General features: G+C 69.2%; 42 protein-coding genes and 1 tRNA gene. 21 read left to right on the top strand and 22 right to left on the bottom strand.

Going from position 1 to position 50124, the window contains the following annotated elements; genetic code table 11:
* Window positions 1-135: 1-deoxy-D-xylulose-5-phosphate synthase N-terminal domain-containing protein (locus OXQ95_RS18765; RefSeq protein WP_276589165.1), on the bottom strand; the 135-nt coding region annotated here is incomplete at its 3' end.
* Window positions 136-200: 65 nt separating this feature from the next.
* A complete protein-coding gene (locus tag OXQ95_RS17140; RefSeq protein ID WP_267382351.1) occupies window positions 201-1175 on the bottom strand; it encodes a flippase-like domain-containing protein in 975 nt (324 codons plus the stop codon).
* A gap of 50 nt (window positions 1176-1225) precedes the next feature.
* On the opposite strand from OXQ95_RS17140, the gene OXQ95_RS17135 reads away from it, so the two are divergent.
* Window positions 1226-1489 carry a hypothetical protein gene (locus tag OXQ95_RS17135; protein WP_267382349.1) on the top strand — a complete coding sequence of 88 codons (264 nt, stop codon included), beginning with the start codon at window positions 1226-1228 and terminating at the stop codon, window positions 1487-1489.
* Between the two features lie 6 nt (window positions 1490-1495).
* On the opposite strand, the gene OXQ95_RS17130 is transcribed toward OXQ95_RS17135, so the two are convergent.
* Genes OXQ95_RS17130 through OXQ95_RS17095 form a run of 8 tightly spaced genes read right to left on the bottom strand, consistent with a single transcriptional unit; the run spans window position 1496 to window position 10074 of the window.
* Window positions 1496-2506: a glycosyltransferase family 4 protein gene (locus tag OXQ95_RS17130; protein ID WP_267382347.1), complete on the bottom strand. Its 1011-nt coding sequence runs from the start codon at window positions 2504-2506 to the stop codon at window positions 1496-1498.
* On the bottom strand, window positions 2503-3519 hold the full coding sequence (locus tag OXQ95_RS17125; protein WP_267382345.1) for a UDP-glucuronic acid decarboxylase family protein: 1017 nt from the start codon (window positions 3517-3519) through the stop codon (window positions 2503-2505). The genes OXQ95_RS17130 and OXQ95_RS17125 overlap by 4 nt, the downstream gene beginning before the upstream one ends.
* A gap of 14 nt (window positions 3520-3533) precedes the next feature.
* Window positions 3534-4607 (bottom strand): glycosyltransferase, encoded by a 1074-nt coding sequence (locus OXQ95_RS17120; RefSeq protein WP_267382343.1) that lies wholly within the window; start codon window positions 4605-4607, stop codon window positions 3534-3536.
* Window positions 4604-5692, bottom strand: a complete 1089-nt coding sequence (locus OXQ95_RS17115) for a glycosyltransferase (RefSeq protein ID WP_267382341.1) — start codon at window positions 5690-5692, stop codon at window positions 4604-4606. Before OXQ95_RS17115 ends, OXQ95_RS17120 begins: the two co-directional genes overlap by 4 nt.
* The gene (locus OXQ95_RS17110) at window positions 5689-6798 is read right to left on the bottom strand and encodes a glycosyltransferase (protein WP_267382339.1); all 1110 of its coding nucleotides are present in this window, start codon (window positions 6796-6798) and stop codon (window positions 5689-5691) included. The genes OXQ95_RS17115 and OXQ95_RS17110 overlap by 4 nt, the downstream gene beginning before the upstream one ends.
* Complete coding sequence (locus tag OXQ95_RS17105; protein ID WP_267382337.1) at window positions 6795-7868, bottom strand: glycosyltransferase family 4 protein; 1074 nt, start codon at window positions 7866-7868, stop codon at window positions 6795-6797. The genes OXQ95_RS17110 and OXQ95_RS17105 overlap by 4 nt, the downstream gene beginning before the upstream one ends.
* A 23-nt stretch (window positions 7869-7891) precedes the next feature.
* Window positions 7892-8962, bottom strand: a complete 1071-nt coding sequence (locus OXQ95_RS17100) for an SDR family NAD(P)-dependent oxidoreductase (protein WP_267382335.1) — start codon at window positions 8960-8962, stop codon at window positions 7892-7894.
* A complete protein-coding gene (locus OXQ95_RS17095; RefSeq protein ID WP_267382333.1) occupies window positions 8959-10074 on the bottom strand; it encodes an SDR family NAD(P)-dependent oxidoreductase in 1116 nt (371 codons plus the stop codon). Before OXQ95_RS17095 ends, OXQ95_RS17100 begins: the two co-directional genes overlap by 4 nt.
* 211 nt (window positions 10075-10285) lie before the next feature.
* On the opposite strand from OXQ95_RS17095, the gene OXQ95_RS17090 reads away from it, so the two are divergent.
* The 6 genes from OXQ95_RS17090 to OXQ95_RS17065 are packed head-to-tail and all read left to right on the top strand — an operon-like array spanning window position 10286 to window position 16154.
* On the top strand, window positions 10286-10885 hold the full coding sequence (locus OXQ95_RS17090; RefSeq protein ID WP_267382331.1) for a histidine phosphatase family protein: 600 nt from the start codon (window positions 10286-10288) through the stop codon (window positions 10883-10885).
* The gene (locus tag OXQ95_RS17085) at window positions 10882-11664 is read left to right on the top strand and encodes a TIGR04290 family methyltransferase (RefSeq protein ID WP_242097530.1); all 783 of its coding nucleotides are present in this window, start codon (window positions 10882-10884) and stop codon (window positions 11662-11664) included. Before OXQ95_RS17090 ends, OXQ95_RS17085 begins: the two co-directional genes overlap by 4 nt.
* On the top strand, window positions 11661-12587 hold the full coding sequence (locus OXQ95_RS17080; protein ID WP_267382329.1) for a glycosyl hydrolase: 927 nt from the start codon (window positions 11661-11663) through the stop codon (window positions 12585-12587). The genes OXQ95_RS17085 and OXQ95_RS17080 overlap by 4 nt, the downstream gene beginning before the upstream one ends.
* Window positions 12587-13543, top strand: coding sequence for a zinc-binding dehydrogenase (locus OXQ95_RS17075; protein ID WP_267382327.1), 957 nt, complete (start codon window positions 12587-12589; stop codon window positions 13541-13543). Before OXQ95_RS17080 ends, OXQ95_RS17075 begins: the two co-directional genes overlap by 1 nt.
* Window positions 13540-14529 carry a Gfo/Idh/MocA family oxidoreductase gene (locus OXQ95_RS17070; protein WP_267382325.1) on the top strand — a complete coding sequence of 330 codons (990 nt, stop codon included), beginning with the start codon at window positions 13540-13542 and terminating at the stop codon, window positions 14527-14529. The genes OXQ95_RS17075 and OXQ95_RS17070 overlap by 4 nt, the downstream gene beginning before the upstream one ends.
* Window positions 14529-16154, top strand: a complete 1626-nt coding sequence (locus tag OXQ95_RS17065) for a hypothetical protein (protein WP_267382323.1) — start codon at window positions 14529-14531, stop codon at window positions 16152-16154. Before OXQ95_RS17070 ends, OXQ95_RS17065 begins: the two co-directional genes overlap by 1 nt.
* Window positions 16155-16297: 143 nt before the next feature.
* Here OXQ95_RS17065 and OXQ95_RS17060 read toward each other — a convergent pair whose 3' ends face one another.
* The 6 genes from OXQ95_RS17060 to OXQ95_RS17035 all read right to left on the bottom strand — a co-directional run bounded on the left by OXQ95_RS17060 (window position 16298) and on the right by OXQ95_RS17035 (window position 27228).
* Complete coding sequence (locus OXQ95_RS17060) at window positions 16298-18229, bottom strand: CocE/NonD family hydrolase (RefSeq protein WP_267382321.1); 1932 nt, start codon at window positions 18227-18229, stop codon at window positions 16298-16300.
* 122 nt (window positions 18230-18351) lie between these two features.
* On the bottom strand, window positions 18352-18960 hold the full coding sequence (locus tag OXQ95_RS17055) for a hypothetical protein (RefSeq protein WP_267382319.1): 609 nt from the start codon (window positions 18958-18960) through the stop codon (window positions 18352-18354).
* Window positions 18957-20381, bottom strand: coding sequence for an efflux transporter outer membrane subunit (locus tag OXQ95_RS17050; RefSeq protein WP_267382317.1), 1425 nt, complete (start codon window positions 20379-20381; stop codon window positions 18957-18959). The genes OXQ95_RS17055 and OXQ95_RS17050 overlap by 4 nt, the downstream gene beginning before the upstream one ends.
* Entirely contained in the window at window positions 20338-21492 is a 1155-nt protein-coding gene (locus OXQ95_RS17045; protein ID WP_242097538.1) for an efflux RND transporter periplasmic adaptor subunit, read from the bottom strand. Before OXQ95_RS17045 ends, OXQ95_RS17050 begins: the two co-directional genes overlap by 44 nt.
* Window positions 21485-24685: an efflux RND transporter permease subunit gene (locus tag OXQ95_RS17040; protein ID WP_267382315.1), complete on the bottom strand. Its 3201-nt coding sequence runs from the start codon at window positions 24683-24685 to the stop codon at window positions 21485-21487. Before OXQ95_RS17040 ends, OXQ95_RS17045 begins: the two co-directional genes overlap by 8 nt.
* Before the next feature lie 221 nt (window positions 24686-24906).
* A complete protein-coding gene (locus OXQ95_RS17035) occupies window positions 24907-27228 on the bottom strand; it encodes a TonB-dependent receptor (RefSeq protein WP_267382313.1) in 2322 nt (773 codons plus the stop codon).
* A 244-nt stretch (window positions 27229-27472) separates the two neighbouring features.
* Between OXQ95_RS17035 and OXQ95_RS17030 the strand changes: the two genes are divergently transcribed.
* The 8 genes from OXQ95_RS17030 (at window position 27473) to OXQ95_RS16995 (ending at window position 35310) form a co-directional block, all read left to right on the top strand.
* Window positions 27473-29245 carry an SLC13 family permease gene (locus OXQ95_RS17030; protein ID WP_242097541.1) on the top strand — a complete coding sequence of 591 codons (1773 nt, stop codon included), beginning with the start codon at window positions 27473-27475 and terminating at the stop codon, window positions 29243-29245.
* Window positions 29242-31011 (top strand): chloride channel protein, encoded by a 1770-nt coding sequence (locus tag OXQ95_RS17025; RefSeq protein WP_267382309.1) that lies wholly within the window; start codon window positions 29242-29244, stop codon window positions 31009-31011. The genes OXQ95_RS17030 and OXQ95_RS17025 overlap by 4 nt, the downstream gene beginning before the upstream one ends.
* 96 nt (window positions 31012-31107) lie before the next feature.
* Window positions 31108-31356: a hypothetical protein gene (locus OXQ95_RS17020; protein ID WP_267382307.1), complete on the top strand. Its 249-nt coding sequence runs from the start codon at window positions 31108-31110 to the stop codon at window positions 31354-31356.
* Between the two features lie 105 nt (window positions 31357-31461).
* Window positions 31462-32022, top strand: coding sequence for an RNA polymerase sigma factor (locus OXQ95_RS17015; protein WP_267382305.1), 561 nt, complete (start codon window positions 31462-31464; stop codon window positions 32020-32022).
* Complete coding sequence (locus tag OXQ95_RS17010) at window positions 32015-32413, top strand: hypothetical protein (protein ID WP_242097545.1); 399 nt, start codon at window positions 32015-32017, stop codon at window positions 32411-32413. Before OXQ95_RS17015 ends, OXQ95_RS17010 begins: the two co-directional genes overlap by 8 nt.
* A 2-nt stretch (window positions 32414-32415) precedes the next feature.
* A complete protein-coding gene (locus OXQ95_RS17005; RefSeq protein WP_267382303.1) occupies window positions 32416-32862 on the top strand; it encodes a periplasmic heavy metal sensor in 447 nt (148 codons plus the stop codon).
* A gap of 115 nt (window positions 32863-32977) precedes the next feature.
* Window positions 32978-34009 carry a LacI family DNA-binding transcriptional regulator gene (locus OXQ95_RS17000; RefSeq protein WP_267382692.1) on the top strand — a complete coding sequence of 344 codons (1032 nt, stop codon included), beginning with the start codon at window positions 32978-32980 and terminating at the stop codon, window positions 34007-34009.
* A gap of 50 nt (window positions 34010-34059) precedes the next feature.
* Window positions 34060-35310 carry an MFS transporter gene (locus OXQ95_RS16995; protein WP_267382300.1) on the top strand — a complete coding sequence of 417 codons (1251 nt, stop codon included), beginning with the start codon at window positions 34060-34062 and terminating at the stop codon, window positions 35308-35310.
* Between the two features lie 58 nt (window positions 35311-35368).
* On the opposite strand, the gene OXQ95_RS16990 is transcribed toward OXQ95_RS16995, so the two are convergent.
* Window positions 35369-37801: a TonB-dependent receptor gene (locus tag OXQ95_RS16990; protein ID WP_242097549.1), complete on the bottom strand. Its 2433-nt coding sequence runs from the start codon at window positions 37799-37801 to the stop codon at window positions 35369-35371.
* A 229-nt stretch (window positions 37802-38030) separates the two neighbouring features.
* On the opposite strand from OXQ95_RS16990, the gene OXQ95_RS16985 reads away from it, so the two are divergent.
* The 3 genes from OXQ95_RS16985 to OXQ95_RS16975 are packed head-to-tail and all read left to right on the top strand — an operon-like array spanning window position 38031 to window position 42039.
* The gene (locus OXQ95_RS16985; RefSeq protein ID WP_242097670.1) at window positions 38031-38861 is read left to right on the top strand and encodes an aldo/keto reductase; all 831 of its coding nucleotides are present in this window, start codon (window positions 38031-38033) and stop codon (window positions 38859-38861) included.
* On the top strand, window positions 38858-39925 hold the full coding sequence (locus OXQ95_RS16980; RefSeq protein ID WP_267382297.1) for an LLM class flavin-dependent oxidoreductase: 1068 nt from the start codon (window positions 38858-38860) through the stop codon (window positions 39923-39925). Before OXQ95_RS16985 ends, OXQ95_RS16980 begins: the two co-directional genes overlap by 4 nt.
* Before the next feature lie 59 nt (window positions 39926-39984).
* Window positions 39985-42039 (top strand): alpha-glucosidase, encoded by a 2055-nt coding sequence (locus OXQ95_RS16975; protein ID WP_267382295.1) that lies wholly within the window; start codon window positions 39985-39987, stop codon window positions 42037-42039.
* Between the two features lie 207 nt (window positions 42040-42246).
* On the opposite strand, the gene OXQ95_RS16970 is transcribed toward OXQ95_RS16975, so the two are convergent.
* A complete protein-coding gene (locus OXQ95_RS16970) occupies window positions 42247-43440 on the bottom strand; it encodes an MFS transporter (RefSeq protein ID WP_267382293.1) in 1194 nt (397 codons plus the stop codon).
* Window positions 43431-44489, bottom strand: a complete 1059-nt coding sequence (locus tag OXQ95_RS16965) for an oxidoreductase (protein ID WP_267382291.1) — start codon at window positions 44487-44489, stop codon at window positions 43431-43433. Before OXQ95_RS16965 ends, OXQ95_RS16970 begins: the two co-directional genes overlap by 10 nt.
* Window positions 44490-44607: 118 nt before the next feature.
* Between OXQ95_RS16965 and OXQ95_RS16960 the strand changes: the two genes are divergently transcribed.
* Window positions 44608-45543: an oxidoreductase gene (locus OXQ95_RS16960; protein WP_267382289.1), complete on the top strand. Its 936-nt coding sequence runs from the start codon at window positions 44608-44610 to the stop codon at window positions 45541-45543.
* Window positions 45544-45567: 24 nt separating this feature from the next.
* Here the strand turns inward: OXQ95_RS16960 and OXQ95_RS16955 are convergent, their stop codons facing one another.
* Window positions 45568-46185: an arylesterase gene (locus OXQ95_RS16955; RefSeq protein ID WP_267382378.1), complete on the bottom strand. Its 618-nt coding sequence runs from the start codon at window positions 46183-46185 to the stop codon at window positions 45568-45570.
* A gap of 50 nt (window positions 46186-46235) precedes the next feature.
* On the opposite strand from OXQ95_RS16955, the gene OXQ95_RS16950 reads away from it, so the two are divergent.
* Both OXQ95_RS16950 and OXQ95_RS16945 read left to right on the top strand, forming a co-directional pair.
* Window positions 46236-46937 (top strand): ATP-binding cassette domain-containing protein, encoded by a 702-nt coding sequence (locus OXQ95_RS16950; protein ID WP_267382287.1) that lies wholly within the window; start codon window positions 46236-46238, stop codon window positions 46935-46937.
* A complete protein-coding gene (locus tag OXQ95_RS16945) occupies window positions 46934-49423 on the top strand; it encodes an FtsX-like permease family protein (protein ID WP_267382285.1) in 2490 nt (829 codons plus the stop codon). The genes OXQ95_RS16950 and OXQ95_RS16945 overlap by 4 nt, the downstream gene beginning before the upstream one ends.
* 5 nt (window positions 49424-49428) lie before the next feature.
* On the opposite strand, the gene OXQ95_RS16940 is transcribed toward OXQ95_RS16945, so the two are convergent.
* Entirely contained in the window at window positions 49429-49932 is a 504-nt protein-coding gene (locus tag OXQ95_RS16940; protein ID WP_267382283.1) for a response regulator transcription factor, read from the bottom strand.
* A gap of 115 nt (window positions 49933-50047) precedes the next feature.
* Window positions 50048-50124 (bottom strand) — tRNA-Arg (locus OXQ95_RS16935).

Below are 50124 nucleotides of genomic sequence, written 5' to 3'. Positions count from 1 at the left end.
GCCCCCCGTCACCCCCACCGCCGCGATCGTCTCCGCCCGCAGCTCGTCCGCCAACTGCCGAAGCTGCCCGGGCTCCAAAGCCCGAAGCTCCAACGGCGTCGGAATCGTGTCGAGTAGGGGGGTGGATGGCGGCATAAACGAACTCCTGCCCCGCTTCCTAAGCGCCGGATGCGCGAACACAAGCCGGAACCATCCCGGTGTTATGCGCTTGTCATCGAACCTTCATCCTTGGCGGACGCCTTCTCCATCCGCTGCCAGACCGCCAGCCCCGGCAGGCCGAGCGCGAGCTCGCGGATGCGGCGGATGAGCGACAGCGCGAGCGCGGTGCCCGGCACGATCCCGAAAATTCCCCCGATCAGCACCAGCCCGCCCTCTTGAACGCCGAGCGCGCCGGGGATCAGGAACCCCGCCGCGCGCACCGCCTGCCCCAGCGATTCGATGATCGCCGCCTCGCGCCAGCCCGGATGGAGCCCGAGGATGCGCAGCGCCGCATAGGTTTCGAGGATGCCCGCGATCCACGATCCGAGGTGGAACAATGTCGACCAGCCGAGCCGCCGCGGCTGCCGGTACAGCCCCACCACCGCATCGTTCAGCCCGGTGAGATCGCCGATCTGCCCGCCATGCTTCTCCGACCAGCGCCCGACGAGCCGCTCGACCAGCTTGAACAGCCCGAAGCGCTGCGCGACGACGAAACCGATCGCGATCGCTGCCATCCCCGCCACCATGCCGAAGCCGATCTCCAGCGCATGCGCATCATGCGCGCCGCCCAGCAGCAGCGCGGCGCCCATCAGTGTGAAGAGCGCCTGCGCCACCGTCTCCAGCGACAGATCGACCATGCACGAGGCGACCGCGTCCTTCAGCGCCACGCCACGCTGCCCGAGCAGCCGCGCACGCGCCAGATCGCCGCCGATCTGTGCGACAGGGAGCAGCGAATTGACCGATTCGCGCACCCAACGCAGCAGATACAGCGTCCCGAACCGCGATTGCCCCGCGATCAGCGGCCGCCAGCCGAGCGCGGAGAAGACGGTCTGCGGCACGTGCAGCGCGATCACGATCAGGATGCCCCACCCCGCGCCCTTCAGCGCCGCCCAGATCGCGCCCAGATCGTTGGTGGCGAGCAACGTCGCGGCCAGCGCGAGCCCGATGACGATCGCGACGATCGCGGTGCGGTTCATGCGGGCGTGCGCGGTTGGTGATGGTGCATCGCCGGCCTATAGGCGGCGCGATGGATTTCGACACGCTCCTCGTCCGCTATTTCGGCCAGGCCGATCTCCGCGCGCTGGGCGCCGGTGCCTATGAGGCGGGCGTGGATCGGCTGCGCGTCGAGTTCGGGCTGGAGCGCGATCGCGGGCGGCGCTTCGCCTTGTGGTCGCTGATGCACCTGCTGGGCGTCGCGCCCGCGCTCGATGTGGCGTTCGCACATGCCGCCGACCGCGATGCCGCGCGCAACTTCATGGCGATGGCCGCGGCCGGCACGGACGACGACTGAGCGCGTTCAGCCGCCGAGGATCTGCCGGTAGAGCGCCAGATATTCGTCCGCCATGCGATCGACCGAGAAACGCTCGACCGCGGCGCGGTGGCAGGCGGCACGGTCGATCGAGTCGACCCGTGCGATCGCCTCCACCGCCTCCTGGGGGCTGCCCACCAGGAAGCCGGTGACGCCGTGGTCGATCAGCTCGGACATCGACCCGCGGCGGTTGGCGATCACCGGCGTGCCGCAGGCGAACGCCTCGACCACCGAGAGGCCGAAGGGTTCGTCGAACGCGATCAGGTGGAGCAGCGCGCGCGCCGCACCCAGGGTGCGCACCCGCTCCTCGCCGCCGACCGCGCCCAGATACATGACCCGGTCGCCGTCGATCGCCGGCTCGACCGCGCGTTCGAAAAAGCCGCGATCCTGCACGATCCCCGCCATCCGCAGGCGCCGCCCGCTGGCTGCAGCCGCGGCGATCGCCTGTTCGGGGCCCTTGTCGGGGTGGAAGCGGCCGAAGAACAGCAGGTCGTCGCTGCCCTGCGCGTCGAAGGCGAAATCGTCCACGCGGATGCCGTGATGGATCGTCGCGGCATAGCGCAGCGCCGGATGCCGGTCCGCCGCGCTGATCGCGACATAGGCCACGTCATGCTGATATTCGCCGTACATCGGCAGGATGCGATCGGACGAGAAACCGTGGATCGTGGTCACGACCGGCGTCCTCACCAGCCGGCTGAAGCCGAGCGGCACGAAATCGGCCTGGTTGTGGATCAGATCGAATTCGGCCGCGCGTTCGAAGACATGAGCGACGTGGCGCATCTCCCACACCTTGGCGTCGATCGCCGGATCTTCCTCATAGGGTGCGGGCACCGGGCCCGCCAGTGTGGCGCTCGTGAGACTGTCCTGCGTGGCGAACAGCGTGACCTCCACGCCGCGCGCGACGAGCGCTTCGGTCAAGAGGCTGGTCGTCAGCTCCCACGGCCCATAATGGCGCGGCGGGGTGCGCCACGCGATCGGCGCCAGCATCGCGACCTTCATGCGGCGTCGCGTTCCGGCTCGGGCCGCCACACCGGCGTCTCGCGCTTCAGCTCGTCGGCGAACCAGGCGCAGGTCTGCACCAGCCCCTCCTCGATCGGCACGCGCGGCTGCCAGCCGAGCACCGCCTGCGCGCGCGCGATATCGGGCTTGCGGCGGCGCGGATCGTCCTGGGGCAACGGGCGATAGACGACGTCGTTGGTGCTGCCCGTCAGCGCCACGACGCGATCCGCCAGATCGCGTACCGTCAGCTCCACTGGATTGCCCAGATTGACCGGCTCCAGCCCGTCGATCTCTGATTCCATCAACCGCATCAGCCCGTCGACCAGATCGGAGACGTAGCAGAAGCTCCGCGTCTGGCTGCCGTCGCCATAGATGGTGATCGGCCGGTCCGAAAGCGCTTGGCAGATCAGATTGGACACCACGCGCCCGTCATCGGGGTGCATCTGCGGCCCATAGGTGTTGAAGATCCGCGCGACGCGCACCGCGGCGCGACCGGCGCGCGCATAATCGAAGCTGAGCGTCTCGGCAGCACGCTTGCCTTCGTCGTAACAGGCGCGCGGCCCCGTGCAGTTGACGAACCCGCGATAATCCTCGGTCTGCGGATGAACCTCGGGATCGCCATAGACCTCGCTCGTCGAGGTGAGCAGGAAACGCGCACCCGCCTGTTCGGCCAGCCGCAGCAGCCGGTTGGTACCGACCACGTTGGTGAGCATGGTATGCTCGGGATCGGCCTGATATTGCGGCGGCGAAGCGGCGCAGGCGAGATTGTAGATGCGGGTGATCCGCCCGGCCTGCGCCAGCACCGCCTCGGGCAGAGGCTCTACGATGTCTGCGCGGACGAAGGTGAAGCCGGGATGATCCTCCAGCGGCGCGAGGTTCGATCCGCGCGAGGTCTGCAGATTGTCGATGCAGAGCACGCGGTGCCCTTCGTCGAGCAGGCGGCGGCACAGATGCGAGCCGATGAAGCCCGCCCCACCGGCCACGAGGATCAGGTCGCCATCGGCTGGGGTCATCATCGTCTCCAAGGTCATGCGACGTCCGCCAGGGCACGCGCCTGCGCGACTGCCTGAAGATACGTCTCGAGTTCGGCCGCGCGGTGCGCGGCGGTGTGGTGGTCGAGCGCGCACGCCTGCGCCGCACGGCCGATCGCATCGGCATCCGCGCCGTCGAGCGCCGCCAGCACGTCGTCGGTGGTGCGCGCGGGCACGATCTCGCGGCCGAACGCGAACAGCGTGTCGAGCCCTTCCCAGAGATCGGAGATGATCGGCGTGGCGCAGGCGGCGGCCTCGAACAGCCGGACCGAGGGCGACCAGCCCGCCGCGATCATGTCCGCGCGGGTGACGTTCAGCGTGAAGCGCGAGGCGGAATAGAAATCGGCATGCGCCGCCGGCGGCAGATGCGCGATCCGCTCGACATTGGCGGGCCAGTCGATCGTGTCGGGATATTGCGGGCCCGCCACGACGAAGCGCAGATCGGGCCGCGCGCGCGCCGGTGCCAGCAGCAGCCGGTCGAGCGTGGGCTGGCGATCCGCGCTGTAGGTGCCGAGATAGGAGAGATCCCAGCGCTTGGCCGCGCCGCTGGGCGCATAGAGCGCAGGGTCGACCGAGCAATAGAGCGCGCGGGCTGCCGGCGCGGCGTAGATCCGCTCGATCCGTTCCAGCGTCGGGCCGCCGGTGAACGACAGATAGAGGTCGTAGCCAGGAATCACGGCGGGGTCGAGATATTCGAAATCGCCGCGTTCCAGCTTGGCGAGCGTCACCGGCGTGTCGATGTCGTAGAACGCCTTCACGCCGCCTGCTGTCGCCTGCACGAAATGCGCGACGGCGACGCCCTGCGGCACATAGGAGCCGACGATCACCGCATCGGCTTCGGCGATTTCGGGCGTGAAGCGCGCCAGATCGTCGATATCGTCGTAGAACCGCAGCCGGCAATAATCGGGATCGGTCACGTCGCGCTGGTCGCGATACCAGGCCACGTCGCGTTCGAGGAACAGGATGTCGTGCCCGCGCGCGGCGAACGCCTTCAGCAGCGCGCGGAAGGTGGTCGCATGGCCGTTGCCCCAGGAAGAGGAGAGGCTGAGGCCCAGGACGACGAGCCTCATGCCGCCTCCACCGCGCGCGCGGCATGTTCGCGCAAGAGCGCATCGACCTGCGCGCCGCGCAGCGCATAGGTGTGCTCGGCCAGCACGCGTTTCATCGCGGCGTCGCCGATCGCCCTTGCGCGTTCGGGGGTGAGCGCGGTCAGATGCTCAGCCACGTCCTGCCCGTCGCGCGCGACCAGCACCTCGTGGTCGGGCTGGAGGAACTGCTCGATCCCCTCCCATGCGTCGGTGATGAGGCAGGCGGCGGCACCCGCGGCCTCGAACACGCGCGTCGCGGGGGAAAAGCCGACATGCGCCATCGAATCGCGCGCGACGTTCAACACCGCGCGCGGGGTGGAGTTGAACGCGTTGTGCTCGGCGGTGTACACATGGCCGCGGTGGCGGACATTGGCGGGCATGGCCTTGCCGTCCCAGCCATTGCCGCCGATCAGGAAATCCTGCCCCGGCAGCGATGCCGCGGGCCGCAGGAAGAATTCCTCCACGCGCGCCTCGCGGTCGGGCAGGCGGTTGCCGAGGAAGGCGAGATCGCAGGCGAAGCGCGGATCGGGCGCGACCGGGTGGTGCGTCGTCGGATCGAGCGCATTGTACACCGGCACGCACTCCGCCGCGCCGAAGCTGCGATAGGCGTCGATCACCGGCGGGCCGCCGCCATAGGTGAGCACCATGTCGAGATCGGGCAGCGCCTTCAGCACCGGATGATCGGAATTGGCGCGCATCTCGTCCAGCGTGGCCGCGGCATCGACGTCCCAGAAGATGCGCAGCGCGTGCGGCGCGCTCTGGCGCACGACGCCTTCGAGCAATTCGGTATCGAACACGCCGACGCCGTTCGCCTTCACGACGATGTCGGCCGCGCCCGCCTCCGCCAGCACGCCGCGCAGCCCCGCTTCGGTGGCGGGATACACCACGGAGCGTGCCCATTCGGGCGGATCGATGTCACGGTGCTGCTGACGATCGAACGCATCGGGCTCGTAGAAGGTGATGGCATAGCCGCGCGCGGCCAGATCGCGCAGGATGCCGCGATAATAGGTCGCGGCGCCGTTCCAGTAGGACGACACCAGGCTGGAGCCGTAAAAGGCGATCTTCATGGGCGGGTCTCTTTCGGGCTCGCGCCGAGCGTGGCAAGGATCGCCAGCAATTCGTCGACGCGGTGGGCGCAGCTATGCCGCGTGCGGATCGTCTCGAGGCCGGACGCCACGACCGCGGCACGGAGCGCCCCATCTTCGGCGAGCGTCCGCAACTGGGTCGTCATCTCGCAGCCATCGGCGCCGCGCAGATAATCCTGCCCGTCGCGGAACAGCCCCTCGCTGTCCTCCCAGGGCGCGGAAACCAGCGGGATACCGCAGGCGAGCGCCTCGAACATCCGGATCGTCGGGATGCCCGGCAGGATCGTGGAATAATAACGCCGCGGCACATGGACGGTCGCGAAATGCCGCGCGAAGATCGCAGGCGCCTCGGCATTGGGCGCCCAGCCATGATAATGCGCGCCGTGCCGCGCCAGCATCGCGCGCGCCTCGTCGGGATAGCGGACGCCGTAGATATCGAGCGGCAGGCCCAGCGTTGCGGCGGGGGCAAAGAGATATTCCTCCAGCTCCGCCGTCCGCTCGCCATCGCCCCAATTGCCGATCCAGACCAGCCCGTCGCGCGCGCCCTCCTCGGCGGGCGGGTGGAACAGGCGGGTGTCGGCGGCCTCGTGCCAGGTCCACACCCGGTCGCCCCAGCCCCAGCGGCGATACACCGCCGAAAGCGTCTCGCCGAACGCCAGCACACCGTCATAGCCCGACAGATCGAAGGCCCGGATCGCGTCGGGATCGCTCACCGCCCGGTGGTGCGTATCGTGGAACAGCAGCGTGAACCGGCCACCCGCAGCGCGTAGCGCGCCGATCGCGGCGATGAGCGCAGGGTCGTTCCACTCATGGACGATCACCACGTCCGCTCCGTCGACCAGCGCGTCGTGCGGCGCGGCGGGATCGAAGACGATCGGTTGCAGCTCGGGATAAAGGCGGCGGAACGGCTCCAGCCCGGCATCGCCCGCATCCGCGATCAGGTTGGTGAGGCTCCACGACCCCTCGGGTTCGAACGCGCACACGTCGTGGCCGCGCGCGATCAGTTCGCGCAGCACGCCGCGCAGGAAATGCGCGTTGCCGTGATTCCAGCACGAGCGCAGCGAATGGGTGAGATAGGCGATCCTCATGCCGCCGCCCTGCGCCGCGCATCGGCCAGGCTCTCGTAAAGCCCCGCCATGCTCGCCGCCATCGCCGCCGGAATGTACAAGCGCGCACGCTCGGCGGCGGCCTGCTCCAGATCGCGGCGCAACAGCGCGTCGTGCAGCACGCGGCGGATCGCGGTCGCGTAGCCCTCCGCATCGTCCGCGGCGACGAACAGCGCCGCATCGCTCCAGAGCTCGCGGAACGTGCCGATGTCCGACAGCACCAGCGCGCAGCCCATCGCCGCCGCTTCCAGCACCGCCAGCCCAAAAGGCTCGAACGTCGCCGCCGACACGAAGACCGGCCGCTGCGCCAGCTCGCCCGCCAGGGTCGCCGCGTCGAGGCGGCCAAGCGCGACCAGATGATCGATCGTCACCGTCTCGCCATGCGGCCCCGTCACCGGCCCGGCGGCGCGGAACGGCGCCGCGATCGCGCCGGCGACGCGGTCGAGCAGGCCGGTGTTCTTCACGCCGTCCCACAAACGCCCTGCGGTAAAGGCGTGCGGCGCGGACGGCCCCTCCCCCGCCGCGCCCAGCGGCCGGCGGCCATTGTGCACCGCGACCGGCGGCCGGCGCAGGCCGTAATGCCGCGCGACCGTCGCGGCATAGGCGATGCTGGGCGCCACGACGGCGTCCGCCGCCTGCAGCCCCTCGCGCATCAGCGCGCGCTGCCAGCGATAATCGGCGCCGAGCGGTTCCTGCCGCGCCGCCTCCCACCAAGTGGCGACGCAACCATGAGTCACCGCGACGACCGGCACGCCGAACCGCGTCCGCGCGCCGAGCGTCGGCATGTTGAGCTGGACGCAATCGACCCGAAGCCTGGCAGCCAGCGCCGCCAGCCGCTCGCCCGCCGCGAGCACGGGCACGGGCGCGTCGCACAGCCAGTCGAGCGGCAGTTCGGCATCGACCAACGTCGCCACCGCTTCGGCCTCGGCGCGCTGGCCCGCATCGGGCGCGGGGCCGGTGATCGCCAGCAGCGTCTCGATCCCATGGCGCCGCAGCCCATCCGCCAGATCGAGCGAATATTGCCACACGCCGCCGACCGTGTCGGTGGTCATCAACAATCGGGTGACGGCACCTTTCACGAGGCGGAGGTTTCCATGGCCTGCCCCACCGGCAGGTTGAGCTGGCGCTCGGTCGCGAGCCAGCGCGCGAGGTTGGCCACGCCGTCGGTCCATGCCACCTTGGGCGCGAGGCCCAACGCGGCTTCGGCCTTGCGCGTGTCGGCGACGAAATAGCGCTGGTCGCCCGCGCGCCAGTCGGACGTGGCGATCTCCACCTCGCGGCCGATCAGATCACCGATATGGCCGAGCAACTGGCGCAGGCTCACCGCATTGGCGGGGCCGCCACCGAGGTTGAACGCCTGGCCCTCCACCGCATCGATGCGCCGCCATGCCCGGACATAGGCGTCGACCGCGTTGGACACGTCGAGGATATCGCGCACCTGCTGCCCGTCGCCATAGAGCGTGATCGGCTTGCCTTCGAGCGCGCGGATCAGGAAATGCGCCACCCAGCCCTGATCCTCGGTGCCCATCTGGCGCTGACCATAGATGCAGCTCATCCGCAGCACCGCCGCCGGAACGCCGAAGCTGCGCGCGTAATCGAGCACATATTGGTCCGCCGCGCCCTTCGACACGCCATAGGGCGTGTGGAAATCGAGCGGCCGCGCCTCGCCGATGCCGTGATCGCGGATTGCGGGATCGCGCGGGACATAGCCGTGATCGCCGGTGTCGAATTCGAGGTCGATCAGGTCGCCATAGACCTTGTTGGTCGAGGCGAAGATCAAAGGCACCCGCTCGCCGCGCGCGCGCAGCGCCTCCAGCAGGTTGAGCGTGCCAAGGATGTTGATCTCGAAATCGGCGCGCGGATCCACCATGCTCGTCGTCACCGCCACTTGCGCGGCGAGGTGGAACACCGCCTGCACGTCCGATGCCGCGCGGGCCAGCGCATCCGCATCGCGGATATCGGCGATCACCGCCTCGATCCGGTCGCCGTGACGGGCCTTCAGCCAGGCGAGGTTGGCGTCCACGCCGGCGCGCGCCAGCACGTCGTAAACACGCACCCGATAGCCCTCGCCGGCCAGGCGATCGGCGAGGTTCGATCCGATGAAGCCGGCGCCGCCGGTGACGAGGATCGGCCGCGGGTCGATCAAGCGACCAGCCCTTTGGCTTCAAGCTCGGCGCGCATCTGGTCGACGCGGTCGTGCGCGGTCTGCTGCGCCACCCATTCGGCGAGTTCGGCCAGACCTTCGCCGAAATCGGCACGCGCCTGGAAATCGAGCCATTCGGCGGACAGCCGCGTGTCGCAGAAGCAATGCCGGATGTCGCCCACCCGCGCCTTGCCGACGATGATCGGGGTCAAGTCGTTCTTGCCCATGGCCTTCGCCAGTTCGGTGGCCACCTCGCTCACCGAACGGTCGCGGCCCGATCCGATGTTGAACGTGCCGCCCTTCGCCTGCGGCAGTACCAGCGCATCGGCGAACGCCCGCGCCACATCCGACACGTGGACGAAATCGCGGCGCTGCTCGCCATCTTCGAAGATCATCGGCTGCTGGCCGTTGAGCAGCCGCGAGGCGAAGATCGCCAGCACGCCGGTATAGGGATTGGAAAGCGCCTGCCCCGGTCCATACACGTTGAACAGCCGCAGGCACACGCCCTCCATGCCATAGGGCGCGGCCATGATATGCGTGGTGCGCTCCTGCACATATTTGTTGAGCGCATAGATCGACGACAGGTTGGGCCGCTTCCATTCGGGCGTCGGCACCGGGCTCAGCGGACGATCCTGCGCGTCGACCGGCTCCCAGTTGGCCAGCCCGTCCCTCAGCCCGTGCCGCTCCGCATCCTCGACCAGCGCGCCATCGGCATCGCGGTAGAGCCCCTCGCCATAGATACTCATCGACGAGGCGGTGACGACGCGGCGCACCGGATGGTCGATCAGCTTTTCGAACAGCACCGCAGTGCCGACATCGTTGGTCGAGGTGTAACGCTCCACCTCGTACATCGACTGGCCGACGCCCACCTCGGCGGCGAGATGCACCACGCTGTCGACGCCCTTGAGTGCCCGCGTCACCGCATCGCCGTCGCGCACGTCGCCGCGGATCAACTCGATCTCGCCGTCGAGCATCTTGGAGCCGTCGACCACGCCGTGTACCTGCTCGATCAGGCTGTCGAGCACCCGTACCCGGTTGCCGCGCGCGAGCAGTTCGTTGCCCACCGCCCGGCCGATGAAGCCGGCGCCGCCGGTGATGAGGATCGTTTCGCTCATGCGGCGCGGATCGCGAAGGGCGTTGACAAGATCATGCGAATGGCGTGCTTTCTGGTTTGCGACGAACGAACCCTTCGAACGGCATCTTGTTCATCTTTGTTCCAGACATTCCAGCATCATGCACTGATTTGCATCAAGGAACTTAGCTGGGTTGTCGGGTGTATGGCCCCTGGCGCCGGCTCGCGGTTGCCCAAGGGAGGACCTGGCCCGCGTGGCGACGTTTCTGTTGATCCGCCATGCGGCCCATAATGACGTGGGGCAGCGGCTGTCCGGTCGGTTGCCGGGGCTCGAACTGAGCGCGGCCGGCCGCGCGCAGGCGGACGACCTGACACAACGGCTGCGCGCCGAACCGCTGGCGGCGGTGCGATCGAGCCCTCGCGAACGCACGGTCGCGACGGCGCAGGCGATCGCCGTGCCGCACGGCCTGACCGTCACGACCGAGGACGCGCTCGACGAGATCGATTTCGGCGACTGGACCGGGCGGAGCTTCGCGTCGCTGGCCGGAGATCCCGTATGGGACGACTGGAACGGCGCGCGCGCCACGGGCACGGCGCCCGGCGGCGAGCGCATGGCGGACGCGCAGGTCCGGATCGTCCACCACCTGGCGGCGATCGCCGCGCACGAACCGCTAGGCTGCACCGCGATCGTCACGCATTGCGACATGATCCGTGCGATCGTGTGCCATCTGCTCGGCCTGTCGCTCGATCGCCTGCTGCGCCTCGCGGTGGAGCCGGCATCGGTGACGCGTATCGCCATGGATGGCGACGGCAGTGGCCAGCTATTGAGCCTGAACGAAGGGGGTTATCGATGACGACCGATTTGGCCACGAAGGTCGCGGCACTCGCGCCGTGGTTCCACAATATCGATCTGGGCGACGGCATCGCCACCGCGCCCGACCATTTCCTCGGCGATTATCCTCGCTCCAAGTTCCGCCGCTTCGCCGATGCGCTCCCGGCGGACATGAGCGGCAAGACGGTGCTCGACATCGGCTGCAACGCCGGCTTCTATTCGGTCGAGATGAAGCGGCGCGGCGCCGCGCGCGTGCTCGGGATCGACAGCGACGATCGCTATCTGGCACAGGCGCGGCTGGCGAGCGCGGCTTTGGGCTTCGAGGGGATCGAGTTCGCCAAGCTGTCGGTCTATGACGTGGCGGCGCTTCGCGAGCGGTTCGATCTCGTGATCTTCATGGGCGTGCTCTATCATTTGCGCCATCCGCTGCTCGCGCTCGACCTGATCCGCGAGCATGTCGTGGGCGACATGCTGTTGTTCCAGACGATGCAGCGCGGCAGCAACGCCGTGATCGACGTGCCCGAGGACCACCCCTTCCACGCCCCCGGCAGCTTCAAGCCGCCCGCGATCTTCGACGATCCGGCCTATCCGCGGATGCACTTCATCGAGCGCGAATATGCGCATGACTGGACCAACTGGTGGGCGCCGAATCGCGCGGGCAGCGAGGCGATGCTGCGCGCGGCGGGCTTCGCGATCGAGGCCCATCCCGAAGAGGAAGTCTATATCTGCCGCGTCGCCCCCGTTCCCTATGTGGAGTTCGGGCCGGCCGCGGTGTACCCGGCCCGTGGAGATGCCGCATGATCGAAGCCGCGATGATCTGGAACGAGCCCAACAACAAATCGCATTGGGACCCCGAGATCGACCCCGACTGGGCAATCTTTTCCGACACGGTGGTGCGCGCCGGCCGCGCGATCCATACCGCCAACCCCGCGATCACGCGCGTGCTGGGCGGCATGTCGCCGATCGACCCCGAATGGGTGAAGCGACTGGAACGGCACGGCGCGCTGGACGCGGTCGACGCGGTCGCGGTGCACGGCTTTCCGCTCGACTGGAATCTTTGGCCGATCCACGCCTGGCCCGACAAGGTCGCCGAGATCGAAGCGGTGACGGACAAGCCGGTCTGGGTCACCGAGGTGGGCGTGGGCTCGTTCGGCGCGGAGGAGGTGCAGGTGTTCGGCATCCGGCGCACCGCCGAGCTGCTGCTCGGCCGCGTGCCGCGCGTCTATTGGTATTCGCTCTACGACCTGCCGCAAAGCTGGGGCGCGACGACGCGCCACCGCGAGGCGGAGGGATCGTCCTACTACCGGCATTTCTACATGGGCCTGATTCGCGAGGACGGCACCCCCAAGCCCGCGCTCGACGATTATGCGAAGGTCGCGGGCGAGATGGGGCTGATGCAGTGGTTCCATTACGAGGATCCGCGGCTGGACGAGGCAGTCGCCTGGATGAAGCGGCTCGGCACGCGCAAGCTGCGCACGGGCCTCAGCTGGGCCGACAGTTTCCGCCCGAACGCCACCGACTGGTTCGACCGGCAGATGGAGGCGCTCACCGATTTCGACGTGACCGTCACCTTCTGCTTCACGCCCGAGCATCTGGGCGTCGCGCCGCACCATACGAGCCCGCCGCGCGAGCCGCAGGCCTTTGCCGATTTCTGCGCGTGGATGATCGACCGCTACGCCCCCGCCCTCTCCGCCCAGGCCCTCTCCGTACAGGCGGCCGGCTGATGCGCGCGGCGATCCTCACCGGCCCGGCCACGCTCGCGATCGAACATGTCGCCACGCCCGAACCGGGCGCGGGGCAGGTGCGCGTGAAGCTCGAAGGCTGCGGCGTGTGCGCGTCCAACGTCGAGCCCTATGCCGGCCAGCCCTGGTCGAGCTTCCCCGGCGCGCCGGGCGGGCTCGGCCATGAAGGCTGGGGCGTGATCGACGCGGTGGGCGCGGGCGTCGCCGATCGCGCGGTCGGCGAGCGGGTCGCGCTGCTGTCGGGCAACAGCTTTGCCGAATATGACGTCGCCGATGCCGATGCGGTCGTGCCGTTGCCGCCCGAACTCGCCGGCCAGCCCTTTCCCGGCGAACCGCTCGGCTGCGCGATGAACATCTTCCGCCGCAGCGACATCCAGGCGGGGCAGACGGTGGCGATCGTCGGCATCGGCTTTCTCGGCGCGGTGCTGACGCGGCTCGCGACCGAGGCGGGCGCACGGGTGATCGCGATCTCGCGCCGCCCCGAATCGCTCGCGCTCGCACGGCATTACGGCGCGGCCGAGACGATCCCGATGGACGATCACTGGGCGATCATCGGCGCTGTGAAGGCGCTGACCGGCGACGCGCTGTGCGCGCGCGTGATCGAGGCGGTGGGCAAGCAATGGCCGCTCGACCTCGCCTCGGCGCTGGTCGGCATCGGCGGCAAGCTGATCGTGGCGGGCTATCACCAGGATGGCCCCCGCCAGGTCAACATGCAGGACTGGAACTGGAAGGGCATCGACGTGGTGAACGCGCACGAACGCGATCCGGCGGTGAATTTGCGCGGGCTGCGCGAGGCGGTCGCGGCGGTGGCGAGCGGGCGGCTCGACCCCGCGCCGCTCTACTCGCACCGTTACCCTATCGAGCGGCTCGACGATGCGATCGACGCCACGCGCGACAAGCCCGAGGGCTTCGTGAAGGCGCTGGTGATGTTCGCATGAGCCGGCCGCGGGTGGGGTTCCTCGGCGTCGGCTGGATCGGCCGCCACCGCATGCAGGCGATGCTCGACACCGGCGCGATCGAGGCGGTCGCGGTCGCCGATCCCGCGCCCGCGATGGTCGCCGAGGCGCAGGCGCTCGCCCCCGGCGTGATGGCGGTCGAGTCGCTGGACGCCATGCTCGCGCTCGGCGTCGATGGCGTCGTGATCGCCAGCCCCAGCGCACTCCACGCCGACCAGGCGACCGCGGCCTTCGAAGCGGGCGTGGCCGTGTTCTGCCAGAAGCCGCTCGGCCGCGACGCCGCCGAGGCCGCGCGCGTCGTCGCCGCGGCCAAAGCGGCGGACCGGTTGCTGGGCGTCGATTTCTCCTACCGCCACACCGCGGGGATGGAAGCGATCGCTGCGCTGGTGCGGGATGGCACGCTCGGGCCGATCCATGCGGTCGATCTGACGTTCCACAACGCCTACGGCCCCGACAAGCCGTGGTTCTACGATCGCGCGCAATCGGGCGGCGGGTGCGTGATGGATCTGGGCGTCCATCTCGTCGATCTCGCGCTCTGGACGCTGGGCTTCCCCGCCGCCGACGGGCCGGTCTGCGCACAGCTCTTCGCCGATGGCCGGCCGCTTACGGGCGACGCGGTCGAGGATTTCGCGCTTGCCAGCATCGTGCTCGCGACCGGCACGGTGGTGCGGCTCGCCTGTTCGTGGCGGCTCCATGCCGGGCAGGATGCGGTCATCGAGGCGGCCTTTTACGGGCGCGACGGCGGGGCGGCGCTTCGCAACGTCGGCGGCTCATTCTACGATTTCACCGCCGAACGCTTCGCCGGCACCACGCGCGAGACGCTGGCGACGCCGCCCGACGCCTGGGGCGGTCGCGCCGCCGCGGCCTGGGCGACGCGGTTGGCGCAATCACCACGCTTCGATCCGGACAGCGAGACGGTCGTCGCGGTGTCGCGCGTGCTCGACCGGATCTACGCCGCCGCGCGCTGATGCTCGTCTATGGCGACCATGAACGCGTGGTCGATCCGCGCACGGAATGGGCGTCCTGCATCGCGCGCGGACAGGCGTTGCACGGCGGAAAGGCGGGGATCGAGCGGCACCAGCGACTCGTCCGGCTGTTCGTCGCGATGTCGGGGGTCGTCCAGGGGCTCGCCGATGCCGCCTTCGCCGCCACCGGCGCCGACGCGCACGGCCCGCTCGCCGCGGCCGGCCTGGACGCGCTGCGTGCGATGGCGCGGGCGATCGAGCGATCCTGGTCCAGCGGCCATGCCGACCAGCCCTGCCCCGCGCTGCCGACGCTCGACGCGTACGCGCTGCCCGATCGGGTAACGATCCGGCGGTGCGAGGGCTATGCCTATTACGCGCTCTATCCCGAGCTCTACCTCGCCGCGGCAGCGGCGCTGCCCAAGGGTGCGGTGGTGATCGGGCTGCGCAGCATCGGCACCGGGCTCGCGGCGCTGGCCGCGAGGGTCTGCGACGCGGCGTTCGTCTGCACGGTGCGGCCGGTGGGCGACGTGTTCGCGCGCACGCTGGCGATCGACCCCGCGCTCGCCGCGACGCTCACCGCGCTGCGCGATCGGCCGTTCGTGCTGGTGGACGAAGGACCGGGCCTGTCGGGCAGTTCGCTCGGTGGCGCGGCGGATTGGCTGGCCGGCATCGGCGTCACGGATATCCGCTTCCTGCCGAGCCATGACGGGCCGCTCGGGCCCCAGGCCTCGCCCGCGCACCGGACGCGCTGGGACGGCGCCGACCGCCCCGTAGCGCGGTTCGAGGATGTCGTGCTGCCGCGTCTTTCCGGCTGGTTCGCGGACGTGACGGGTGCCCCCCCCGCGCCGCTGCGTGACGTCTCAGGCGGTGGCTGGCGCGCGCCCGGCAGCGACGCGCCGGTCGATCCGAACCGCGAGGCACGCAAATATCGGCTGACGACCGCGCGTGGCGACTATCTGCTGAAGTTCGTCGGGCTGGACGACGAGGCCGCCGCCAAGTTCGATCGTGCCCGCGCGCTTCACGCCGCCGGCTTCGCCGCCGAGCCGCTGGCGGTGCGCCACGGTTTCCTGCTCGAACGCTGGATCGACGGCGCCGCACCGGCCGGCGACGCGGCGATCATCGCGGCGCTGCCCGCCTATCTGGCGTTTCGCGCCGCCGCCTTTCCCGCCTCGGCCGGCGCGTCGCTGACGGCGCTGGTGGCGATGGCGCGGTACAACCTGGCGGACGTGGCCGGCATCGGCGCGCTGCTCGACGGCGTCGACCCCGCCGCGCTCCAGCATCATGTCCGCGCCGTCCACGGCGATGCGCGGCTTCACCGCTGGGAATGGATCACGGGGCCGGACGGCCTGCGCAAGACCGACGCGATCGATCATTCGCAGGCGCATGATCTGGTCGGGCCGCAGGATATCGCGTGGGACCTGGCGGGCGCGATCGCCGAATATCCGTCGCTCGATCGCGCGGCACTGATCGCCGCCGTCATGCCCGATCGCCCCGAGGCCGAGGCGCTCGTCGCCTGTCTACTGCCCTGCTATCTCGGCTTCCAGCGCGGCTGGTGGCGCTACGCCCCCGATGCCGCCGCGCAGAGCGACTCCTATGCGGCCAAGGCGGCGGCGCTGGTCGCGGGGTAGAGCGGATGACGTGAGTCGATCCATTCTTCTACTCCGTTCGTGCTGAGCCTGTCCAAGCACGCGCTCCACAGGCGAGCCTTCGTGTGTGGCACAGGCCCTTCGACAGGCTCAGGGCGAACGGGGTTAGGTTACATCGCTAGCTGCTAACCCGCCGGCGCGGGCACCACTGGCAGCCACAGCGCGCTGGCGCTCGCGCCGCCATGTTCGACGCTCACCGTCGCCTTTTTGTAATCGCCGGGCTTGGCGAAGAAGATGTTCGGCACGAAGGTCTGCGGGTTGCGGTCGTAGAGCGGAAACAGGCTCGACTGGACCTGCACCATGATCCGGTGGCCGGGCAGGAAAACGTGGTTCACCGCGGGCAGCCGGAATTTATACTCCTGCACCTTGCCCGCCGGGATCGCGCTTGGCTTCGAAAAGCTGTCGCGATAGCGGCCCCGGAAGATGTCGAGGCTGATCGCGAGCTGATAGCCGCCCATCGCCTTGTTGCTGGCGATCTCGTCGGGATAGACGTCGATCAGCTTGACGACCACGTCGCCGTCCGTTCCCGTCGTCCTGGCGAAGATGTCCGCCCAGGGCACGCCCGACACCGCGACGGGCGTGGCGAGCACGGGGGTCCGATAGCTCAGCACGTCGGTGCGTCCGTCGACCGAGCGCTGGTCGCTCACCAGCCAGGTCGGCCAGCGGCCGTCGCCGAAATTCACCGGGCGCGGCAGGTGCGGCACCGGATCGGCGGGATCGGAGACATAGCTGTCCTCGCCGCGCGCGGGCTTCGCGAAGCCCAGCGCCTTGTCCGCGCCGAGATAGATCGGCGTCAGCGGGCCCGCGCATCCCGCCTCGCACACGCTCGGCCAGGCGGCGAAACGATCCCAGCGGTTCGCGCCGGTGTTGTAGATCGTGGCGGCGGGTGGATCATAGGCGGGCGCGCCGTCCTTCAGATAATGGTTGAAGAAGGGCAGCAGGATGTCGCGCCGCGCCTGGAGCGCGGTGTCGCCGTCGAACTCGAGCGGCCCGAGCGACGATCCGTTGTAATTGAACCCGCTATGCCGCCACGGCCCCATTAGCAGATGGTTGTTGCCCAGGTGCCCGGCCTTTTTCAGCGCCTCCCAGCTATGGATCGCGCCCCACATGTCCTCCTGGTCCCACAGCCCCTGTTCCCACAGCGTCGGCACGTTGGACGGGTTTGCGGCGAGCAGCGTGTCGAGCGCCTGCCCCTGCCAGAAGGCGTCATAGGCGGGATGCTGCGACATCCGGTTCCAGAAGGGCAGTTGGTCATATCCCGATTTCTTCGCCCAGTCCCCCGCCGAGATGTTCCGGAAATTCTCGTAATCGTCATAGCCGCCCGACGGCGGCGCCTTGCCCGCGCCCTTGTAGCCGGTCTGGCTGCCGAGCCAGCCGATATTGGTCAGCCGGAACGCGCCGTAATGGAACCAGTCGTCGCCCATCCACCCGTCGACCATCGGGCTTTCGGGCGCGGCGACCTTCAGCGCCGGGTGCGGCGCGAGCAGCGCCATCACCACGGTGAAGCCCTCGTAGCTCGATCCGAGCATCCCGACGCGGCCGTTCGATTCGGGCAGGTTCTGGTGCTTCACCAGCCATTCGATCGTGTCATAGGCGTCGGTGACGTGATCGACCTTGGTCGGGTTGAGCGGGCCGATCACCGGGCGCGTGACGACGTAATCGCCCTCCGACCCGTATTTGCCGCGAATATCCTGGAACACGCGGATATAGCCAGCCTTCACGAACAGCTCGTCGCCCTCGGCGAGCGCGTTGACCATCTGCGGGCTGTCGGTGCGCGCGACCCGGCCCGAGGCGTTGTAGGGCGTCCGCGTCAGCAGGATCGGCGCGTGCGCGGCGCCCGTCGGCACGATGATGACGGTGTGAAGCCGCACCCCATCGCGCATCGGGATCATCACCTCGCGCTTGTCGAAATCGGCGACGACGGGCGGCGTGAACTTCGCCGGGATATCGCCCGCGGCGGCCTCGGTGCGGACGGACGCGTCCTTGGCCGCGGTCTGCGCCTGTGCGCCCGAAGCGAGCAACGTGGAGGCGAGAAGCAGAGACAGAGCGAGCCGCATCGATATCCTTTCGGGGTCGGCACCGCCGGACGGTCGCACGAACCTCCGGCCGGGCATGATGTTCAGGGAGTAAGCCGCTGGAATGGCGGTGGCAACCGATCCGACATGGCAAGCCGCCGCGGCTACCGCGCGGCGGAAAGCCGGGGCAGTTCGCCACGCATGATCGCGCCGTCACCGTTGCGATCCAGCACCCCAAAACGCTGCTCAGCGGCATGGACGAACTCGGCACGATCGATCCCCCTATTGCCGTTGCTGTCGGCCGCCGCCGCCGGCTCGGGCAGGTCGAGATACCCGTAGCGCGCGGCACCTTCGCTAACTTTCACCTTGGGCTTGGGGCTGCCGCCATTGCCGAAATGCATGCCCTGCCCGCTGCCGCCTCCGCCGCGCTCGTGCCGCATCGGCGCCTCGCCCTCGCCCTCGCTCTCGCTCTCGCGGCGTTCGCCCACGCGGATCTCGGGGGCGATGACGGTCTCGTAACGGTCGATCTCGGCCGGATCGATCTCGCCGTCATGGTTCGCATCGAGCACCGCGAAGAAGCGCAGCGCATCCGCCGCGAACTCGGCGCGCGTGATACGGCCGTCATGATCGGCATCCGCGCCGTCGAACCAGATCCGCTCCGGGCCATGCGCCGCGCGGAACGGCTCGCCCATGGGGCTGATGAACAGCGGCTCGCGCGCCGCGGCCGGCGCCGCGCTCAGCAGCATCGCCGCCGCCGCCATCGCCCGTCTCACGCCCCGCCGCCGATCGCGCGCGCGGTATCCACCGCAAGCCGCAGCCGGTTGGTGCGGATCTGCAGCAACGCGCGCTCCGCATCCAGTGCGGCGGTCTGCGCGGTCACCACGTCGAGATAATCCGACGCGCCATCGCGGTAGCGGATCAGCGCGAGATCGCGCGTGCGCTCGGCGGCGCGGGTGGCGGCCTGTTGCTCGCCCTCCTGCTCGGTCGCGGCGCGGGTGCGCGCCAGATCGTCCTCCACCTCGCGGAAGGCGGTCAGCACGGTGCTGCGGTAATTGGCCGCGGCCTCGTCATATTGCCCGCGGCTGATCCTGACGCGTGACCGCCGAGCGCCGCCGTCGAAGATCGACAGCGCCGCGGTCAGCGGGCCCAGTGCCCAGAAGCCGGTGGAGGCGCCGATCACCGCGGAGCCGGCCGTCTCGAACCCGCCGCCTACGCCGAGCGTGAGCGCGGGATAGAGGGCCGCGCGCGCCACGCCGATCCGCGCATTGGCGGCGGCGATACGCCGCTCCGCCGCGGCGATGTCGGGCCGGCGCTCCAGCAGCGTCGACGGGACGCCCACGGGAATGGCGGGCGGCGGCGCCTGCCCATCGACGACGGGAATGGCGAAGCTCGAGGGGCTTTGCCCGATCAGCACCGCGATCGCATGTTCGAACGCCGCCCGGTCGCCCGACACGGCCGACAACTCCGCCCGCGCGCTCTGCAACAGGCTGGCGGAGCGGCTGACGTCGATCCCGGAAGCGATGCCGCCCGCATGCCGCGTGTCGGTCAGGTCGGACGCGCGCTGGAACGCGGCGACCGTCTGGCGCAGCAGCACGATCCGCGCATCGAGCCCGCGCATCTGGAAATAATCGTCCGCGACGCTCGCCTGTAGCCCCAGCCGCACGCCGGCGACATCGGCCGCGCTCGCCTGCGCATCGGCGGTACTGGCGCGCACCGAATTGCGGACGCGGCCGAACAGATCGAGTTCGTAGCTGAGCGACGGGCCGACGCGGATATCGTTATAGGTCTGCGCGCCGGTGGCGCCGAGCGGCCGTTCGGCGGAAACGCGTGCGCGCTCCGCGGCGGCGCCCAGATCGACGCTCGGCACCCGCGCCGCGCGCGCTACGCCCAGCGCGCCGCGCGCCTCGTCATAGCGCGCCACCGCCGCGGCGAGCGAGGGATTGTCGCGCTCGATCCGGTCTTCCAGCCCGCTCAGCACCGGATCGCCGAACGCCTCCCACCAGCGGCCCGGTGGCACGATCGTGGCGGCCGCGGACTGCCACGGACCGCCTTCCTTGTACACGGGTGCGGCTTGGCTCGGCGGCACGTCATAGGCCGGCGCGAGCGAGCACCCCGCGAGCAAGGCGGAAATCGCGAGCCCCAGCCCGGCCCTAGCGCGCACGCTTCGCCCCGCCCGCCGCGATCCGCACCGCATCGCCGGTCTGAAGCGAATCGGGCGGATTGTCGATCACCCGGTCCGCCGCGGTCAGCCCGGCGCTGATCTCGACGCTGTCGCCATCGTCGCGGCCGATCGTGATCGTCTTGAGCAACGCGCGGCCGTTCGGCCCCACCACCGCGACCTGCGTGCCCTTGGCGCCGATCACCAGCGCGCTGGACGGCAGGCGCACGCCCGATCCGCCGCCGGCGCCGACCGGGAACTTCACCTGCGCATAGGCGCCGGGCTTCAAGGCGCGATCGCCGTTCGCGGCCTGCAATTCCACCAGCACCGTGCCCGATGCTGGATCGACCGCGCCGGCGGTGCGGGTCAGCGTCACGTCGAAGTCGCGGCCCGGATATTCGGGCACCGTCAGCACCGCATGGATCCCGGGATGAACGTCGCCCGAATAGGCCTGCGGCACGCGGACATAGACGCGCACCCGGCTGAAATCGGCGACCGTGAAGAGCGGCGCCGCGGCCGCATTGCCCGCGGTAACCAGCGCGCCGATCTGCGCCGAACGGCTGGTGACGGTGCCGTCGAACGGCGCGTCGATCCGGGTGAAGCCCTGAAGCGCACCGAGCCGGCGGACGTTCGCCTGCGCGGCGCTGGCGATCGCGGATTTCGCCGCGAGATCGCCGATCTTCTCGTCCGTCTCCTGCTTCGACACCGCGTCCTTCGCCAGCAGATCCTTCCAGCGCGTGGCGGTCGAGGCAGCGAGGCTGCGGTTGGCGGCGGCGGTGGCCAGATCGGCGCGCGCGGCGAGCACCTGCTGATCGACCTCGGGCGCATCGAGGATCGCGAGCGTCTGGCCGCTGCGGACGTGATCGCCGATATCCACCAGCCAGCGCCGGACATAGCCGGTGGTCCGCGCGAAGATCGCCGCGCTGTTGAACGCCTGGACGTTGCCCGGCAGCGTCAGCGCATCGGCGCTGCCTTCCGCGGCGGGGTGGATGACGCTGACCACGGGCGTGTCCTGCGCGCTCGTCCAGGTCGCGAGCTGGCGGTCGGACCGGCTGCGGCTGACGATGCCCCAGGCGACGAGCGCCAGCGCTACGATGGCGGCAACGATGCCGACGGTCTTGAGGGAGCCGCGGCGGGGCTCAGACATGGACGGGCTCCAGATTCGGTTCGGCGAGCCGGGTGCGGTCGCGGCGACGGTGGACGAGGCTGAAGATCACCGGCACGAACATCAGCGTGGCGATGGTCGCGACGATCAGCCCGCCGATCACGGCACGGCCGAGCGGCGCGTTCTGCTCGCCGCCTTCGCCGAGCCCCAGCGCCATCGGCAGCATGCCGATGATCATGGCGAGCGCGGTCATCAGCACGGGGCGGAAACGCGTCATCCCAGCCTCCATCGCCGCCTGGGTCGCGTTCCCCAGTTCGGCGAGCCGCTCGCGCGCGAAGCTGACGACGAGGATCGAGTTGGCGGTCGCGACGCCCATGCACATGATCGCGCCGGTGAGCGCGGGGACGGACAGCGTCGTGCCGGTCAGGAACAGCATCCACACGATGCCGGCGACCGCACCCGGCAGCGCGGTGATGATGACGAACGGATCGAGCCAGTTCTGGAAGTTCACCACGATCAGCAGATAGATCAGCATGATCGCCGCGATCAGGCCGAAGAACAGCCCCGAGAAGGCGGTCGTCATCGTCGCATATTGGCCGCGCAGCGTCACCGTCACGCCCTTGGGCGCCTGCGCCTTCATGCTGTCGATCGCATGCTGGATGTCGCCCGCCACGGCGCCCAGATCCCGCCCGTTGGGCGTCGCGAAGATATCGACCTCGGGCGCGATGTTATAGTGCGAGACGACCGCGTCCGACGTGGCACGCGTGATCCCGCCGATGCCGCCCAGCACCTGCGCGGGCCCGGGGCCCGTGCCGGTGATGGGAATGTTCGACAGGTCGCTGATCGAGCCTTCGCGATATTCGGGCGTCTGCGCGACGACCGAATAGGACACGCCGTTCTGCGGGTTGAGATAATAGACCGGTGCGGTCTGGCCGGTGCCGGCCAGCGACGAGGCGACGCTCGACGTCACGTCGCGCTCGGTCAGGCCCAATTGGCTCATCCGGCTGCGATCGACCGCGACGCGCAGTTCGGGATAGCGCGCCGATTGCTGGATGCGCGCATCGGCCACGCCGGGGATCGCCGCCATGCGGCGCATGATGGCCCGCGCATAGGCATAATTGGCCGCCTGATCCTTGCCCGACACCTGGACGTCGATCGGCGCCGGCGCACCGAAGTTCAGGATTTGGCTGGTGATGTCGGCGGGCAGGAACGAAAAGGTGCTGCCCGGGAACGCACCCGGCAACGTCTCGCGCATTCGGCGGACATAATCCGCAGTGGGCGCATGACCCTCGGCGAGCTGGATCAGGATGTCGCCGTCCTGCGGGCCGATCGTGCCGGAGTTGTTGTAGGCGGTGTTGAGCGAGCTGACCGGCAGCCCGATATTGTCGACCAGCGAGACGAGTTCGTTCGCCGGAATGATCTGGCGCACGCGTTGCGCGATCCGGTCGAACTCGGCCGACGTACCCTCGATCCGCGACCCGATCGGCGCGCGGACGTGCATCGTGATCTGCCCCGCATCGACCGCCGGGAAGAAATTCCGCCCGAGGAACGGCACCAGCAGGAACGACAGCAGCACCACGGCGAGGAAGCCGAAGACGAACGGCTTGCCCGTGCCCAGCGCGCGCTCGAGCAACCCGCCATAGCCGCGACGCAGCCGTTCGAAGCGATCCTCGAACCCGCGCTGGAACCGCACCAGCGGGTTGCGCGACCCCGGCGTACCCGCCGCGTGCTGGTCGTGATCGCTGCCGTCGCCATGCGGGCGCAGCAGGTACATCGCCATCGTGGGCACCAGCGTGCGCGACAGGACGAAGCTGGCGATCATCGCGAAGACGACGGCGAGGGCCAGCGGCACGAACAGGAACCCCGCGACGCCGGGCAGGAAGAACATCGGCACGAACACGATGCAGATGCACAGCAGCGAGACGAAGGCCGGCGTCACGATCTGCGCCGCGCCGTCGAGGATCGCCTCCGTCACGCCTTTGCCCTGCTCGAGATGCCAGTTGATGTTCTCGATCGTGACGGTCGCATCGTCGACGAGAATGCCGACCGCGAGGCTGAGACCGCCCAGCGTCATGATGTTGAGCGTCTGCCCGGTGGCGGACAGCGCGATGATCGCCGCCAGAATGGCGAGCGGGATCGAGATGGCGATGATGACGGTGGAGCGCCACGATCCCAGGAACAGCAGGATCATCAGGCTGGTCAGCGCCGCGGCGATCGCGCCTTCCTTCACCACGCCCGAAACGGCAGCCTTCACGAAGAGCGACTGATCGCCGATCGGCACGATCTTGAGCGTGGAGGGCAGCGTCTCCTGGATCTTGGGCAGCGCGTCCTTGATCCCCTGGACGATCGCCAGCGTCGAGGTCGAGCCGTTCTTCAGGATCGTCATCAGCACCGAACGCGATCCGTCGACATGGACGACGTTGGTCTGCGGCGCGGATCCGTCGCGCACATGCGCCACGTCGCGCATATAGATCGTCGCGCCGTTCACCACCTTCACCGGCAGGTCGTTCAACTCGTCGATCGAGTTGGGCGCGTTGTTGAGACGGACATTATACTGGAAGCCGCCGATCTTGGCGAAGCCGGCGGGGTTGATCTGGTTCTGCGCGGCGATCGCGTTGCCCACGTCCTGCGCGGACAGGCCCTTGGACTGGAGCGCCTGCGGATCGAGGTCGATCTGCACCTGGCGCTGGCGTCCGCCCGAGGGATAGGGGATCGCGGCGCCGGGCACGGTTACGAGGCCCGGGCGGATCTGGTTCTGCGCCAGATCGAACAGCTTGCCTTCGCTCAGCCCCTTGCCCGACAAAGCGAGCTGGACGATCGGCACCGTCGCCGCGCTGTAGTTCAGGATCAGCGGCGGCGTGATGCCGGGTGGCAATTGCTTCAGGATCGTCTGTGACACGCTCGTCACCTGCGCGGTCGCGGTGCGGATGTCGGCCTTGGGCTGGAAATAGATCTTCACCACACCGATGCCGGGCATCGACTGGCTCTCGACGTGATCGATATCGTTGACCGTCGTCGTCAGCGTCCGCTCGAACGGCGTCATGATCCGGCCGGCCATGTCCGCCGGCGCCAGGCCGCTATATTGCCACGCGACCGCGATCACGGGCACGCGGATGTCGGGAAAAATATCGACGGGCGTGCGGATCGCCGCCAACACCCCGCCGATCGCGATCAGGATCGCCATGACGATGAAGGTGAGCGGCCGCGACAGCGCGACCCGGACGATGCCGATCATCGCGCGACACCCGATGCGCCGCCGGCGCAGCGCCGTACGATGGCGCAGTGCAGCGTGAGACCGGAAAGTGGTTCTGGGATTATCAAGACGAGACCTGAATCGATGAACGCTCCGTTTCTACCGCAAATGCTGCATTGCGAAAGCCAAAATCGACATCAAGGCTGCCCTATTTCATCGACCTGTCATGTTGGGGGTTCCGGCCGGCCGGAACCCCCTTCGGTTCAGCGAAAGCGGCCGGCGAGCGAGACGCCGATTACGCGCGGGTCGTTGTACACGGCGGCCAGATAATTCTCGATCACGCCCTTCAGGTTGCGCGCGTTGGTGACGTTGCGCGCGAAGGCCGCGATCTCGTAGCGGCCATTGTCGATGCTGTAGCCAATCCGCGCGCCACCCTCGAAATTGCCGTTCGAGGAAAATTCGGCCGAACGGTAGAGGACGAACTGGGTATAGCCCTGCAGGTTCCAGTCGGTCGCGAGGAACAGCTTGCCGTTCGCGGTCACGGGAATGTCGTAACGCGCCGTCGCGTTGAAGTTATAGGTGGGGGCGTTCGGCAGCGGGCTGTTGTTGATCTGCGCGAAGGTGTTCGCGCCCACCTTGATCGTGGGCTGGAGCACGGTGCACACCACTTGCCCGTTGAGCGCACACACCTGTGCATAGACGTTCTTGTCGCGGATTTCCGTGCTGAGCGCGCTATAGCCGAGCGTCAGCGTCAGGTTGCGCATCGGGCGCAGTTCGGCATCGCCTTCCACGCCATAGCCGTTGGCGTGATCGGCGTTGAACAGCACGCCGTTGCCGTTCACGTCATTGCCGTTCAACTGGATGTTGCGCACCGTATAGGCGAAGGCGGTGGCGTTGAGGCGCAGCTTGCCGTCGAACATCACGCTCTTGAAACCGCCTTCGAACGAGGTGTTCGTTTCCGAATTCGCCGTCGTGAAATCGGAATTGAACACCGCCGAGCGGCCCTGGATGGTGGGGCCGCGGAACCCGCGCGCGGCGCGTAGATACAGGCTGAGATCCGGCGTTGCCTGATAGAGCAGGCTCGCATCCCAACTCGGCTGCGTGTCGGACAGGCGGACGTAGCGGCGCCCCGTATAGGTGGAGACGCCCGCGACCGTGTTCGCCGTCTGGAGCAGCGCGGTGCGCTTGGTATCCTTGGTCTCGCGGCCGCCGACCGTCAGCGTGAGATCGGGCAGGATCTTGTAGCTGGCTTGGCCGAAGAACGCCCAGGAGGTGTTCACGTCGCGCAGCAGCACATAGTTGTTAGGATTGCGCGCCGCGGTCGTCAGGAAATAGGCGCGCTGGTCGAATTCGGTCAGATCGACGTTGCTGAAATAGATGCCGCCGACCTGCCAGGTGAAGGGCCGATCGGACGCGCTCGCCAGCCGCAGTTCTTCGGTCCACTGGTCGAGATAGCGGATCTGGCCCTGGCTCTGACCATAGCCGTTCGCCACGCCGTTGACCGGGAAGTTGGCCGCCGCGCCGCCATCGGTGTCGCCGCGGCTATAGCCGTGCGTCGTTTCATAGGCGGTGATCGAGGTGAGCGTCGGCCCACCGAAATCATAGGCGACTTTCACCGAGCCGCCATAGGTGTGATAGGCCTGAGGATTGTCGTCACCCTCGTCGAACGCGACCTGGGTGCGCGAGGCACTGGACTGGTTGCTGCCCTTGGTCAGCGCGCCGCGCAGGAACAGCGTCGAGGTGCCGTTATAGTCGCGCGCATGGCCCGAGCCGAGGATCGACAGGCTGTCGGTGGGCGTCAGCAGCAATTGCAGACGGATATCGCGGTCGTTGAAGCCGCCCATCGCGTCCTTGCGCGGCACCGGGGTGCTGTCCGCACTCGGGCCCGAATAGACGTTGTCGACGTAATTGTCGCGGTGCTGGTAGAGGCCGGACAGGCGGAACGCGATCTTGTCCGCCACGATCGGGCCGCCGATGCCGCCGTCGAACGTCACCGTGTTGAAGCTGCCATAGGAGGCCGAGGCGCGGCCCTCGAAATCCTGCGTCGGGCGCAGCGTGTCGAACTTGATGATGCCCGCGGTGGTGTTGCGGCCGAACAGCGATCCCTGTGGCCCGCGCAGCACCTCGACCTGGCCCACGTCGAACACCGGATTGGATTTCAGCACGACATGTTCGAGGACGACATCGTCCTGGATGATCGTCACCGGCTGCGAGGCGCCGAGATAGAAATCGATATTGCCGAGCCCGCGAATGTAGAAGCGCGGAAAGATGCGGCCGGTCGTCGTCTCGGCGTAAAGGCTCGGCACGCGGCCCGACAGCGACAGCAGCGTGTCGTCGCCGCTGGCCTGGAACGCGCGCAGGTCCGCCCCGCTCACCACGCCCACCGACACCGGCACGCGCTGCAGATTTTCGGAACGCCGTTCTGCGGTGACCACCACGTCGGCGACGCCGTCGGCCGGCTGGTCGCCCTGCCCGCTGGCCGCCATGGGCGCACCGGCCGGCGCATCCTGCGCATAGGCGGGTGCGATCCCCACCAGTGCCCCTGCGGCCACGCCACACCACAGCATCGTTCCGAACGCACGCATGTCTCTGTCCCCTTATGTCCGCCGATCCCCGGATCGGCGGTGCCCGGTCGATCCCTGATCGTCCCGCGCCTGCCCTCGGGCGGCCTCTAGAGCGACGGCGTGGCGGTTTTGTGACAAGGTCGTTACCATCGTCCGTCGCCCACCCGCCGCAATCCCGCACTGGCGCAGGGCGGGGCGTCGCTCCATGGTGGCACCGCGGCGGCGCTTGCGTCGTTGCAGTCGCCATCGTTTCCGAAAGCCCGCGTTGACCACTCCGCAGATCCTTGCCTTCGCCCTCGTCGCCGGGACGGTCGCGACCTTCGCCTGGGGCCGGTTTCGCTATGACCTGGTGTCGCTCGTGGCGCTGGTGATCGGCATGGCGATCGGGATCGTGCCCGTGAAGGCGGCGTTTTCAGGCTTCACCAGTGACGTGGTCGTCATCATCGCCTCCGCGCTCGTCATCAGCGCGGCGGTCGCACGATCGGGGGTGGTGGAAACGGCGATCCGCCCGCTGCTCGCGCATCTGACCTCGCTGGCGATGCAAGTACCCGCGCTCGCCGGGGCGACGGCGCTGCTGTCGGTGGTGACCAAGAATGTCGGCGCGCTCGCCATCCTGATGCCGACCGCGATCAAGCTCGGACGGACGGAGGGCAGCTCGGTTTCCGCCCTGCTGATGCCGATGGCGTTCATGTCGCTGCTCGGCGGCCTCGTCACGCTCGTCGGCACGTCGACCAACATCATCGTCAGCCAGGTGCGCGAGGAAACGCTGGGCAAGCCGTTCGCGATGTTCGATTTCGCACCGGTGGGGCTCGCGCTGACGCTGCTCGGCTTCGTCGTCGTGTCGATCGGCTGGCGGGTGCTGCCGCGCGACCGGCCGTCCGCGGCGGGCATCGCGGATCTGGCGGGGGACGCCGCCTATGCGACGGAGGCGACCGTGCCGGACGCGCTCGACCCGGCCTTCGCGACCATCGCCGATCTGGACTTCGGGCGCGACGGGGTGACGCTCGCCGCGATCGTGCGGGCCGGCGGCGTGCGGGTGGCGGCCGCCGCCGACGCGGCGTTGATGCCGGGTGACATATTGGTGCTGGAGGGCGAGGACGCGGGGCTGGCGCGCATGTTCGCACGCCTGCCGCTGCGCCCCGCGCGCGACGACCGCGACGTGGCGGAGGAGCCGAGCGAAGAGGTCCGCTCGATCGAGGTGACGATCCAGCCCGGATCCGAGCTGATCGGCCAGTCCGCCGCCCGCACGCGGATGCAGGATCGCTACGGCGTCAAGCTGCTTGCCGTGGGGCGGAGCGACGAACGCATCACGCAGCGACTACGCGAAGTGACGCTGAAGGCGGGCGACGTGCTGCTGATCCAGGGTGGCGAAAAGGCGTTTCCCGAATTCATGCGCACGCTGTCGCTGCTGCCGCTCGCCGAACGCGTCGTGAAGCTGGGCGATCGGCGGCAGCGGCTTGGCCCGATCGCCATCCTGGCGGCGGCGATCCTGCTGATCGGCACGGGCACGATTCCCGTCGTGGCGGGGTTCTTCGGCGCGGCGGTGATGATCGTGGCGATCGGCGCGCTGCCGATGCGCGAGGCCTATGGCGCGCTGGAGCCCGAAGTGCTCGTCCTGATCGGCGCGCTGACGCCGCTGAGCGAAGCAGTGCAGCATACTGGTGGCACCGCGCTGATCGCCGCAGGGCTCGCGCATCTGCTGACGGGGATCGCGCCGCTGCTGGTGCTGGGCACGCTGATGGTCACCGCCATGGCCTGTTCGCCGTTCCTTCACAACGCGCCGACCGTGCTGGTGCTGGGGCCGATCGCGGTCTCGGTCGCGCAGCGGCTCCACCTCAATCCCGATCCGTTTCTGATGGCGGTGGCGACGGGGGCTGGCTGCGATTTCCTCACCCCCGTCGGCCATCAGTGCAACACGCTCGTGATGGGCCCGGGCGGCTACCGGTTCGGCGATTACTGGAAGCTCGGGCTGCCCTTGTCGATCATGGTGATCCTGGTCGGCGTTCCGCTGATCGCCTGGGTCTGGCCGCTCACATGACCCGCCGGATGCCCGCCCCGCTACGCACGCTGCTCCGCCAGGCGACCGCGTTCCGCCGCCGGCTGCGCCGCAGCGAGGCGACGTTCATCATCCTCGCGGTGGTGGTGGGATCGGTCACGGGCGGACTGTCGGTCGCGCTCGGCGCGGCGGCGCACGCGCTGCAGGCGCTGCTGTTCGGGTTGCCGGGCGAGATGCGGCTGAGCGCGATGCCGCATCTGCCCTGGTCGCGGCTGCTGGCGCTGCCCGCCGGCGGCGCGGTGCTCGGGCTGCTGCAATATGCGCTGGAACGCTGGCGTCGCCGCACCCCGGTCGACGTGGTGGAAGCCAATGCGCTGCACGGCGGCGCGGTGCCGTGGCGCGACAGCCTGAGCGTCACCGCGCAGACCTTCGCATCCAACGGCTTCGGCGCGTCGGTGGGGCTGGAGGCCGCCTATGCGCAGGTCGGCGGCGGCCTCGCCTCGGTGATCGGGCGGCGGCTGAGCATCCGCCGGTCCGATCTGCGCATCCTGGTGGGCGCAGGGGCGGGCGCCGCCATCGGCGCGGCGTTCGGCGCACCGCTCACCGGCGCCTTCTATGCGTTCGAGATCGTGATCGGCGCCTATACCCCGGCGGCGATCGCGCCCGTCGCGGCTGCCGCGATCGCGGGCGTGGCGACCGCGCGCAGTCTGGGCGGGGTGCCCTATCTCATTACGGTGTCGAGCGTGGGCGTCACCCGCAACATGGATTATCTGGCGTTCGTCGGCATCGGCCTCGCCTGCGCGTTCGTGGGAATCGCGCTGATGCGCTCGGTCAGCCTGGTGGAGGCGGGCGTGCGGCGGATCGGGCTGCCCGCCGCGGCCCGACCTTTCCTGGGCGGGCTGCTGCTGATGCCGATCGCCTTCCTCTCGCCCGAGGCGCTGTCGGCGGGCCATGGCGCCTTGCACCTGACGCTGGCGGGCGATGCGCCGATCCTGATCCTGTGCGGCGTGCTCGCCCTCAAATGGCTCGCCTCCTCGGTGTCGCTCGGCTTCGGGTTTCGCGGCGGGCTATTCTTCGCCTCGCTGTTTCTCGGCGTGCTGGTCGGCCGGATCTATGCGGGCGCGACCGAGATCCTGCTGCCCGGCGCGCCGCATCTGTGGACACAGGACGCGGCCTTAGTGGGCATGGCGGCGCTGGCGGTCGCGGTGATCGGCGGACCGATGACGATGACGTTCCTGGTGCTGGAGGCGACGCGCGACTTCCAGCTCGCCGCGATCGTCCTCACCGCATCGCTGGTGGCGAGCGCGGTGGTGCGCGAACTCTTCGGTTACAGCTTCTCCACCTGGCGGTTGCATCTGCGCGGCGAAGTGATCCGGTCGGCGCGCGACATCGGCTGGGTGCGCCAGTTGACCGCGCGGTCGATGATGCGCGCGGCCCCGGTGACCGCGCCTGCCGCCATCACCATCGCCGCGCTGCGCCGCCGCGTGCCGCTCGGCTCGACCGGCCGGATCATCCTGCTCGACGCGGAGGATCGTTATGCCGGCATCGTCGCCACCACCGATGCGTTCGCCGACGGCGTCGACTGCGACGCGGCCGCCGCCACGCTCGCGCGGCGGCCCGACGAGACGATCGATCCCGCCCGCAACATCACCGAGGTCATGCAGGTGTTCGACCGGCTGGGCGTGGACGATCTGGCGGTGGTGGCGGCCGATGGCGCGCTGCTCGGCACGCTCACCGAGGCGCATGTGCGCAAGCGCTATGCCAACGAACTCGAACGCAGCCAGCGCGAACTGTTTGGCGAGGCCTGAAAAAGTTTGGCGGATGCGCGACGGAAATCGCGGATCGCTGCGTTCTACCCTGTACGGCGCCAAACGAAGCGCCCGAGCAAGACAGGAGTATGTCCCATGAAGCGTATGATCGGATTGATCCTCGCGGCCGGCGTCGCCGTCGCAGCGGCCGGAACCGCGGACGCCCGCGAGGGCTGCGGCCCCGGCTTCCACCGCGGGCCCTATAATGGCTGCCGCCCCAATCGGGGGCCTGGCTGGGGCGGCCCGGTGATCGTCGGCAACTACTATCATGGCCGCGGTTATTGGGATGGCCGCCGCTATTGGCAGCATCGCGACCGTTGGCACGGCGGCTGGCGCTATCGCTGAACCCCTTGTCGGGGGAGCCTGCCCCGGCTCTCCCGATCCGACGGGCCTTGCGGTTCGACGACGGGGAGCAGATCGTGGTGGTTCGACGGCCAGGAACGCTGAGGGTTGCACGACCACGATCCCGATTTCGAGCTGATCGCGCGCGTCGGCCGGGGCGACGGATCGGCGACGCGCATGCTGGTCGCGGCGAAATTGCCGCGCATCCTGGCGCTTGCGACGCGCGTGCTGCGCGACCGCGCCGAGGCCGAGGATGTCGCGCAAGATGCGTTCGTCCGTTCATGGCGGCAGGCGAAGACGTGGCGACGCGGCGATGCGCGGTTCGATACCTGGCTTCACACCGTGGTGCTCAACCTGTGCCGCGATCGGCTCCGTCGGCGCCGGGATGCGACCGGCGAGACGATGCCCGACCGGGCGGACCCATCGCCGGATGCCGAAGCCGGCCTGATCGCGGCCGAGCGCGGCCATGCCGTGGCGGAGGCGATCGCCGCCTTGCCCGAACGGCAGCGCGACGCCATCCTGCTGGTCCATTATCAGGATCTTTCGGGCATGGAGGCCGCCGCCGCGCTGGACGTGAGCGTGGAGGCGCTGGAATCGTTGCTGGCGCGTGGCCGCCGCCGCTTGCGCGACCATCTCGCCCCTGCGCAGGAACGCGACGTGCATGACTGAACCGCTGTCCCTCGAACGCTTTCGCGCGCTCGCCGACGCCTATGGCGGCGTGATCGCGCGCTGGCCCGAGCGCGAACGCGACGCCGCGCTGCGATTTTCGGCGCACCCCGAAGCCGTCGCGATCCTGCGTGAAGCCGCGACACTCGATGCCACGCTCGACCGGTGGCGCGTGCCCGCGCCCAATGCGGCGTTGCGCGACCGGATCGTGCGCAGCGCGATGCTTCCGGGCGCGATCACGGCGCGCGCGCGGCTATGGTGGTCGGGTATCGGTGTCGCGGCGGCGCTGGCGGGCGCCGGAGCGGGTATCGCCACCGTGGCCGTGGCGGCGCCGATCGACATCGCCACCGATGGCAGTACGTCGTTCGGCGACGTCGCGGCGCAGGACGGCTGAGGATGGGCAGGATCCGCACCGCGCTGGCATTGTCCGTCCTCCTCAACCTGTTCTTGGCGGCGGCGTTGATCGCGGGCGTCGTGTCGCTGCGCCGAGGGGGCGGCACGATCGCCGCGGGCGCCTTGCGCATCGCGGGGGTCGAATTGCCCCCGGCCGAACGCCAGTCGTTCCGCAAGGCGCTGCGCGACACGCGGCGGGCGATGCGCCCGACCATCCTCGACGGGCGCGACGCCCGCGCCGAAGCGGCAACGCTGTTGCGTGCGCCCACCCTCGACCCGAACGCCGTCGCCGGCGCGCTCGATCGCGCCCGGACGTCGGACATGGCGGTGCGCGCCGCGGTCGAACGGCGCGCCATCGCCTATGCCGCAACGCTGTCCCCCGCCAATCGCGCGAAGCTGGCCGATGCGATGGATCGCCGGGCCGAACGGGGCCGCCCGATCGGGCGATAACGGCGTCGGCCCGAGGCCGAAGCATAGCATCGTCGGGCATCGCCCCGCCTCGATCGTGCGACGGCCGCGGCAAAGCGCTATTCCCCGGCCGCCCTGTCCTGCCTAGACCATGGCGATGCTCGAACGCCCCGCCCGCCCCATCACCCACCGGCCGACCATCCGCGATGTTTCGAGGCTGGCCGGCGTGTCGTTCAAGACGGTGTCGCGAGTCATCAACGATCAGCCCTATGTCAGCGCCGAGAAGCGCGAGCGGGTGAAGGCCGTGATGGCCGAGATCGGATTTCAGCCGAGCCAGGCCGCGCGCGCGCTGGCCGGACGTCGATCTCACCAGATCGCGCTGATCTGCGACAATCCCAACCCCTGGTACGTGTATGAGGTGCAGGCCGGCGTGCGCGAACGGTGCGGACGCGACAAGGTGCGGATGATCGCGCAGCCCTATGATCGATCGTCGCCCGCCCTGCTGGGCGACATCGTCGCGCTGATCGACCAGGCGCACCCCGACGGCCTCGTGCTGGCGCCGCCGGCTTGCGACGATCGCCAGGTGATCGAGGAACTGGAGCGACGCGCCATCCCCTTCGTCCGCCTGCAGCCCGGCGCGCGGATCGATCACGTTCCGGCGACGTCGATCGACAACGAACAGGCGGCGTTCGACATGACGGCGTACCTGATCGGGCTGGGTCATGCCCGGATCGGGTTCGTGACGGGCGAGCGAAGCTACGCCGCGTCGAGCCAGCGCCTGGCGGGTTATCTGCGGGCGTTGGCGGAGGCCGGCATCGCCGTCGATCTCGACTATATCCGCCAGGGCGAATTCGATTTCGCGTCCGGAAAGGCGGCGGCGGATGCGCTGCTGGACCTGCCCGCCCCGCCCAGCGCGATCTTCGCGGCCAGCGACGACATGGCGGCCGGCGTGCTCGTCGCCGCGCATCGCCGCGGGATCGCGGTGCCGGCGATGCTGTCGGTCGCGGGGTTCGACGACGCCCCCCTGGCCGAGATCGTCTGGCCACCGCTGACGACGATCCGCCAACCCGTCCGGCATCTCGCGGCGGCCGCTGCCGATCTGTTGCTCACCCCCGGCGGGGCCCGGGAACGGCGCCTCGATTACGAACTGGTCGTCCGGGAGTCGACCGCTGCGCCGCCTGCGGCTTGACCAGCCGGTCGGTTAGGTGACACCGTTGTCGATATAAAGGAGAGACCGGGATGGAAGAGCGCGTCGATGCCAGGCGGTGGGCGATCGTCGCCCTCGCATTCGCGGCGATCATGCTGAACTACGTCGACCGGCAGGTCATCGCGCTGCTCAAACCGATGCTGCAGGCCGATTTCGCCTGGAGCGACCGCGATTACAGCCACATGGCGTCCGCCTTCCAATTCTGTGCCGCGGTGTCGTTTCTCGGCACCGGCTGGTTCATCGACCGGATCGGCCTGCGCAAGGGGTTCGCGATCGGCGTCGCAACGTGGAGCCTGGCGGGCATGGCGCATGCGCTGGTCGGCAGCGTCGCGGGGTTCGTCGGGGTGCGCGCGCTGCTGGGGGCCGCGGAGTCGATCGGCACCCCGGCGCAGGTGAAGACCGCCGGCATCTATTTCCCGCCCGAACGGCGATCGTTGATGCTGGGCATCGGCAACATGGCCTCCAATTTCGGCGCGGTCGTCGCGCCGCTGTCGATCCCGCCGCTGGCGCTTTGGCTCGGCTGGCGCGCCGCGTTTCTGCTCACCGGCGGCCTTGGGCTGGTCTGGGTCGTGATCTGGTTGATCGTCACGTCGCGGGCCGGGACCACCACCGCACCCGCCGACGACGCGCCCGCCGACCGGGTGCCCTGGGGCGCGATGCTGCGGGATCGGCGGCAATGGGCCATCATCGCCGCCAAGGCGCTGAGCGACCAATGCTGGTGGTTCCTGCTGTTCTTCATGCCCGATCTGTTCCACCGCCTGTTCAACCTGTCGCAAGGCGCGCTGGGGCTGCCGATCGCCTTCATCTATCTGCTTGCCGCGCTGGGATCGCTCAGCGGCGGATTGCTGCCGACATGGCTGCTGGCGCGCGGGATCGGCATGGATCGCGCGCGCAAGGGATCGATGCTCGTCTATGCCGTGCTGATCCTGCCGGTGCCGCTGGTGCTGCTGACGGACAATGCCTGGGTCGCCGCGTCGCTGCTCGGCCTGGCCCTGTTCGCGCATCAGGGATTCTCGACCAACGTGTTCGGCATGACGGCGGATATCTTCCCGTCGCGGATGATCGGCACCGCCATCGGGATCGGCGCCTTTGCCGGCAATCTGACAGGCATGGCGATGCTCGAGGCCGCGGGTTTCTCGCTCGACAACGGCTATGGCTATGCGCCGCTGCTGATCCTGTGCGGCGGTTCGTATCTGGTCGGCCTCGCGCTGGTCCAATTGCTGGTGCCGCACTTGACGCTGGCCGAACCCGGCGCCGCGCGCGTCATGCCGGTGAGCCACTGACAGCGAAACGGCCCCGGGATCGCCCGGGGCCGCCTCGATCCCTCAGGGGCAGGAACGATCAGAAGTTCACGCGCCCGGTCACCCCGTAATAGCGGTCCGCGTCGCGCGGGATCTGGTAACGGTACGAGCCCGATGGGCCGCCGTTCTGGATCGCCGCCGCGAAGCTCTGGTCGAGCAGGTTGCGGACCTGGAAGGTCAGGCGAACGCGATCCTTCGCATCGCCGATTCCGGCCGACAGATTGACAAGGCCATAGGAGTGGATCGTGCCGAGCTGGCGCTGCACCGGGTCGGGCGAAAACAGCGCGAGTTGCTTAGACTGGTAATTGCCCTGAGCCCCCAGGAACAGGTCGATCGCCCGACCCGTGCGCCAACGGTAATCGGCGCCGAGCGAACCCTTCACCTTGGGTGCGAACGGCAGCGACGTACCGGCAGGGATCACCGCCGTCGCCGCCGCACCGGGCGCCTGGAGGAACTGGTCGACATGCGCATCGGTGTAGGCGATGCCGCCCGACAGCGACAGATCGGCGACCGGGCGGAAGACGATGTCCGCTTCGCCGCCCCGCGTCGAGACCTTGCCGGCGTTGGTGAAGCGCGTGACGACGACACCGGCGACCAGATCGGGGTTGTTCGCCTGGAAATTATCGTACTTGGCATAAAAGGCATCGATGTTGAGCACCAGCTTGCCGCCGAACAGCGTGTTCTTCAGCCCCACCTCGTAACTGTTGGAGGTTTCCGGTGCGATCACGTTCGTGCCGGTCGCCGTCAGGTTGAAGAAGACGTTGAACGCCGGGCCCTTATAGCCGCGCGTATAGCCGCCATAGGCCGTCACATTGTGAGTCACGTCGAACTGCAGCGCCGCCTTGCCCGACAGGTTGGTGTTCGTCGTCTTGTTGGTGAACGCACTCGCCGGCGTGCCGGTGCCGGTCGCCGTTATGGGGAAGCTCGGCTGGATGCCGGGACCCGCCAGCGCCGTCGTGCGGGTGAGAAACACATTCAGCTGATCCGCCGTCCAGCGCATCCCGCCGATGAAGCGGAACCGATCGGTGAAATTGGCGGTGGCCTGGCCGAAGGCGGCGATGTTCTTGAACACCGAGCCATAATCGGACTGGCCGAAGGGCGTGGTCGTCGCCGGCGCACCGGCCGTGCCGCAGGGGATCAGAACCGTCGGCGTGGCGGCGCCGTTGCAGGCGATGTCGGCGCGCGAATAGATCCGCTCCGATTCCGCCCGCGAATAATAGAGCCCGACGACATAGGAGAGGAACTGGTGCGCCGGCGACGTGAGGCGCAGTTCCTGGCTGAACGTGTTGCCGGTCTGCGGCCCGACGTCATGAAGCTGGTTGAAGCCGACATAGGCCTGCGGCAGGAAATCGCCGTCGCGGATCTCGGTGTTCCGATAGTCACGATAGGCGGTGATGCTGGTCACCGTCTGCGTGCCCAGTTCGGTGTCGAGCTGGAGCGAGACGCCATAGCCCTCCTCCTTCGTGCGGGTGACCAGATTCTGGTTCACCGCGCGCGTGCGGTCGCCGAGCGGCGTCGGCAGCACCGCGAACGCCGGGCTGGTGATCGCCGCCCCGGCCGCGTTCAGCGCGCCCGTGCCGATCACCTCGGCGCAGCAATTGTCGTCGTCGCGATGATAGTCGCCGATCAGCGCCACCGTCGTGCGGTCGCTCGGCATCCATTTCACCTGCGCGCGGGCACCGTAATGCTCGTAACCGTTCACGCGGTCGCCGGTCGCAACGTTGCGGATGTTGCCGTCGTACCGGCCGTAGAAGCCGGTGAAGCGAGTCAGCAGCGTGTCGCTCACCGGGAGGTTGAGCGCGCCGCGAATGCGCGCCTCGTTGCCGTTCGTGAAATAGCCGCCCTCGACATAGCCGCCCAGATCGCGCGTGGGCTGTACCGACACGATGTTGATGACGCCGGCCGAGGCGTTCTTGCCGAACAGCGTGCCCTGGGGCCCACGGAGCACCTCGAGCCGTTCGATATCGACCAGATCGCCGAACGCCTCGCCCGATCGCGCATAGACCACGCCGTCGACCACGGTCGAGACGGACGGCTCGCCGGCGATCGAAAACGTCGTCGTGCCGACGCCGCGCAGGAACAGCGACTGGTTCAGCGTCGTCCCCGATTTCTGGAAATTGAGCGCGGGCACCAGCGTGACCGCGCCCTCGAGCCCCGGCTTGCCCAGCGCCGAAAGCGCCGCGCCGCTGACGACGGATACCGCGATCGGCACCTCCTGCAACCGCTCGCTGCGCTTCTGCGCGGTCACGACGATATCGCCGGTGGGAGCGGCCTCCGGTTGGGACTCGGCCGGCTGCGCCGCGACGCCGGGGGGCGGCGGGCTCTCCGCGGCGGCTTGCGGTGCCGGACTGGAAGCGACGCCGCCGGAGACGGACGCCTGCGCGTCCTGTGCATCGGCCGGCCGAGCGGCCAGCAACGCCGGAGCGGCGACCCCCAGCAGCATCAGGATTCGCGTCGTTGCAACCTTCATCATCATTCCTCTCCTGAACGCACCACTGGTTTTCCAGCGAATCCAATGTCTTGCCATGACGCCCACACCCTTTGGCATGTCCGCATGCTGCATTGGCGATCATCACGCCGCCATTTAGCTTTTCTTTAGGCCGATTTTGCGCCATCAGACAACGGTGTCTTACATCGCTCCTCCCGATCGCACCGTTGCCCTTGGCGACACCGGCCTCACCATCAGCACCATCGCCTGGGGCATGTGGCGGTTCGGCGGCGACGACGTCGGCGAGGCGCGCATCCTCGTCGAAGCGGCGCTCGACGCCGGCGTCACGCTGCTCGACACCGCCGACATCTACGGCCCCGACAATGGCGAGTCGTTCGGTGCCGCCGAGACGCTGCTCGGGCGGGTGCTGGCCGAGGCGCCGGCCCTGCGCGACCGCATGGTGCTGGCGACGAAGGGCGGCATCAGCATGGGCGTGCCCTATGACTCGCGCGCCTCGTACCTGGCCGAGGCGATCGACGCGTCGCTGTCGCGGCTCGGCTGCGAGCGGATCGATCTCTATCAGATCCACCGTCCCGATCTCCTGACGCACCCGCAGGAGGTCGCGCGGGCGCTGGACGATGCGCGCGCCGCGGGCAAGATCGCGGCAATCGGTGTCTCCAACCACACCCCGGCGCAGACGGCGGCGCTGGCCTCGTTCCTGACGGCGCCGCTGGTCAGCCATCAGCCCGAATTCTCCGCGCTGGCCGTCACGCCGCTGTTCGACGGGCTGTTCGACCAGGCGATGGAGCGGGGGATGGCGGTACTCGCCTGGTCCCCGCTCGGCGGGGGACGGCTCGCCGATCCGCAGGACGCGCGCGCCCAGGCGGTCGCGGCATTGCTCGATGCCAAGGCCGACGAGGCCGGCGTCGATCGCGCAGCCGCGGCCTATAGCTGGATCATGGCGCATCCGGCGCGCCCCATCCCGATCGTCGGAACCCAGAACGCATCCAGGATCGCGAAGATACCGGACGCCTATACGCCACGATGGACCCGGGCCGAATGGTATGCGGTTCTCGAGGCGAGCCTGGGCGAGAAACTGCCATGACGGCCGCGTGCGAAGTGAGCTGGTTTTCGGCGCTCTGCGACGATGATTACGAGTTCCTCGGCGTTTCCGATCCGCAGCTGAAATCGAGCTGGGAGCATTGCCGCGACATCGTGCTTCAGGCTGAAACCGGCGGCTTCGACAATATCCTGCTGCCGTCGGGCTATGCGCTCGGCATCGACACCACCGCCTTCGCCGCCGCGATCGCGACCATGGTGCGCCGCATCCGGCTGCTGATGGCGGTGCGCATCGGCGAAAGCTGGCCGCCCCAGCTCGCGCGCCAGATCGCCACCATCGACCGCATCCTGGGCGGACGGCTGACCATCAACATCATCTCGTCCGATCTGCCCGGCGAGAAACTCGCCTCCGCGCCCCGCTATGCGCGGACGCTGGAGGCGATGCAGATCCTGAAGACGCTGCTCAACGGCGGTCCGCTCGATCATCAGGGCGAATTCTGGCAGCTCAAGCTCGACGCTCCCGCCGTCTCGACGGTATCCGGCAAATGCCCGCCCCTCTATTTCGGCGGCCTGTCGCCCGATGCGCGCGAGGCCGCGGCACAGGGTTGCGACGTCTATCTGATGTGGCCCGACAAGCAGGAGGCCGTCCGGGCGATCATGGACGACATGATCGCGCGCGCGGCCAGGCACGGCCGCACGCTGAAATTCGGCTATCGCGCGCATGTCGTCGTCCGCGACACCGAGGCGGAGGCGCGCGCCGCCGCGGACCGCCTGCTGTCGAAGCTGGATGCGGCCGAGGGCGAAGCCATCCGCAACAAGTCGCTCGACACCACCTCCATGGGGGTAGCCGCCCAATCGGCGCTGCGCGAGAATGCGAGCGAAAGCGGCTATGCCGAAGAGAATCTATGGACCGGGGTCGGCCGCGCCCGGTCGGGCTGCGGCGCAGCGATCGTCGGCGATCCCGATCAGGTCCTCGCCAAGCTGCGGATGTATCAGGACATGGGGATCGAAGCGTTCATCCTGTCGGGCTATCCGCATGCCGCCGAGGCCGATCTGTTCGCCCGCCACGTTCTGCCCAAGCTGCGGCACGGCCCACTGACGCTGGACTGAGGAACGGCGCCGTACCGCGCGCCGACGAAGCCGCGGCAGGCGCCAAGGGAGAGTTGTCGATGGTTGCCAGCGCTTCCTCTCCGCTCGTTGCTGGTATGGGCGGCACGACGCGGCTCCGGCTGATCGCGGTCGACGGGGGCTTCGATCTGTGCGTCGGGGACATGCCGGTGGTGAGCCACCGCCCCGCCCGCCCGGCCGTCTTCGTCGGGATCGGCCGTCCGGACATCGACATGTACCGCGGCAACTATGTCCTTTCCGACCGGCTCGATGCGCGCGTGCCGCTCGCCCACGCAGCGGTCGACGGAGACACGGTGACGCTGGCGGCGACGGCCACCGGCGCCCCGCTCCTGCGCGTCACCGTGACCGATGCCGGACTGGCGATCGCCGCGCTCGATCCCGCGCTCAACCGCTTCTGGCTGCGCTGCGTCGCCGAGCCGGGCGAGCGGCTATGGGGCGGTGGCGAACAGCTATCCTATTTCGACATGGCCGGTCGCCGCTTCCCGCTCTGGACCTCGGAGCCGGGCGTCGGGCGCGACAAGTCCACGCTGATGACCTTCCAGTGCGATCGCGACAGCCGGTCCGGCGGCGACTATTGGAACACCAACTATCCGCAGCCGACCTATGTCTCGTCACGCCATTATGCGCTGCACCTCGATACGACCGCCTATAGCTGTTTCGACTTTCGCGACCCCGCGTTCCACGAGATCGAGGCATGGGAGATCCCCACCGGGATCGAGCTCTTCGCGGCGGAGCGCTTCGCCGGCATCGTCACCCAGCTATCCAGCCGCTTCGGCCGCCAGCCCCGCCTTCCCGGCTGGGCCTATGAAGGCGCGATCCTCGGATTGAAGCAGGGGGCGGAAAGCTTCGCGCGCATGGAGACGATGATCGCAGCCGGCGCGATCGTCACCGGGCTCTGGTGCGAGGACTGGGTGGGCCTGCGCGTTACCAGCTTCGGCAAGCGGCTGTTCTGGGACTGGAAGGCGAACGAGAGCCGCTATCCGGGGCTGCGCGCGCACATCGCGGCGCTGGCCGAGCGGGGCATCCGGTTTCTGGGCTACGTCAATCCCTATCTCGCCATCGACGGCTCGCTCTATGCCGAAGCGGTCGCCGCCGGCTATCTGGTGCTGCGCCGCGACGCGGACGCGCCCTATATCGTGGACTTCGGCGAATTCGATTGCGGCATCGTCGATTTCACCAATCCCGCCGCGGCGGACTGGTTCGCCGACCGCGTGATCGGCCGCGAGATGCTCGATTACGGGCTGTCGGGCTGGATGGCGGATTTCGGCGAGTATCTGCCGACCGACATCCGCCTTCACGACGGCACCGACGGCATGCTGGCGCATAACGCATGGCCGACGATCTGGGCGGAGGTGAACGCCCGCGCGATCGCCGCGCGCGGGCGCACCGGCGACGCGCTGTTCTTCATGCGCGCCGGGTTCACCGGCGTGGGGCGCCACTGCCCGCTGCTGTGGGCAGGCGATCAGTGCGTGGATTTCTCGCGCCATGACGGGATCGGCACCGTCATCCGCGCGGCACTGTCGTCCGGCATGCTCGGCAACGCCTATCACCACAGCGATCTCGGCGGTTATACCAGCCTCTACGGCAACGTCCGCACGCCCGAACTGCTGATGCGCTGGAGCGAGCTCTGCGCCTTTTCGCCGGTGATGCGCAGCCATGAGGGCAATCGTCCCGACGACAATCTCCAGCTCGACGGCGATCCGGCGGTGCTCGCGCATTTCGTGGCGATGACGCGCGTCCACGCCGCGCTCGCACCCTATGTGGCGGCGCTGTGCGACGAGGCCGTGGAAACCGGCCTGCCGCTCCAGCGCGCGCTGCTGCTCGATTGGGAGGAGGATCCCGGCTGCTGGGGGATCGAGACGCAGTTCGGCTATGGCCGCGACCTGATCGTCGCACCCGTGATCGCGCCCGACCGCGATCGCTGGGCCACCTATCTTCCCGCCGGCGCGCATTGGGTGCATCTCTGGTCGGGCGAGCGGTTCGCGGGCGGCCAGACGGTAGAGGTCGCAGCCCCGCTCGGCCGGCCGCCGGTCTTCTGGCGCGAGGGCAGCGATCACGCCGCGCTGTTCACCGCGCTCGCCGCCGAGGCACCATGATGACGGCGGCGTGCGGCGTCGGGCGGGCGCTGTTTCAGACCGTCACCGAACGTCGCAGCATTTCTGGGGTCGGATGACGTTAGGTCGATCCAGTCTGTCTACGTTCGTGCGAGCTTGTCGAAGCACGCTCTCCGCAGTCCAACGTTGGCATGCGGCGCATGCCCTTCGCCAAGCTCAGGGCGAACGGGTTAAGTAACGTCGTCAACTCTAGACCGCGCTCGCCCGGCGTTCGGTCGAGAACAGGACGAGCGCGGCCGTGACCAGCGCGGCGCCGACCGCGGCCGTCGCCGTCCAGCCGCCCCGTTCGAAACTCAACGTCGCGAGCATCGAGCCTAGTGCGCCGGCCAGGAACACCATGGTCATGTACACCGCGTTGATGCGGCCGCGCGCCTCGGCCGCGATCGAGAAGAGCACGCGCTGGCCGAGCACCTGGTTCAATTGGGTCGCCCCGTCGAGCAGCACGGCCGCGGCGGCGAGAAGGATCAGCGCATGCGCCGCCGCGGCCCAGCCGGCGAGGAGAAAGGCACCGATTGCGGACGTCAGCGCCACCGCCGTGCCCGCTCGAACATGGCCCCGGTCGCCGAGCCGCCCGGCGATCGGTGCCGCCAGCGCACCGCCGGCACCGGCCAGCGCGAACAGCGCGATACCGCCCTGGCCCAGACCGAAGCGCCGCGCGAGCAGCAGCGGCACCGCCGTCCAGAACAGGTTGAACGCGGCGAACATCGTCGCCTGATAGGCCGTGCGCCGCCGGATCGCCGGGGTATTCACCAACAGCCGAACGCTCGATCGCAGAAGCTGGCCGTATCGCAGATCGGGTTGCGGGCGGCGTTCCGGAACGGTGCGACTGACGAGCAGCGCAAGCGCCGCCATCCCGATCGCGGCAAGCCCGAAGATCGTGCGCCAGCCGGCCACCGCGGCGACCCCGTTCGCCAGCGGGCGCGCCAGCATGATCCCGGCGATCAGCCCGCCCATGATGTTGCCGACGATCCGGCCGCGCCGGCTCTCGGGCGCCAGATGGGCGGCGAGCGGCACCATGATCTGTGCGCCGACCGAGCAGAACCCGGTGAGAAAGGAAAACAACAGGAAGCTCACCGCGCCCGTCGCCAGCCACGTGCCGAGCAACCCGAAACAGGCGCCGCCCGTCAGCGCCAGGATGAGCCGCTTGTTCTCGACCCGGTCCGCGAGCGAGACGACGAAGAACAAGCCCGCCCCATAGCCGAGCTGGGTCGCGGTGACGACCAGGCCGGCGACGGCGCCGTGCAGGCCCAGCGCCGGCGCGATCTCGCCGATCAACGCCTGCGCATAATAGAGGTTCGCGACCATCAGGCCGCAGGCGATGGAGAAGACGGCGGTCAGGCCCGGCCCGATGCCCGGTGCGGGCGCTTCGCCGCTCATCGCCATGCCGCGCGCTCCTCGGCGGTGAGTGGCAATTCCACGGCGCGGCGTTCGCGGGACGACAGGCTTGCGGCTTCCACCACGGCCATGACCGCGAGCGCCTCGATCGGCGGCACGGGCGCGGCCCCCGCTCCTCGAAGCGAAGTGGCAAGCCTATCGTAGAAGCGGCGCTGATCGCCAGGGGTCGCCGGGATCGTGCGTTCCGTCCCGTGCCGGTAGATGGTGAGGCCGTCGGGATCCGCACCCCAGCCTTCCGCGCCCGGCTTCGTGCCGTCGAGCAACAACGCTTCCTGCCGATCCGGCAGGCGCTTCACGAAACTGCCCTCCGTACCATGGGCGACGAAGCGATGCGTTCCCCCCGCGACGAGCATGCCGGCGTGCAGGATGACGCGCCGTTGCCCATAGAACAGGATGACATGAGCCCAATCGTCGGTCACCGCGCCGGGCCGCTGGCACGCAAGGCTCGCCTGTATCAGATCGGGCAAGCCGAAGAGTTGCAGCGCCTGGTCGACGAGATGCGGCCCGAGGTCGAACCAGACGCCACTGCCCGGCCCCGCGCGTTCGCGCCAGCGATCCCGCACTTCGGGGCGGAAACGATCGAGATGCGATTCGAAATGCACGATGTCGCCGATCATCCCGGCGGCGATCGCGTCGCGGACGGTAAGGAAGTCGCTGTCCCAGCGCCGATTGTGAAACACCGAAAGCTGCCGGTCGGCGCGCGTCGCCGCGGCGACGACGCTTCGTGCTTCGGCCAGGTCGAGCGCGAACGGCTTGTCGATCACCACATGCTTGCCGGCCTCGATCGCGGCAAGCGCGAGCGGCGCATGCGCTTCGTTGGGCGTGGCGATCACGATCAGATCGATGTCGGGCGAGCGAATGATGGCGAGCGGATCTGCATCGACCCGGATGCCCGGCAGGTCGGCATGCACCTTTGCGGCATCGCGCGACGCGACGGCGCACAGCATCAGACGGTCCGACGCCGCGATCAGCGGCGCGTGGAAAGTCTTGCCCGAAAAGCCATAGCCCAGCAGGCCGACGCGCAGAGGATCGTTCATCGCATTCGCTTCCTTGGTCTGCCGCCGGGGCGTGATGGCTGCAGGATCGTGTCACCGCCGCGAACAGCGGAGCCTCGCCAACGTTCCACTCCGCCGTCCGGCACGATTATTCCGAGCCATGCAGCGCTCGCTCGAAAAACTTTGGCTCCAGCGACCCGCCCGGACGTTCCAGTCGCACGTCCTTATCCGAGGTTCTTCCATGACGATTCCCCCCGATCCCGTTTGGTTCATCACCGGTTGCTCGACCGGCTTCGGTCGCGAACTGGCCAAGCTCGTGCTCGCCCGTGGATGGAGGGTCGTGGCGACCGCCCGTTCCGCCGACCGCGTCGAGGATCTGGCCGCAGCGAGCGACAGCCGCGCACTGGCGGTGGCGCTCGACGTCACGGACGCCGACCAGATCGCCGCCGCCGTCGCGCAGGCCAAGGCGCGGTTCGGCCGCATCGACGTGCTCGTGAACAATGCCGGCTATGGCTATCAGTCCAGCGTGGAGGAAGGCGAGGAGGCCCAAATCCGCGCCCAGTTCGATGCCAATGTGTTCGGCCTGTTCGCGATGACCCGCGCCGTCCTGCCGCTCATGCGGGAACAGGGAGGCGGCGCCATCCTGAACGTCACGTCGGTCGGCGGCATCACGGGCTTTGCAGCCAGCGGCTATTACAGCGCAACCAAGCATGCGGTGGAGGGCTGGTCCTCGTCGCTCGCGTCCGAAGTGGAACCGCTCGGGATCAGCGTGACCTGCATCGAGCCCGGCCCGTTCCGCACCGATTGGGCCGGCCGCTCCCTGATCCAGACCGAGAGCCGGATCGATGCCTATGCCCAGACGGCAGCGGCGCGGATGGGCACGACCAGCGGCTATAGCGGCCAGCAGCCCGGCGATCCGGTACGCGCCGGCGAGGCCATGATCGAGGCGGTGTTGCGCGACGTGCCGCCGCGACACCTCGTGCTGGGCAAGTTCGCCTATGACACGGCCGTGGATGTTTTCCGAAAGCGCCTGGAAGAGGTGGAAGCCGATCGCGCGTTGGCGCTCAGCGCCGACTACCCGGACGCCCGGGGCTGACGGGCCGGCTTAGGCGCCGGATGGTCAGTGCCGCTTCGTGAGGCGAACGATCGTGGGCAGCAGCCGTCGTACGATGACGTCCACGCCGCCCGCATCGGGATGCAGCCCATCGGCCTGTATCAGACGCGGGTGGCCCGCCACGCCGTCGAGGAAGAACGGGTAGAGCGGCACGCCATGCGTCTTGGCGAGGGCGGGGTACATGGCGTCGAACGCACGGACATAGTCCCGCCCCAGGTTCGGCGCCGCACGCATGCCGATCAGCAGCACGGGAATGCGGCGGGCGTGCAACTCGGCAAGGATCATGTCGAGATTGGCCTTGGTCTGTTCGGTCGGGAGGCCGCGCAGCATGTCGTTGGCGCCGAGTTCGACGAGAACCAGATCGGGCGCCCGACCGAGGCCGCGCAATCCCCAACGCAGCCGCGCCCGCCCTTGCGCCGCGGTATCGCCGGCGACACCGCCGTTGCGCACCGTCGCAGGGATGCCGGCGTCGCGCAGCGCGGCTTGCAGCCTTGCCGTGAACCCCTGATCCGGCGCGAGGCCGTAACCGGCCGTCAGGCTGTCGCCGAACGCCCAGATCAGCGGCGCGGGCGCCGCCGCGACCGCAGCCGGAGCGCCCGACAGGATCGCGACCAAAGCGAGCATCGCGGCATGCCGCAATTGCCGTCGAACGCCGGATCGACCAAGACGGAACGATGGTTTCATCTCCCACCGATAGCGCGCTGATCGTCGCACGCAACGTGTCGCTGTCGCTCGGCCGTGCGCTGGCGCGGGTGGACATCCTCCGCGGAATCGATCTGCGGGTCGCATCGGGCGAAAGCGTCGCGCTGCTGGGTCCGTCGGGATCGGGCAAATCCTCGCTGATGGCGGTGCTCGCCGGATTGGAGCGGCCGAGCGGCGGCAGCATCGCCGTGGCGGGGCTCGACTTCGGCGCGCTCGATGAAGACCGGCTCGCGGTCGCGCGGCGCGGGCGGATCGGCATCGTCCTTCAGGCCTTCCACCTGTTGCCGACGATGACTGCGCTGGAAAACGTCGCGGTGCCGCTCGAGCTGGCGGGGCAAAGCGACGCCTTCGCCCGCGCCGAGGCGGAACTCGCCACGGTCGGGCTCGGTCATCGTACCCGCCATTATCCGGCGCAATTGTCGGGCGGCGAGCAGCAGCGCGTCGCCATCGCCCGCGCGCTCGTCGCCCGCCCGCCGCTGATCTTCGCCGACGAGCCGACGGGCAATCTCGACACCGCGACCGGCGCGGCGATCATGGACCTGCTGTTCGCCCGCCATGCGGCAAGCGGGGCGACGCTGTTCATCATCACCCACGATCCCGTGCTGGCGGCGCGGTGCGCGCGCGTGATCCAGCTCGCCGACGGCCATATCGTCGCGGACAGGAGCAACGGGTGAGCCTTGCCTGGCGCCTGGCGCTGCGCGATCTGCGGCGCGGCGGGCGCGGGCTCGTGCTGCTGGCGGTGTGCCTGTTCCTGGGCACCGCGGCGCTGGCCGGCATCGGCAGCCTTGCGGCCAGCATGATCGCCGCGCTCGACGGAAACGGCCGGCAGATGCTGGGCGGCGACATCGAGTTCAGCGTCTCGCAGCGGCGCGCGACCGTGGAAGAGCTGGCGGCGTTCGGCCGGATCGGGCGCGTATCGGAGGTCGTCGGGTTGCGCGCGATGGCCGATGCGGGCGGCGCGGCGGCGCTGGTCGATCTGCGCAGCGCGGATGCGGCATGGCCGCTGGTCGGGCGATTCCGGCTCGCACCGGGCGCTCTGGCCGCTCGACCGCACGGACGCGAGGTCGCGATCGCACCGGCGCTGGCCGATCGGCTGAACGTCCGGCCGGGCGACACGCTGCGGATCGGCTCCGCCCCGCTGCGCGTGATCGGCCTCATCGCCGACGAGCCCGATCGCCTCGGCGCGGGCTTCACGCTGGGGCCGCCGGCTCTGGTGGATCCGGTGGCTCTCGACGCGACCGCGCTGCTCCAGCCCGGCAGCCTCTATGAAAGCCATTACCGCATCGCCCTCGCCGATCCCGAGGCGGCGGCGGCCGTGCGGGATCGGCTGTTGCGCCGCTTCCAGGGCGCGGGGTGGTCGGCCAAGCTCAGCGACCAATCCGCGGGCGGGCTGCGCCGCGGCATCGACCAACTCGGGCAGTTCCTGCTCATCGTCGGCCTGGCCGCGCTGGCGATCGCGGGCGTCGGCGTGGGCAGCGGCGTGGCGGCCTATCTGGCAGGCAAGACGCAGATCATCGCCACGCTGAAGGTTCTGGGCCTGCGATCGCAGACCATCGCCACCATCTTCCTGATCCAGCTCGGGCTGGTCGCGGTGATCGGCGTGGGCGGCGGCCTGGTGGTCGGCGCGGCGGTGCCGTGGATCGTGACGGCGATCGCCGGAACGGCGCTGCCGGTGCTGCCGCGGCTGACGCTGTATCCGCTGCCGCTGACGACGGCCGCGGTCCTCGCGTTGCTGGTCGCGTTGCTCTTCGCGCTGCCGGCGCTCGCCCGTGCGCGCGCCGTGCCCGCCGCATCGCTGTTGCGCGATGCGGTCGCCATGCGCCGCCTGCCATCGGGGCGCGTAGCGGGCGTCATGGCGCTGCTCGTTGCCGCGTTGGTCGCGCTCGCGGTGCTGACGGCGTCGGACCGGCTGCTCGCGCTCGGCTTCATCGGCGCGATCCTCGCGGTCATCATGCTCTTATGGGGCATCGGGTCGGCGATCCGCGTCGTGGCCGCCAGGCTGCCGCGCCCGCGCCGTCCGCTGCTTCGGCTCGCCGTCGCCAACCTCCACCGGCCGGGTGCGCAGACCGATCGGCTCGTCGTGGCGCTCGGCCTCGGTTTGTCGCTGTTCGTGGCGCTCGCGGTCATCGATTCGAGCCTGGCGTTCGAGCTGCGCAACGCCGCACCCGCCAAGGCGCCGCGCTTCTTCGCCATCGACCTCCAACCCGAGGATGCGACGACCTTCGCCCGCACCGTCAAGTCCGCGGCACCCGACGCCAGGATCGAGGCCGTGCCGTCGCTGCGCGGATCGATCGTCGCCTTTCACGGCATGCGCGTCGTTGACATGAAGACGCTGCCGGAGGGCGCATGGGTGCTGCGCGGCGACCGGACGATCACCTGGTCGGCGACCTTGCCGCCGCGCAACACCGTCGTCGCGGGCCGATGGTGGCCGGCGGAGTATCACGGTGCGCCGCTGGTATCGATCGAGGACAGGGCGGCGACCGCGCTCGGCCTCAAGGTGGGCGACAGCATCACCATATCGGTGCTGGGCGTCGACGTTCCCGCGCGGATCGCGGCGCTCCGCAAGATCGACTGGGGCGGTCTGGGACTGAACTTCGCGATCGTCTTCTCGCCCGGCTATATCGAGGAAGCGCCGCACGGCCTGTTGGCGAGCGTCTATGCGCCGCCGGCCCGCGACGGCGCGATCGCCCGCCGCGTCGCCGCCACGCTGCCCTCGGTGACGATGATCCGCGTCGGCGACGTGATCGCGCAACTGGGCACGGCGCTCGCCCAGATCGCGCTCGCCGTCCGGGTGGCGGCGGCGGTCACGGTCGCTGCCGGGATCGCGGTGCTGATCGGCGCGATCGCCGCATCGGGCCGCACCCGGCGCTATGATTCCGTCATCCTGAAACTGCTCGGTGGCAGCCGTCGCCAGGTGCTCGGTGCACAGGCGATCGAATATGCCATTCTATCCCTGGTGCTGGCCTCGGTCGCGCTGGTTCTGGGCTCTGCCGCCGGCTGGTATGTGGTCACACAGACGTTCGGCATGGTCTGGGCGCCGCGTTGGGACATCGTGGCGGCCACGCTTGCGGGCGCGCTGGCGATGATACTCGCAACCGGACTCGTGGGGAGCCTGCCGGCCCTCAGAGCACGGCCGTCCGCCGCGTTGCGGGACGGGTAGCGGCATCAGCCGTCCGATCGCAGACGGTATCCGACGCCGAGCTCGTTCGCGATCACGCTTCCGACCTGGCCTGCAGGCTCGAGTTTCTGGCGCAGGTTGCGCACGACGATCCGCAGACATTCGATGCACGGGTCCTCCTCGCCCGCCCAGGCGGCAGCGATGATGCGCTCGTGCGTGACCACGCGGCCGATATGGCGGGCGAGGATGGCGAGCACGTCGTGCTCCTTGCGCGTGAGCGCCGCCACCTTCTCTTCAGTGGCGTCGCGCGCGGAGACGACGAGGATGACCGCGTCGTCGCCCTCGCGGGGCAGCGGAATAAGGCTGAGGCCGTCCCGGTCCGGCAGGTCGGGATCGAGCAGGATGGCATCGGGCCGATCGGCACCGGCGCGCGCCGGCGCTTCCTTGCCGTTGATCGCCTCGACGACGGCGTAGCCGGCCCGCTCGAGCGTGTTGCGCAGCAGCCGGCGGATCGCCGCTTCGTCATCAGCCACGAGGATTTTGGACGCCATCAGAGCGAGCCTCCCCCCGGCCCGCTCGCGCCCGAGCCAACCCGCTTGCGCTCCGCCCGATTGTCGACCACATTGGTGAAACCCAAGGATTTCTGCGGGTCTTGGTGGTGAAGGTTGGTGTCCCCGAGTGGATTCGAACCACCGGCCTGCGGTTTAGGAAACCGACGCTCTATCCGACTGAGCTACGGGGAC

This window comes from Sphingomonas sp. GC_Shp_6 (assembly GCF_026540835.1).
Classification (GTDB): domain Bacteria; phylum Pseudomonadota; class Alphaproteobacteria; order Sphingomonadales; family Sphingomonadaceae; genus Sphingomonas.
Note: the sequence above shows the minus strand (reverse complement) of the source record. Positions and strands in the feature narration are given on the sequence as shown.

Bases quoted from the DNA above. Each gene is read 5' to 3' on its own strand.
- OXQ95_RS17140 (WP_267382351.1), bottom strand. From the start codon at position 1,175: ATGAACCGCACCGCGATCGTCGCGATCGTCATCGGGCTCGCGCTGGCC.
- OXQ95_RS17135 (WP_267382349.1), top strand. From the start codon at position 1,226: ATGGATTTCGACACGCTCCTCGTCCGCTATTTCGGCCAGGCCGATCTC.
- OXQ95_RS17130 (WP_267382347.1), bottom strand. From the start codon at position 2,506: ATGAAGGTCGCGATGCTGGCGCCGATCGCGTGGCGCACCCCGCCGCGC.
- OXQ95_RS17125 (WP_267382345.1), bottom strand. From the start codon at position 3,519: ATGACCCCAGCCGATGGCGACCTGATCCTCGTGGCCGGTGGGGCGGGC.
- OXQ95_RS17120 (WP_267382343.1), bottom strand. From the start codon at position 4,607: ATGAGGCTCGTCGTCCTGGGCCTCAGCCTCTCCTCTTCCTGGGGCAAC.
- OXQ95_RS17115 (WP_267382341.1), bottom strand. From the start codon at position 5,692: ATGAAGATCGCCTTTTACGGCTCCAGCCTGGTGTCGTCCTACTGGAAC.
- OXQ95_RS17110 (WP_267382339.1), bottom strand. From the start codon at position 6,798: ATGAGGATCGCCTATCTCACCCATTCGCTGCGCTCGTGCTGGAATCAC.
- OXQ95_RS17105 (WP_267382337.1), bottom strand. From the start codon at position 7,868: ATGACCACCGACACGGTCGGCGGCGTGTGGCAATATTCGCTCGATCTG.
- OXQ95_RS17095 (WP_267382333.1), bottom strand. From the start codon at position 10,074: ATGAGCGAAACGATCCTCATCACCGGCGGCGCCGGCTTCATCGGCCGG.
- OXQ95_RS17085 (WP_242097530.1), top strand. From the start codon at position 10,882: ATGACGACCGATTTGGCCACGAAGGTCGCGGCACTCGCGCCGTGGTTC.
- OXQ95_RS17080 (WP_267382329.1), top strand. From the start codon at position 11,661: ATGATCGAAGCCGCGATGATCTGGAACGAGCCCAACAACAAATCGCAT.
- OXQ95_RS17075 (WP_267382327.1), top strand. From the start codon at position 12,587: ATGCGCGCGGCGATCCTCACCGGCCCGGCCACGCTCGCGATCGAACAT.
- OXQ95_RS17070 (WP_267382325.1), top strand. From the start codon at position 13,540: ATGAGCCGGCCGCGGGTGGGGTTCCTCGGCGTCGGCTGGATCGGCCGC.
- OXQ95_RS17065 (WP_267382323.1), top strand. From the start codon at position 14,529: ATGCTCGTCTATGGCGACCATGAACGCGTGGTCGATCCGCGCACGGAA.
- OXQ95_RS17060 (WP_267382321.1), bottom strand. From the start codon at position 18,229: ATGCGGCTCGCTCTGTCTCTGCTTCTCGCCTCCACGTTGCTCGCTTCG.
- OXQ95_RS17050 (WP_267382317.1), bottom strand. From the start codon at position 20,381: ATGCGGTGCGGATCGCGGCGGGCGGGGCGAAGCGTGCGCGCTAGGGCC.
- OXQ95_RS17045 (WP_242097538.1), bottom strand. From the start codon at position 21,492: ATGTCTGAGCCCCGCCGCGGCTCCCTCAAGACCGTCGGCATCGTTGCC.
- OXQ95_RS17040 (WP_267382315.1), bottom strand. From the start codon at position 24,685: ATGATCGGCATCGTCCGGGTCGCGCTGTCGCGGCCGCTCACCTTCATC.
- OXQ95_RS17035 (WP_267382313.1), bottom strand. From the start codon at position 27,228: ATGCGTGCGTTCGGAACGATGCTGTGGTGTGGCGTGGCCGCAGGGGCA.
- OXQ95_RS17025 (WP_267382309.1), top strand. From the start codon at position 29,242: ATGACCCGCCGGATGCCCGCCCCGCTACGCACGCTGCTCCGCCAGGCG.
- OXQ95_RS17020 (WP_267382307.1), top strand. From the start codon at position 31,108: ATGAAGCGTATGATCGGATTGATCCTCGCGGCCGGCGTCGCCGTCGCA.
- OXQ95_RS17010 (WP_242097545.1), top strand. From the start codon at position 32,015: ATGACTGAACCGCTGTCCCTCGAACGCTTTCGCGCGCTCGCCGACGCC.
- OXQ95_RS17005 (WP_267382303.1), top strand. From the start codon at position 32,416: ATGGGCAGGATCCGCACCGCGCTGGCATTGTCCGTCCTCCTCAACCTG.
- OXQ95_RS17000 (WP_267382692.1), top strand. From the start codon at position 32,978: ATGCTCGAACGCCCCGCCCGCCCCATCACCCACCGGCCGACCATCCGC.
- OXQ95_RS16995 (WP_267382300.1), top strand. From the start codon at position 34,060: ATGGAAGAGCGCGTCGATGCCAGGCGGTGGGCGATCGTCGCCCTCGCA.
- OXQ95_RS16990 (WP_242097549.1), bottom strand. From the start codon at position 37,801: ATGATGAAGGTTGCAACGACGCGAATCCTGATGCTGCTGGGGGTCGCC.
- OXQ95_RS16985 (WP_242097670.1), top strand. From the start codon at position 38,031: ATGTGGCGGTTCGGCGGCGACGACGTCGGCGAGGCGCGCATCCTCGTC.
- OXQ95_RS16980 (WP_267382297.1), top strand. From the start codon at position 38,858: ATGACGGCCGCGTGCGAAGTGAGCTGGTTTTCGGCGCTCTGCGACGAT.
- OXQ95_RS16975 (WP_267382295.1), top strand. From the start codon at position 39,985: ATGGTTGCCAGCGCTTCCTCTCCGCTCGTTGCTGGTATGGGCGGCACG.
- OXQ95_RS16970 (WP_267382293.1), bottom strand. From the start codon at position 43,440: ATGGCGATGAGCGGCGAAGCGCCCGCACCGGGCATCGGGCCGGGCCTG.
- OXQ95_RS16965 (WP_267382291.1), bottom strand. From the start codon at position 44,489: ATGAACGATCCTCTGCGCGTCGGCCTGCTGGGCTATGGCTTTTCGGGC.
- OXQ95_RS16960 (WP_267382289.1), top strand. From the start codon at position 44,608: ATGCAGCGCTCGCTCGAAAAACTTTGGCTCCAGCGACCCGCCCGGACG.
- OXQ95_RS16955 (WP_267382378.1), bottom strand. From the start codon at position 46,185: ATGCTCGCTTTGGTCGCGATCCTGTCGGGCGCTCCGGCTGCGGTCGCG.
- OXQ95_RS16950 (WP_267382287.1), top strand. From the start codon at position 46,236: ATGGTTTCATCTCCCACCGATAGCGCGCTGATCGTCGCACGCAACGTG.
- OXQ95_RS16940 (WP_267382283.1), bottom strand. From the start codon at position 49,932: ATGGCGTCCAAAATCCTCGTGGCTGATGACGAAGCGGCGATCCGCCGG.